The organism is Xenorhabdus sp. KK7.4, assembly GCF_963876465.1.
Classification (GTDB): Bacteria; Pseudomonadota; Gammaproteobacteria; order Enterobacterales; family Enterobacteriaceae; genus Xenorhabdus; species Xenorhabdus stockiae.
Genome location: NZ_CAWNQF010000089.1, coordinates 57,672 through 104,173, shown reverse-complemented (window position 1 = coordinate 104,173; position 46,502 = coordinate 57,672). Strand labels below are relative to the sequence as shown.

At 43.8% G+C, this 46,502-nt stretch carries 37 protein-coding genes, 1 pseudogene and 1 other annotated feature (1 of these 39 only partly in view); of the genes and pseudogenes, 24 read left to right on the top strand and 14 right to left on the bottom strand.

Features of this window, described 5'->3' with window-relative positions:
* Nucleotides 1-234: 234 nt before the first annotated feature.
* Nucleotides 235-1,902 (bottom strand): energy-dependent translational throttle protein EttA, encoded by a 1,668-nt coding sequence (ettA, locus tag AACS90_RS15940; protein WP_099120680.1) that lies wholly within the window; start codon nucleotides 1,900-1,902, stop codon nucleotides 235-237.
* 615 nt (nucleotides 1,903-2,517) lie between these two features.
* Between ettA and sltY the strand changes: the two genes are divergently transcribed.
* Both sltY and trpR read left to right on the top strand, forming a co-directional pair.
* Nucleotides 2,518-4,434, top strand: a complete 1,917-nt coding sequence (gene sltY, locus AACS90_RS15935) for a murein transglycosylase (RefSeq protein ID WP_193757141.1) — start codon at nucleotides 2,518-2,520, stop codon at nucleotides 4,432-4,434.
* A 56-nt stretch (nucleotides 4,435-4,490) separates the two neighbouring features.
* Nucleotides 4,491-4,811, top strand: coding sequence for a trp operon repressor (trpR, locus tag AACS90_RS15930; protein WP_099108791.1), 321 nt, complete (start codon nucleotides 4,491-4,493; stop codon nucleotides 4,809-4,811).
* A gap of 100 nt (nucleotides 4,812-4,911) precedes the next feature.
* On the opposite strand, the gene yjjX is transcribed toward trpR, so the two are convergent.
* Nucleotides 4,912-5,436 (bottom strand): inosine/xanthosine triphosphatase, encoded by a 525-nt coding sequence (gene yjjX, locus AACS90_RS15925; protein ID WP_099108792.1) that lies wholly within the window; start codon nucleotides 5,434-5,436, stop codon nucleotides 4,912-4,914.
* A gap of 55 nt (nucleotides 5,437-5,491) precedes the next feature.
* On the opposite strand from yjjX, the gene gpmB reads away from it, so the two are divergent.
* Nucleotides 5,492-6,139, top strand: coding sequence for a 2,3-diphosphoglycerate-dependent phosphoglycerate mutase GpmB (gpmB, locus tag AACS90_RS15920; protein ID WP_099108793.1), 648 nt, complete (start codon nucleotides 5,492-5,494; stop codon nucleotides 6,137-6,139).
* On the opposite strand, the gene robA is transcribed toward gpmB, so the two are convergent.
* The gene (robA, locus tag AACS90_RS15915; protein WP_099108794.1) at nucleotides 6,136-7,017 is read right to left on the bottom strand and encodes an MDR efflux pump AcrAB transcriptional activator RobA; all 882 of its coding nucleotides are present in this window, start codon (nucleotides 7,015-7,017) and stop codon (nucleotides 6,136-6,138) included. The genes gpmB and robA overlap by 4 nt on opposite strands.
* Nucleotides 7,018-7,748: 731 nt before the next feature.
* On the opposite strand from robA, the gene creA reads away from it, so the two are divergent.
* Nucleotides 7,749-8,225: a protein CreA gene (gene creA, locus AACS90_RS15910; protein ID WP_099120678.1), complete on the top strand. Its 477-nt coding sequence runs from the start codon at nucleotides 7,749-7,751 to the stop codon at nucleotides 8,223-8,225.
* A 123-nt stretch (nucleotides 8,226-8,348) separates the two neighbouring features.
* Here creA and arcA read toward each other — a convergent pair whose 3' ends face one another.
* On the bottom strand, nucleotides 8,349-9,065 hold the full coding sequence (gene arcA, locus AACS90_RS15905; protein ID WP_099120677.1) for a two-component system response regulator ArcA: 717 nt from the start codon (nucleotides 9,063-9,065) through the stop codon (nucleotides 8,349-8,351).
* Between the two features lie 705 nt (nucleotides 9,066-9,770).
* Nucleotides 9,771-9,886 (top strand) — a sequence feature (Thr leader region).
* A 36-nt stretch (nucleotides 9,887-9,922) separates the two neighbouring features.
* Between arcA and thrA the strand changes: the two genes are divergently transcribed.
* The 3 genes from thrA to thrC are packed head-to-tail and all read left to right on the top strand — an operon-like array spanning nucleotide 9,923 to nucleotide 14,636.
* A complete protein-coding gene (gene thrA, locus AACS90_RS15900; protein WP_099120676.1) occupies nucleotides 9,923-12,382 on the top strand; it encodes a bifunctional aspartate kinase/homoserine dehydrogenase I in 2,460 nt (819 codons plus the stop codon).
* On the top strand, nucleotides 12,364-13,329 hold the full coding sequence (gene thrB / locus AACS90_RS15895; protein ID WP_099120675.1) for a homoserine kinase: 966 nt from the start codon (nucleotides 12,364-12,366) through the stop codon (nucleotides 13,327-13,329). The genes thrA and thrB overlap by 19 nt, the downstream gene beginning before the upstream one ends.
* Before the next feature lie 14 nt (nucleotides 13,330-13,343).
* Complete coding sequence (gene thrC, locus AACS90_RS15890; RefSeq protein WP_099120674.1) at nucleotides 13,344-14,636, top strand: threonine synthase; 1,293 nt, start codon at nucleotides 13,344-13,346, stop codon at nucleotides 14,634-14,636.
* A gap of 79 nt (nucleotides 14,637-14,715) precedes the next feature.
* Here thrC and yaaA read toward each other — a convergent pair whose 3' ends face one another.
* Complete coding sequence (gene yaaA, locus AACS90_RS15885; RefSeq protein ID WP_099120673.1) at nucleotides 14,716-15,492, bottom strand: peroxide stress protein YaaA; 777 nt, start codon at nucleotides 15,490-15,492, stop codon at nucleotides 14,716-14,718.
* A gap of 198 nt (nucleotides 15,493-15,690) precedes the next feature.
* On the opposite strand from yaaA, the gene tal reads away from it, so the two are divergent.
* Both tal and mog read left to right on the top strand, forming a co-directional pair.
* Nucleotides 15,691-16,644: a transaldolase gene (gene tal, locus AACS90_RS15880; RefSeq protein WP_099108802.1), complete on the top strand. Its 954-nt coding sequence runs from the start codon at nucleotides 15,691-15,693 to the stop codon at nucleotides 16,642-16,644.
* Nucleotides 16,645-16,872: 228 nt separating this feature from the next.
* The gene (gene mog / locus AACS90_RS15875) at nucleotides 16,873-17,448 is read left to right on the top strand and encodes a molybdopterin adenylyltransferase (RefSeq protein ID WP_099108803.1); all 576 of its coding nucleotides are present in this window, start codon (nucleotides 16,873-16,875) and stop codon (nucleotides 17,446-17,448) included.
* 114 nt (nucleotides 17,449-17,562) lie between these two features.
* Here mog and AACS90_RS15870 read toward each other — a convergent pair whose 3' ends face one another.
* Both AACS90_RS15870 and AACS90_RS15865 read right to left on the bottom strand, forming a co-directional pair.
* Nucleotides 17,563-18,957 carry a glycoside hydrolase family 1 protein gene (locus tag AACS90_RS15870; RefSeq protein WP_099120672.1) on the bottom strand — a complete coding sequence of 465 codons (1,395 nt, stop codon included), beginning with the start codon at nucleotides 18,955-18,957 and terminating at the stop codon, nucleotides 17,563-17,565.
* Nucleotides 18,958-19,055: 98 nt separating this feature from the next.
* Nucleotides 19,056-20,441, bottom strand: a pseudogene (locus AACS90_RS15865) (PTS transporter subunit EIIC); the annotation flags it as partial.
* A gap of 713 nt (nucleotides 20,442-21,154) precedes the next feature.
* Here AACS90_RS15865 and AACS90_RS15860 point away from each other — a divergent pair.
* Nucleotides 21,155-21,796, top strand: coding sequence for an ArsR/SmtB family transcription factor (locus tag AACS90_RS15860; protein WP_099120816.1), 642 nt, complete (start codon nucleotides 21,155-21,157; stop codon nucleotides 21,794-21,796).
* A 715-nt stretch (nucleotides 21,797-22,511) separates the two neighbouring features.
* On the top strand, nucleotides 22,512-23,801 hold the full coding sequence (locus AACS90_RS15855) for an MFS transporter (protein ID WP_099120671.1): 1,290 nt from the start codon (nucleotides 22,512-22,514) through the stop codon (nucleotides 23,799-23,801).
* 62 nt (nucleotides 23,802-23,863) lie between these two features.
* On the opposite strand, the gene AACS90_RS15850 is transcribed toward AACS90_RS15855, so the two are convergent.
* The 4 genes from AACS90_RS15850 to satP form a co-directional block, all read right to left on the bottom strand.
* Nucleotides 23,864-25,033: an MFS transporter gene (locus AACS90_RS15850; protein ID WP_099120670.1), complete on the bottom strand. Its 1,170-nt coding sequence runs from the start codon at nucleotides 25,031-25,033 to the stop codon at nucleotides 23,864-23,866.
* Between the two features lie 18 nt (nucleotides 25,034-25,051).
* On the bottom strand, nucleotides 25,052-26,230 hold the full coding sequence (locus AACS90_RS15845) for a cysteine desulfurase family protein (RefSeq protein ID WP_099120669.1): 1,179 nt from the start codon (nucleotides 26,228-26,230) through the stop codon (nucleotides 25,052-25,054).
* A 48-nt stretch (nucleotides 26,231-26,278) separates the two neighbouring features.
* Complete coding sequence (locus AACS90_RS15840; protein ID WP_193757140.1) at nucleotides 26,279-26,980, bottom strand: hypothetical protein; 702 nt, start codon at nucleotides 26,978-26,980, stop codon at nucleotides 26,279-26,281.
* A 609-nt stretch (nucleotides 26,981-27,589) separates the two neighbouring features.
* Nucleotides 27,590-28,162 carry an acetate uptake transporter gene (satP, locus tag AACS90_RS15835; RefSeq protein ID WP_099120667.1) on the bottom strand — a complete coding sequence of 191 codons (573 nt, stop codon included), beginning with the start codon at nucleotides 28,160-28,162 and terminating at the stop codon, nucleotides 27,590-27,592.
* Between the two features lie 349 nt (nucleotides 28,163-28,511).
* On the opposite strand from satP, the gene dnaK reads away from it, so the two are divergent.
* Nucleotides 28,512-30,425: a molecular chaperone DnaK gene (gene dnaK / locus AACS90_RS15830; RefSeq protein WP_099120666.1), complete on the top strand. Its 1,914-nt coding sequence runs from the start codon at nucleotides 28,512-28,514 to the stop codon at nucleotides 30,423-30,425.
* A 106-nt stretch (nucleotides 30,426-30,531) separates the two neighbouring features.
* Nucleotides 30,532-31,668, top strand: a complete 1,137-nt coding sequence (gene dnaJ, locus AACS90_RS15825) for a molecular chaperone DnaJ (RefSeq protein ID WP_099108811.1) — start codon at nucleotides 30,532-30,534, stop codon at nucleotides 31,666-31,668.
* Nucleotides 31,669-31,825: 157 nt separating this feature from the next.
* Here the strand turns inward: dnaJ and AACS90_RS15820 are convergent, their stop codons facing one another.
* Nucleotides 31,826-32,671: a DMT family transporter gene (locus tag AACS90_RS15820; protein WP_099120665.1), complete on the bottom strand. Its 846-nt coding sequence runs from the start codon at nucleotides 32,669-32,671 to the stop codon at nucleotides 31,826-31,828.
* Between the two features lie 346 nt (nucleotides 32,672-33,017).
* On the opposite strand from AACS90_RS15820, the gene nhaA reads away from it, so the two are divergent.
* Nucleotides 33,018-34,202: a Na+/H+ antiporter NhaA gene (gene nhaA, locus AACS90_RS15815; RefSeq protein ID WP_099108813.1), complete on the top strand. Its 1,185-nt coding sequence runs from the start codon at nucleotides 33,018-33,020 to the stop codon at nucleotides 34,200-34,202.
* Between the two features lie 207 nt (nucleotides 34,203-34,409).
* The gene (gene nhaR, locus AACS90_RS15810) at nucleotides 34,410-35,330 is read left to right on the top strand and encodes a transcriptional activator NhaR (RefSeq protein WP_099108814.1); all 921 of its coding nucleotides are present in this window, start codon (nucleotides 34,410-34,412) and stop codon (nucleotides 35,328-35,330) included.
* Nucleotides 35,331-35,407: 77 nt separating this feature from the next.
* On the opposite strand, the gene rpsT is transcribed toward nhaR, so the two are convergent.
* Nucleotides 35,408-35,668 carry a 30S ribosomal protein S20 gene (gene rpsT / locus AACS90_RS15805; RefSeq protein ID WP_092513125.1) on the bottom strand — a complete coding sequence of 87 codons (261 nt, stop codon included), beginning with the start codon at nucleotides 35,666-35,668 and terminating at the stop codon, nucleotides 35,408-35,410.
* Between the two features lie 348 nt (nucleotides 35,669-36,016).
* Between rpsT and ribF the strand changes: the two genes are divergently transcribed.
* The 5 genes from ribF to ispH all read left to right on the top strand — a co-directional run bounded on the left by ribF (nucleotide 36,017) and on the right by ispH (nucleotide 41,930).
* Entirely contained in the window at nucleotides 36,017-36,949 is a 933-nt protein-coding gene (gene ribF, locus AACS90_RS15800) for a bifunctional riboflavin kinase/FAD synthetase (RefSeq protein ID WP_099108815.1), read from the top strand.
* A gap of 58 nt (nucleotides 36,950-37,007) precedes the next feature.
* Nucleotides 37,008-39,821, top strand: a complete 2,814-nt coding sequence (ileS, locus tag AACS90_RS15795; RefSeq protein ID WP_099120664.1) for an isoleucine--tRNA ligase — start codon at nucleotides 37,008-37,010, stop codon at nucleotides 39,819-39,821.
* The gene (gene lspA / locus AACS90_RS15790; RefSeq protein ID WP_099108817.1) at nucleotides 39,821-40,348 is read left to right on the top strand and encodes a signal peptidase II; all 528 of its coding nucleotides are present in this window, start codon (nucleotides 39,821-39,823) and stop codon (nucleotides 40,346-40,348) included. The genes ileS and lspA overlap by 1 nt, the downstream gene beginning before the upstream one ends.
* Before the next feature lie 177 nt (nucleotides 40,349-40,525).
* A complete protein-coding gene (fkpB, locus tag AACS90_RS15785; RefSeq protein ID WP_099108818.1) occupies nucleotides 40,526-40,996 on the top strand; it encodes an FKBP-type peptidyl-prolyl cis-trans isomerase in 471 nt (156 codons plus the stop codon).
* A complete protein-coding gene (gene ispH / locus AACS90_RS15780; protein WP_099120663.1) occupies nucleotides 40,977-41,930 on the top strand; it encodes a 4-hydroxy-3-methylbut-2-enyl diphosphate reductase in 954 nt (317 codons plus the stop codon). Before fkpB ends, ispH begins: the two co-directional genes overlap by 20 nt.
* A gap of 100 nt (nucleotides 41,931-42,030) precedes the next feature.
* On the opposite strand, the gene AACS90_RS15775 is transcribed toward ispH, so the two are convergent.
* Entirely contained in the window at nucleotides 42,031-42,669 is a 639-nt protein-coding gene (locus AACS90_RS15775; RefSeq protein ID WP_099120662.1) for a LysE family translocator, read from the bottom strand.
* A gap of 92 nt (nucleotides 42,670-42,761) precedes the next feature.
* Here AACS90_RS15775 and AACS90_RS15770 point away from each other — a divergent pair, with 92 nt between their 5' ends.
* The 4 genes from AACS90_RS15770 to carB form a co-directional block, all read left to right on the top strand.
* Nucleotides 42,762-43,745, top strand: coding sequence for a LysR family transcriptional regulator (locus AACS90_RS15770; RefSeq protein ID WP_099120661.1), 984 nt, complete (start codon nucleotides 42,762-42,764; stop codon nucleotides 43,743-43,745).
* A 155-nt stretch (nucleotides 43,746-43,900) separates the two neighbouring features.
* Nucleotides 43,901-44,722, top strand: coding sequence for a 4-hydroxy-tetrahydrodipicolinate reductase (dapB, locus tag AACS90_RS15765; protein ID WP_099120660.1), 822 nt, complete (start codon nucleotides 43,901-43,903; stop codon nucleotides 44,720-44,722).
* A 437-nt stretch (nucleotides 44,723-45,159) separates the two neighbouring features.
* Nucleotides 45,160-46,320 carry a glutamine-hydrolyzing carbamoyl-phosphate synthase small subunit gene (gene carA, locus AACS90_RS15760; RefSeq protein ID WP_099120659.1) on the top strand — a complete coding sequence of 387 codons (1,161 nt, stop codon included), beginning with the start codon at nucleotides 45,160-45,162 and terminating at the stop codon, nucleotides 46,318-46,320.
* Between the two features lie 17 nt (nucleotides 46,321-46,337).
* Nucleotides 46,338-46,502, top strand: partial view of a carbamoyl-phosphate synthase large subunit gene (carB, locus tag AACS90_RS15755; protein ID WP_099120658.1) — the 5' portion only. 3,060 nt of this gene lie beyond the right edge of the window; the window shows 165 of its 3,225 coding nt (coding positions 1-165); its start codon is at nucleotides 46,338-46,340; its stop codon lies beyond the right edge, outside the window.

The window sequence follows — 46,502 nt, the reverse complement described above, 5'->3', positions numbered from 1 at the left end:
TTCGAAATCCAGGGCGGCATCGACTTGACGGACTAAATGATGTTGAGGCACAAGCGCATCGAGCGAGAGTGTTTCGGGCGGGAAAGTCTGGGGAGGGGGTATTCTTAACATGGCGGCAAGCTCCGTCGGGTGAACGGAATTTGATTAAATCAAAGTGCCGGATAAAAAACCAGCACTTTGTCAGTAATCTGACGGCCTGATATCAGGCCGTTTTCTATTTCACTGAAATCAGTTTTACTTACTGATTTTTTTATACTTAATACGGTGCGGTTCCAGTGCTTCAGCACCCAGAGTACGCTTCTTATAATCTTCGTATTCGCTAAAGTTTCCTTCAAAGAAAGTCACTTTACCTTCATCCTGATAATCGATAATGTGCGTTGCAATGCGGTCAAGGAACCAGCGGTCATGGGAAATAACCATCGCACAGCCCGGGAATTCCAGCAGGGCATTTTCCAGCGCACGCAGTGTTTCGATATCCAGATCATTGGTTGGTTCATCCAGCAGCAACATGTTGCCACCAACCTGTAGAAGTTTTGCCAAATGCAGACGTCCACGCTCACCACCGGATAATTCACCCACGCGCTTGCCCTGATCCACACCCTTAAAGTTAAAGCGGCCAACATAGGCGCGGCTTGGGAGCTCAAAGTTACCAATGCGCATAATATCCTGCCCACCGGAAACTTCTTCCCATACCGTTTTCTTATCATCCATGGCATCGCGGAACTGGTCAACAGAGGCCAGTGTTACTGTTTCACCCAGCGCGATTGAACCGGAATCAGGCTGTTCCTGACCGGACAGCATACGGAACAGAGTTGATTTACCGGCACCATTCGGACCAATAATCCCGACAATTGCGCCTTTTGGCAGAGAAAAACTCAAGTCGTCGATCAGAACACGATCACCATAAGATTTGGTCAGGTTGCTGACTTCCAGTACTTTGTCTCCCAGACGTGGGCCTGGTGGAATAAACAACTCACTGGTTTCATTGCGCTTTTGATACTCAACATTGTTAAGTTCTTCAAAACGGGCCAAACGTGCCTTACCTTTAGCCTGACGCCCTTTTGGATTCTGGCGAACCCATTCCAGTTCTTTCTCAATGGATTTACGGCGAGCCGCTTCTGAAGCAGCTTCCTGCGCCAGACGAGCATCTTTTTGCTCCAGCCATGAAGAGTAGTTACCTTCCCACGGAATACCTTCACCACGGTCAAGTTCCAAAATCCAGCCAGCCACATTATCGAGGAAGTAACGGTCATGGGTAATTGCAACGACAGTGCCTTCATAATCGTGCAGGAAGCGTTCCAGCCACGCCACAGATTCTGCATCAAGGTGGTTGGTTGGTTCATCCAGCAGCAGCATGTCTGGTTTTTCCAGCAGCAGGCGACAAATTGCAACACGGCGACGTTCCCCCCCTGACAGGTGCTCAATTTTAGCATCCCATGCAGGTAAACGCAGAGCATCCGCCGCTCTCTCAAGCTGATTATCCAGATTATGACCATCATGAGACTGGATAATCGCTTCCAGCTCACCCTGTTCTTTTGCCAGCTTGTCAAAATCTGCATCAGGATCAGCATATGCCGCATACACTTCATCAAGACGTGTCAGCGCATGCTTAACTTCGCCAACGGCTTCTTCTACCGCTTCGCGAACCGTGTGCTCAAGATTAAGTTTAGGCTCCTGTGGCAAATAGCCGATTTTAATCCCAGGCTGTGGGCGAGCTTCTCCCTCAATATCTTTATCAATGCCCGCCATAATACGCAGTAAGGTCGATTTACCGGCACCATTCAGACCAAGAACGCCGATTTTTGCTCCGGGGAAAAAACTAAGAGAGATATTTTTCAGAATATGCCTTTTCGGGGGAACAATTTTTCCAACCCGGTGCATACTATAAACATATTGAGCCAAAGTAATGTACCTTTTTGATAATTAAGGAAATATATAATATTCATTGACGTTTAAGGGGCTAGGATGGCGTATTCTACCCTAAATTAATGCCGTCGTGTTGCTACCTGTTTAGCATTCTTTTCACACGATCAAACGGAGGTAAGGTAATGATCTTTATCTTCCGGGCTACCTCTTCGTTGGTTTCGTGCCGGCTTTCCTCACTCATACCAGCCTGCGTTTTTATCAATAGATGTTTATCTATTCTTCCAGAGATTAATAAGAAGTTCCTGCCCTCAGCGGAAATCAGCTCTTTGACTGAGTAAATTCGTTTCCGAGGAATTTACCATTCCCTTGCCGCTGCGATGTCTCTTGAAATTCACTGGGAATTAAGAATGCTGAAATACAGCTTTTCTATTTTATCATCTGATTGAAATAATTAACGTATTTTATGAATCAAATAAATTAATAACCAATTATGGCAATAATATTTAAGTCATATCTTTTTTCTTACCTAAACTTGCAATCAAACCACTAATTTTTACATTCATTAGTATGATAAAACACTTCAATATTATTATAATTAAAACAATTAATGTATTGTTCGTTGCCGTCAATTTTCTGGAGGAGTATGTGACTATAAATAAGTGGCAGCATTTTATCATGGCTGTCAGTCTGGCTTCTGTTGTTGGTATAGCACAGGCTGATTCTCTGGAAGCCCAGCGTGAGCGGTATCAGGCAATAAAACTCGCATGGGATGCGAAAAACATGCAAGAAGTTGAACGGTTGATGCCCACACTGAAGGATTATCCCCTGTATCCTTACCTTGAGTATCGGCAATTAGTTCATAACCTAAAAATGACATCTCCTCAGCAGGTACGCCATTTTATTGACACTCACCCAACCCTGCCACCGGCTAATTCTCTGTCATCCCGATATATCAATTTACTGGCGAGTAACGGAAACTGGCATAGCCTTCTGGCATTCAGCCCCCATAAACCAAATACCGTAGCAGCAAGCTGCAATTACTATTTTGCGAATTGGGTAACCGGAAAGCACAAGACGGCGTGGGAAGGAGCCAGAGAAATTTGGTTACGAGGGAGTTCGTTACCCGATGATTGTGATAGTTTACTGGACGTCTGGGAGCGTTCCGGCTATTTATCCGTAAATTTAATATTGCAACGTATCGAACTCGCCGTAAACGAGAATAACACGACACTTGCCAATTATCTTATTAATCGCCTGCCCTTCGACTACCATAGCTTAAAGGCTCATTTACAAAAACTGCAAAGTGATCCCACATCTGTTGAACATTTTGCCAGAACGGTAAAGCCAACGAACTTTACCCGCTTCTTTGCCACTAATGCATTTTCCCATTTTGCCCGTAAAAATACAGAAAAAGCCCGGCTCAGTATTCCTTCCATCGCCCGGGCACAAAAAATGAATGAAACAGAAAGGCAGAAATTAAAAGATATCGTGGCCTGGCAATTAATGGGAGAAATTACACCGGAACAGGAAAAATGGCGGGATAACGCAATTCGTGAATCACATTCCAGCACATTAATCGAACGTCGTGCCCGTCTGGCACTCAGGAATGCTGATGAAAAAGGGTTAGCTAAATGGTTAAATCTTTTACCTAAAAATATCCTGCAAAAAGATGAATGGCAATACTGGAGCGCCATCACCTTGTTGAATACAGGAAAGAAAAAAGAAGGAGACTTAATACTACGTAAGCTGATGGAACAGCGTGGTTTCTACCCTATGGTAGCAGCACAGAAATTACATCTGCCCTATCCTCTGGTTATCAATAAATCAGAAAGGCCCGACGCCTCTATTGCGAAATTGCCACAGATTAAGCGGGTACGTGAATTAATGTATTGGCATATGGATGATCTGGCTCGTTCAGAATGGATAAATCTCGTTTCAGCACAAAACAGCACAAAGAAAGAGCAACTGGCCCGCTATGCTTTTGAACAGAACTGGCCTACCCTCAGTGTGCAGGCTACCATTGTGGGCAAAATGTGGGATCATCTTGAAGAGCGTTTTCCTCTGGCATGGCAAAATGAATTTGCTCATTTCACCTCAGATAAAAGTATTTCACAAAGTTATGCCATGGCTATTGCACGACAGGAAAGTGCGTGGGATCCACAGGCTCGCTCACCAAAAGGGGCAAGCGGATTGATGCAACTTATGCCAGCAACAGCGGAACATACCGCAAAGAGTAAAAAAATTGATGGCTACGCCAGCAGTAACCAATTGATGAACCCGACCATGAATATCAAAATTGGCACTGCATATCTGGAATCGGTGTACCAGAATTTCGGCAATAACCGCATACTCGCCAGTGCTGCTTATAATGCAGGCCCCAGAAATGTTGAACGCTGGCTGGCCAATAGTGCGGGAAACATCAATGCCATCGCATTCATCGAAAGTATTCCATTTGCTGAAACACGTGCCTACGTCAAAAATGTTCTGGCTTATGACATGTTTTACCATAATTTTATGGGAAATTTAGTTAATGTCTTAACCGACTCAGAATGGCAAAGACGTTACTAATTTCAGATACAATTATGGTATTATTTTGTACTAGTTAAATAGTATGGCTAAAAATTATGACACAAAATCATTTGATTGACCCTGCACTTTCCCCAGAAGAGGGTGATGACTGGTTTGCTTTTGTAGAATTATTACAAACAGCATTCGAACAAAATTTGCAACATCAGATTTTGCAGTTATTATTGACACCCGATGAGCGTACAGCACTATCAACCAGGGTTCGGATTATTCAAGAATTAATGCGAGGGCAAATGAGCCAGCGCGAGCTGAAAAACGAACTTAGTGTTGGGATTGCAACAATCACGCGTGGTTCAAATAGCCTGAAATCAGCGCCAGCTCACGTCAAAGAATGGCTGGAAACACAATTATTGAAGTAAATCTATTGTGGTAATAATCGGTTAGAAAAGAGCATTTTTATATTATTAGATACAGAGGCCATAACATCATGGCCTTCTGTGACTGGATCATTAAAGTTGGTTATTCAATATCTTTGTAAATTTCATGATGAATAGGAACGAGAGCCAGTATCAATGCCTGATGATAAACACTAGTGCGAGTCAGGATACCATTGGTAAAAAAGCCAATTGCCCCACCTTTCTGTTTGATATTATCAACACCGGTCAAATAAGCCATTTCGTGACCAAGCTCACGCCCTTCACGAATGCCTTCCAGTACCTTTTCAGGCAGCATCAGGCTGGCAGAGCGCGATTCACCCCGAATTTGTTTATATTCAATAACCATCCAGGCAAATGTCATGTCATCTTCGATTCCGGCTTCAACACCGACCCAAAAATCGGCTTCCGGCCGAACCTGACGAGCAGCCATAACCCGATGGCGGGCACCGGTACGAGTTTCAGTATTACCAATTGGCTGTTGAGGAACACTGCTATCTACATCGACATCTTCTATACGATATGTTCCTGCTCCAAAAACATCATCAAATGCAAGGCTAATCGCTTTTATTTTCGCAGGGTTAGTGGTTGCAGCAATAACATGGTACATAATAAATAAGTAATCCTTTGAACTATTTCATGATGCAGTATAACGGAAAATAAATATGTTACAGGTATATCTTGTTCGTCATGGCGAAACAGAATGGAACTTGGCTCGTCGTATTCAGGGACAATCTGACAGCCCATTAACTGAAACCGGACGACGTCAGGCACTCTTGGTAGCACAAAAAGTAAAATCAGAGAACATCACACATGTTATCACTAGTGACCTCGGTCGCACACGCCAAACCGCAGAAATTATCGCACAAGCTTGCGGTTGTGAAGTGATATTAGAGCCTCGTTTACGGGAAATAAACATGGGTGTTCTTGAAAACCGTGATCTGAACTCCCTGACCCAAGAAGAAGAAACATGGCGTAAAAGTCTCGTTGATGGCACACCAAACGGGCGGATACCAGAAGGCGAATCCATGAGTGAGTTATCCGAACGGATGCGTGCCGCACTGGAAAGTTGCCGTGACCTGCCAGCCGGAAGCCGCCCTTTACTGGTAAGCCACGGGATGGCATTAGTCAGTCTGGTCTGTTCAATTTTAGGATTACCGGCCAATTCCGAGCGGCGCTTACGGCTGAGAAACTGTTCTATCTCAAGAGTCGATTATCAGGATAGCCCATGGCTGGCCCCTGGCTGGATCGTTGAAACAGCGGGCGATATCACACATCTGGATATGCCCGCGCTAGATGAGCTGCAAGGTTAGCGCTGAATCGGGATGAGATATTCAAATTCCACAACGTGGCTTTGAGACTCATCCTGCAATTTTTTCCTTTCAAGATTAGTGAGATAGTATCGCTCAACATCATACCCTTTTCTGCGGGTAATATTTAATTGAGGTAAACAGACAGTGTAGATATTGGAGAGAAACTCATCGAGCTGATCTTCTTTACCAAAATAACTGAATGAAATGTACTCCCCACCCGGTAAAACAACCGGCTGGCTATCCTTGGTGTCAAAGGTCGCATACTCCGGCTCTATTGCCGTGGTATAGAAAACTGTCTGCTCATCTTCATGCTCCGCGCTGACGGTGGAGTGATGCAAGCCATACAATTTAGGCGGCAAGACTTCCGCGTGTTGCAAATAGGCAATCCAGTAATTGTGGCGCATTTCCGTACAGGCTTTTGACCATTGCTCCAGAGTGTAAGAACAGCTGTGCTCAATACCCGTCAGCAACTGATCTTCCAGAATCACAAACTTATGTTCAGGTAACGGTTTGTTATCCAACATAATAGGAGCACAAAGACCGCTAGCACACCACTCTTCACTTCGGCGGTAAGAGGCTGGCGTCCGATTAAACTGTTTTTTGAATGCTCTGGTAAAGGTTTGTTGAGAATCAAAACGATATTGCAGAGCAATGTCCAGAATGGGACGACTAGTCAAACGCAGCGCAACAGCAGCTTTAGACAGCCGTCTGGCGCGGATATAAGAACCAATCGCTTGTCCTGTAACATCCTTAAACATGCGCTGTAAGTGCCACTTGGAATAACCTGCTTTTGCTGCAACATGATCGAGGGATAGAGGACGATCCAGATTATTATCCAGCCAATGCAGCAGATCTCGAATGATGTTGGTTTGATCCATACATCTCCCTAATTCATCAAGACAAAAAGAAAACCATACAACTGTAAGATAACTGACTGTTATAAAAAAATTTAAGGATGAAAATGCTATATAGATTAATTAATAATGAGTACCTATCATTTCCAAACACTAAGATGATTTTAACTGCCTGATTTTTCACTTCATCAGGCATACCGTCGTTTTCACAACACAGTCCTTTTCCCTGTCATGACAGCAATACCTATTGTGGCTATCCAAACAAACGTTACTTTATTGCTACTCCTAAGAAGTGGCATTTTCTCTTGCGTGATAAAACAAAGCACCATGACATAATCACAACGGATAAAAATCAGACACTAAATTAAACAAGAAAAATCTTGGAATAAACTAATGGTAAATCTGATCATTTGCAAGCTTAGCTTTAGGATCCTTTACAACAAATGAAAAGATCAATAATTAGATAATCGTCTCCTACCTGTTTATATTAGTAGATGAAAACCATCTGACCTTCGATTCCAGCGGCTTTCGATAAAGAAAGAATTTTCACGCAGTATTTAGAAAATTATGGAAATCATGAAGGCCAGCTTAAAGCCCTTTTGTTTACTCATTTTGCATGTATATTTAGCTATAATGCCATGTTTTTCTTTATAGATACATAAACTAATCAAATGACGTTACAAAAATCATTAATTCGCATTATATGCTAATACTGGATATTTTCACTGCATTTATTTAATTCAAGTGGACTAAATATGGTAACAATTAAGAAAATAGTGATTGCTGTTGTCCTGCTGTGTTCTCCAACGATCCTGCACGCCGAAGAGATAGGCTCTGTCGATACTGTGTTCAAATTTTTTGGCCCGGATAACAAAATAGTCATTGAAGCTTTTGATGATCCTGATGTTAAAAATGTGACCTGCTATTTAAGCAGAGCGAAGACAGGAGGTATCAAAGGAGGCTTGGGATTAGCGGAAGATACTTCTGATGCCGCAATCTCCTGTCAACAAGTTGGCCCGATCGAAGTAGCAGAAAAGATCCTTAAATCGCCGAAAAAAGGGCAGGTTGTTTTCCAGAAAAGAACATCGCTGGTATTTAAAAAGCTTCAGGTTGTTCGCTTCTTCGACCCAAAACGTAATTCTCTGATCTACCTAACTTATTCCGATAAAGTTATTGATGGCTCACCAAAAAATGCCATCAGTGCTGTACCGATTATGCCGTGGAAAGAGTAAGGTAATATAAGCAATAAAATTAAAAGCCCTGATGCCATTAGGTATTCAGGGCTTTTAAAAAGATAAGGTATTTTTACAAATACGATATTTTTTAGAATAAATCAGTGGCAGGTGTAGTATCGATTAGTCTTCTAAATCACCACAAAAACGATAACCTTCACCATGAATGGTAGCGATGATTTCCGGAGTATCCGGTGTAGATTCAAAATGTTTACGGATCCGGCGGATAGTCACATCGACAGTACGATCATGTGGCTTCAGCTCACGCCCGGTCATTTTTTTCAACAGTTCTGCACGAGTCTGAATTTTCCCCGGATTCTCGCAGAAATGGAGCATCGCACGGAATTCACTGCGTGGCAGTTTATAATGATCTCCCATCGGGCTGACCAGAGAACGGCTGTTGATATCCAGCTCCCAGCCATTGAACCTGTAGCTTTCAACCTGACGACGTTCTTCACCTACATGGCTCAGATTCATCGTACGGGAAAGCAGATTACGTGCCCGAATGGTTAACTCCCGTGGGTTGAAAGGCTTAGTGATGTAATCATCAGCACCAATTTCAAGCCCAAGTATCTTATCCACCTCATTATCACGCCCAGTTAAAAACATCAGGGCAACATTCGCCTGTTCACGTAATTCACGGGCAAGAAGTAACCCGTTTTTGCCTGGCAGATTGATATCCATAATCACTAAGTTGATATCGTTATCTGACAAAATATTGTGCATTTCTGAGCCATCAGTGGCTTCATAAACAACATACCCTTCAGCTTCAAAAATGCTTTTCAGGGTATTGCGTGTGACAATTTCGTCTTCAACAATCAAAATGTGCGGGGTTTGCATAGTTGCTACCTAAAATCGCTAAAAAAATAGAACCTATATGACATAAGCCGTTATTATTAATAGAAAATATTCTGTTCTCGTTCTGAATCACAGAAAACGCGGCTCATGTCTAAAAAATAAATGTTGTTGATATGTTTTACGCTAAAAGCACCTGTTACTTTTCCCTGAGGGTACATACCTAAAAAACCCAATCAGAACAGGAGCTATATTAGTCTATTAACAGCAATATAACAGCTAGTAATGCATTTGCCCTCTAAAAAAACCAACTTTTGTTGATACATATCAAAATCAATTGTAGCACGTTAACATTATTTGTAATTGTTAATTTTAAATTAACAATACTGTTATATTTTTGGTGATTTTATGTTAATTAAAAGTGTCGTTATCTCCAACCTCTAAAGAGATCACACAACACTCAAATGTTAAAATCAGCGTGTTTTATCATAAAGACGAAATAATTACAAAATATGTTTTTTATAAAATTAAATGCTAGTAAAAATATTTGAAGCCGGATAATGACCAAATCAGTTAAAGATACTTTGAACGATTACAACACATAAAATGGCGTTTTTCTCCGCTGTAATTGTAAAAATTATTTGACTTCGACCACAGTTTCCTTTAACCAATAGGGGTCGAACAGAATAAAAAGACAGACAGGAAACCATGCGAGACATCAGCCCGAAAAATACAATTACCTCAAAAGTAATCACTGCAAACACAATCACCACGATTACCACCGGAACTACAGGTTACGGTGCGGGCTGACGCATAAAATAAAATAGTAAAAAGCCCGTATCCAACAAGATACGGGCTTTTTTTTGACCCTTTTTTAACAGTAAGTCAGGAGAGAAATACCAATGCGTGTACTTAAATTTGGAGGCACTTCAGTCGCAAACTACCAACGCGTACTGAGTGTGGCAGATATCGCTGAAAGTGAGCTACCCCTTGGGCAGGTTGCTCTAGTCCTTTCTGCCCCCGCAAAAATCACGAACCATTTAGTGGCAATGGTCGCTAAAACGGTTGCAGGGCAGGATATTGTTTCCAACATCAGCGATACTATCCAAATATTTACTGATTTACTGTCGGGGTTAAAAGAGCATCAGCCAAATTTCGATTATGAAAACCTGAAAACGCTCATGGAGCGTGAGTTTGCGCACCTGAAACAAACACTGCATGGTATTTCTCTGTTAAAACAGTGCCCGGATAGCATTAATGCCTCCCTGATTTGCTGTGGCGAAAAATTATCCATTGCTATTATGGCTGCCGTACTACAAGCCCGCGGACATAAAGTTTCTGTGATCGATCCGGTTAAAAACCTGCTTGCTCATGGGCATTACCTCGAATCCACAGTTGATATTCACGAATCCTCCAAACGTATTGCAGCCCTGAATATACCTTCTGACCATATTATTCTGATGGCCGGTTTTACGGCAGGTAATGATAATGGTGAGCTCGTCGTTCTCGGACGTAATGGTTCTGATTACTCAGCCGCCGTACTGGCCGCCTGTTTACGCGCCGATTGCTGTGAAATCTGGACTGACGTAGATGGCGTTTATACCTGTGACCCACGATCTGTTGCCGATGCCCGTCTGTTGAAAAGCCTGTCATATCAGGAAGCAATGGAACTTTCCTATTTCGGTGCAAAGGTGCTTCATCCCCGGACTATTGCCCCTATCGCCCAGTTCCAGATCCCCTGCCTGATTAAAAACACTGTCAATCCTGATGCGCCGGGTACCTTTATCGGGAACGGGCAAAAAGATGACAGCATGCTTATTAAAGGGATCACTAACCTGAATCATATGGCGATGATTAACGTTTCAGGTCCCGGCATGAAAGGCATGGTAGGTATGGCAGCAAGAGTCTTTGCTGTGATGTCCCGTTCAGGCATTTCCGTTGTCCTGATCACTCAGTCCTCATCAGAATACAGCATCAGTTTCTGTGTACCGCAAAAAGAGCTGAACAGAGCACAGAGAGCGCTGACCGAAGAGTTTTATCTGGAGTTAAAAGATGGTGCGCTTGATCCTATTGATGTTATCGATAATCTCGCCATTATTTCTGTCGTGGGTGACGGAATGCGTACACAGCGTGGCATCTCTGCCCGTTTCTTCTCAGCACTGACCCGCGCCAATATCAATATCATTGCTCTCGCGCAAGGCTCATCAGAGCGTTCCATCTCCGCAGTGATTGACAATGATAACGCAACAACCGCAGTGCGGCTCTGTCATCAAATGCTGTTCAATACCGCTCAGGTGGTTGAAGTCTTTGTTGTCGGCGTAGGCGGTGTCGGAAGTGCATTAATCGAACAAATCCGCCGCCAGCAGTCATGGCTGAAGCAAAAACACATTGATCTGCGCGTATGCGGAATTGCCAACTCACGGGCGATGTTAACCGATATGCAGGGCATCAGTCTGGATAACTGGCAGCAGGCTTTGTCAGAAGCCAGCGAACCTTTCAGCCTGAGCCGTTTAATCCGGCTCGAAAAAGAGTACCATCTCCTGAATCCGGTTATCGTTGATTGTACATCTAATCAGTCTATCGCTGAGCAGTATTCCAGCTTCCTGAGTGATGGCTTCAACGTTGTTACGCCAAATAAAAAAGCCAATACGCTTTCCATGGCCTACTATCGTGAGATCCGTCGTGCGGCAGAAAACTCAAAACGTAAATTCCTGTATGACACCAACGTAGGCGCAGGCTTACCGGTTATCGAAAATCTACAGAATTTGCTGAATGCCGGTGATGAACTGGTTCAGTTCAACGGGATCCTGTCAGGTTCTCTGTCTTATATCTTCGGTATGCTGGATGAAGGGATGACACTTTCGCAAGCAACCCTGCTGGCAAAAGAAAAAGGCTTCACTGAACCTGATCCTCGTGACGATCTCTCTGGCATGGATGTTGCGCGTAAGCTCTTAATTCTGGCCCGTGAATCCGGTTATGAACTGGAATTAGAGGATATTCACGTCGAGCCGGTTTTACCTGCCTCATTTGATTCCAATGGTGATGTCACTGACTTCCTGCAACGTCTGCCACAGTTGGATCAGGAATTTATCCGCCGGGTTGCAGATGCCGCAGAGCAAGGAAAAGTGCTGCGCTATGTCGGTATTATTGAACAGGGCCGCTGTATGGTTAAAATCGCTGCTGTTGATGGTAATGATCCGCTGTATAAAGTTAAAAATGGTGAAAACGCACTGGCTTTCTATACCCGTTATTATCAACCTATCCCGCTGGTACTACGCGGTTACGGCGCCGGAAATGATGTCACGGCAGCGGGTGTTTTTGCTGATATATTACGCACTTTGTCATGGAAATTGGGAGTTTAATGATGGTCAGGGTTTATGCACCTGCCTCTATCGGAAACGTTGGGGTTGGGTTTGATGTGCTCGGTGCAGCGGTTTCTCCGGTTGATGGCTCACTGCTTGGCGATTGTGTTTCAGTCAAAGCCGCAGAGAAGTTTACGTTAAGTAATGAAGGGAAATTTGTCAGCAAACTGCCCGGAAATCCCAAACACAATATTGTTTACCAATGTTGGCAACTCTTTTGCCAGCGTTTAGGTAAAGAACTGCCCGTCGCCATGACGCTGGAAAAAAATATGCCGATAGGCTCCGGGCTGGGTTCCAGTGCCTGTTCGGTCGTTGCTGCACTGGTCGCCTTAAATGAATATGCCGGCCATCCTTTTGGTCGCGACCAGTTACTGGAGATGATGGGAGAACTGGAAGGCCGAATTTCCGGCGGCGTACACTATGACAATGTCGCTCCCTGTTATCTTGGCGGCCTGCAACTTATTATGGCACAGGAAGTCATGCCGCAGGGAGATGCGGTTTGCCAATCCATTCCCGCTTTTGAGGACTGGTTGTGGGTGATGGCCTACCCCGGCATCAAAGTTTCTACATCAGAAGCCCGCGCCATTTTGCCTGCCCACTATTCGCGCAGTGATATCATTAATCATGGCCGTTATTTTGCCGGATTTATTCATGCCTGCCATACCCGGCAATCCCGTTTAGCCGCCAACTTAATGAAAGATATTGTCGGCGAACCTTATCGCACACAGCTTTTACCCGGTTTTGCTAACGCTCGTGAAGGAGTAAAAAAACGGGGTGCGCTGGCATGCAGTATTTCCGGCTCTGGCCCGACACTGTTTGCAATTTGCAATGAAATGGCAATAGCTGAAGAAGTCGCTCAATGGCTGCAACAACATTACGTACAAAATGACGAAGGTTTTGTTCATATTTGCCGTCTGGATCTCGCAGGCGCACGACAGATAGGGTAACAGGTAGGATAATAATGAAATTATATAATTTAAAAGACAATCACGAGCAGGTCAGCTTTTCACAGGCTGTTAAACAAGGATTAGGAAAACAGCAGGGATTATTTTTCCCACAGGATTTACCTGAATTCAGTCGTGCCGAAATTGATGAATTATTAAAACTGGATTTTGTCAGCCGTAGCCAGCGGATACTTTCAGCTTTTATTGGTGACGAAATCCCGGCTGACCAACTGGCTGAACGTGTTAAGAATGCGTTTGCTTTCCCTGCCCCTGTATCGACTGTCGAAGATGACATCGCTTCACTTGAGCTTTATCACGGCCCGACACTGGCTTTTAAAGACTTTGGCGGACGTTTTATGGCCCAGATCCTGACTCAGATCGCAGGTGAGCAACCGGTCACTATTCTGACCGCAACTTCCGGTGATACCGGGGCAGCGGTTGCTCATGCCTTTTATGGTCTGAGTAACGTGCAGGTTGTGATCCTCTATCCAGAAGGAAAAATCAGCCCGCTACAGGAAAAACTGTTCTGCACATTGGGTGGCAACATCCATACTGTCGCGATTCAAAGTGACTTTGACGCCTGTCAGGCATTGGTTAAACAGTCATTTGATGATGAAAAACTGAAACAGGCACTGCATCTCAATTCTGCAAACTCGATTAATATCAGCCGTCTTTTGGCGCAGATTTGCTATTACTTTGAAGCCGTGGCACAAATTCCGGCAGGAAAACGTGACCAACTGGTAATTTCAGTTCCAAGTGGCAATTTCGGCAACCTGACCGCGGGCCTGCTGGCAAAATCAATGGGATTACCGGTGAAGCGTTTTATCGCAGCGACTAACGTTAACGACACCGTTCCCCGCTATCTGGCAGAAGGAAAATGGCTTCCGAATCAAACCGTTGCCACCCTTTCCAACGCAATGGATGTCAGCCAGCCTAATAACTGGCCACGCATTGAAGAACTGTTCAACCGTAAAAACTGGGCACTCAGCGAACTGGGCAATGGCGTTGTCGATGACAAAACCACGCAGGACACCATGCGAGAGCTTGCAGCAAAAGGCTATATTTCTGAGCCACATGCTGCGGTTGCTTATCGCGTTCTGCGTGATCAGTTACAGGATGGTGAATATGGTTTATTCCTGGGAACTGCACATCCGGCAAAATTCAAGGAAAGTGTCGAAGAGACACTCGGTCAGACATTACCATTGCCACAAGAATTAGCAGAACGTGCAGATATGGAGTTGTTATCCCACCTCCTGCCTGCTGATTTTGCTACATTACGCGAATTTCTGATGGCAAAAGCCTCGAAATAACCTAGCATTTGTCACTCCACTCATTATTGTGGAGTGACACTATTTATTAATGCTTACTGGCTATCAATGCTACGGGTTATCAATGCTGCTCAGGGCGTTTAAACACCAGTTCATTTTCTTTAGATAAGGATTCATCAAACGCATATCCTTCCAGATTAAACTCCACCAGCCGTGCAGGATCAGTTAATTGGTTCTGAATGATAAACCGGCTCATCAGGCCGCGGGCTTTTTTCGCATAGAAGCTGATAACTTTGTATTTGCCATTCTTTTCATCCAGAAATACCGGCTTAATAATCCGGGCTGCCAGCTTTTTCGTATTGACGGATTTGAAATACTCGTCAGATGCCAGATTGACCAGAACATCATCCCCCTGTTGTTCCAGTGCTGCATTCAGGTTTTCCGTGATGCGATCTCCCCAGAATTTATACAAATCCTTACCACGGGGATTTTCCAGTTTGATTCCCATTTCCAGACGGTAAGGCTGCATCAGGTCAAGCGGACGCAAAACCCCATATAATCCGGATAACATTCTTAAATGAGTCTGGGCAAAATCAAAATCAGCGTCTGAGAACGTTTCTGCCTGCATCCCGGTATAAACATCACCTTTAAAAGCCAAGATCGCCTGACGGGCATTTTCCGGTGTAAAATCCGGCTGCCATTCACCAAAACGTGCGGCATTCAGCCCCGCCAGTTTGTCACTGATCCCCATCAAACTGCTGATTTGTGCCGGCGTTAACGTACAGCAGACATCAATTAACTGTTTTGACTCCTCCAGTAATGCAGGTTGGCTATACTTTTTTGTAGCAAGCGGACTTTCATAATCAAGTGTTTTGGCCGGTGAAATAGTAATAAGCATGATTTTGTTCCGAATTTTTGAATGGTTATTCTCAATAATCGAGGCTTTTCCTCTCCAATTTAGCAAAAATAACCGGAAAAAGGGGAATAACAACGATAGGATTTTCCTAGCTTACGAGCCGAGCCTGACCATGTTATTATCACAGGATGGCGAGGCAACAATGCCAAAGATTTTACGTATAACGATGAGATATTAAACATGACCGATAAACTGACTTCCCTGCGTAAACTGACAACAGTTGTAGCAGATACCGGGGATATCGCGGCAATGAAACTGTATCAGCCGCAAGATGCAACAACTAACCCTTCTCTGATTTTGAACGCTGCCCAGATCCCAGAATATCGCCAACTGATTGATGACGCCATTGAATGGGCACGTGCTCAGAGCGATTCCCGTGAACAACAGATCATTGATGCCGGCGATAAATTGGCGGTTAACATCGGTCTGGAAATTCTGAAACTGATCCCCGGCCGTATTTCCACTGAAGTTGATGCCCGCCTCTCTTATGACACCGAAGCCAGTGTCGCAAAAGCAAAACGCCTGATCAAACTGTACAACGAAGCGGGTATCAGCAATGACCGTATTCTGATCAAACTGGCTTCCACATGGCAGGGTATCCGCGCTGCGGAGCAACTGGAAAAAGAAGGTATCAACTGTAACCTGACTCTGCTGTTCTCTTTTGCTCAGGCTCGTGCTTGTGCAGAAGCTGGTGTTTTCCTGATTTCTCCATTCGTTGGCCGTATTCTGGACTGGTACAAAGCAAACAGTGATAAGAAAGAATTCGCACCAAACGAAGATCCGGGTGTGATTTCTGTTTCTGAAATTTACCAGTACTACAAAGAACACGGCTATAACACCGTTGTTATGGGTGCAAGTTTCCGTAACTCCGGTGAAATTCTGGAACTGGCTGGCTGTGACCGTCTGACTATCTCTCCAGCATTGCTGAAAGAGCTGTCTGAAACAGCGGGCGAAGTTGAGCACAAACTCAGCTATGAAGGTGAAATCAAGCCACGTCCTGCGGCAATGACTGAAGCTGAATTCTATTGGGAACATCATCAGGATGCGATGGCAACCGAAAAACTAGCGGAAGGTATCCGTAAGTTTGCTATCGATCAGGGTAAACTTGAGAGCATGATCGCTGACTTGCTATAGTCCTGCGCGGCACGCTATACCCATTGGATTTCGAGTTGCATCGCGGCGGCAAGGGAGAGAATCCCCGGGAACATAGAGAACTATGTGACTGGGGTGAACGAGCGTAGCCAACAAAGAGGTAGCTTGAAAGACGAAGGGTATATTTTTTCTTCCTTAAAGGCGACATAATAACCGTGTCGCCTTTTTCACTTTCACTATTTTTATCATTTGCTGTTAATTGAGGTTCGCATGAATGTATTACGCATTGGCCTCGTGTCTGTTTCTGATCGTGCTTCCAATGGTATTTATCAGGACAAAGGTCTACCTGCATTAGAAGAATGGTTGGGAAAAACGGTAACGACGCCTTTCAGTATAGAAGCCCGCCTGATCCCTGATGAGCAAATCCTGATTGAGCAAACTCTGTGCGAATTAGTTGATGAATTGGGCTGCCATTTAGTTCTGACAACAGGTGGAACAGGCCCTGCTCGTCGTGATGTTACCCCGGATGCAACTCTGGCAGTTGCTGATCGTGAAATGCCCGGATTTGGTGAGCAGATGCGCCAAATCAGCCTTCAATTTGTACCCACCGCAATTTTATCCCGTCAGGTAGGCGTGATCCGCAATCAGGCATTAATTCTTAACTTACCCGGGCAGCCTAAAGCTATAGCAGAAACGCTGGAAGGGCTGAAAGATGATAGCGGAAAAGTCTTAGTACCCGGAATTTTTGCCAGTGTACCTTATTGCATTCAGTTGTTAGATGGCCCCTATATCGAAACTGATGAAAGCATTGTCTCAGCCTTCAGGCCTAAAAGTGCCCGCCGTTAAGATCTTAATGCTGGCTGACTGTTGTTATTGTTCAACTTGTTATTGTTCAATCAGCAGAAATTAGATTTTAAAAAGGTTCTGAATACATCAGAACCTTTGAGAAGCTGAGCTGGCTCAAATCAGGCTACCACCGCCCGTTTCAATAACCTGTTTATACCAATAGAAACTTTTCTTACGACGGCGTTCCAGCGTTCCGGTTCCCTGCTCATTCTGATCAACATAGATATACCCGTAACGCTTGGAAATCTCCCCTTTTGAGGCACTAACCAAATCAATGGCTCCCCAGCTGGTGTAACCCATGACATCCACTCCATCTTCAATGGCTTTCCTAACCTGCACAAGATGGTCATTAAGATAGCTAATCCGGTAATCATCCTGAATTGTGCCATCGGCTTCTACGGTATCTTTGGCTCCCAGTCCATTCTCAACAATAAACAGCGGCTTCTGGTAACGATCCCATAATAAATTCAGTAATGTTCGCAATCCGACAGGGTCTATCTGCCATCCCCATTCTGAACTGGCCAGATGGGGATTCGGGATCATATTCAGAATATTGCCCTGCTTTTTCTGATAGTCCGCTTCATTGCCGGAAGTACACCCACTCATGTAATAACTGAATGAGATAAAATCCACCGTATTTTGCATCTCAAGCTTATCCTGTTCAGTTATCGTGACTTCAATACCATGTTCCCGGAAATAACGCAGCATATAACCCGGATATGTCCCACGAGCCTGAACATCACCAAAAAACAGCCATTTCTGATTTTGCCGGAGAGTAGCCAGCACATCATCCGGTTTACAAGTCAGTGGATACATCAGCCCACCCAGTAACATATTGCCGATACGGGCATCAGGGATAATTTCATGGCAAAGTTTTACCGCGCGGGCACTGGCAACCAATTGATGATGAATGGCCTGATAGATTTCTGACTGTGTGCTGTTTTTCGGTAACCCGACGCCAGTTAGTGGCTCATGCAGTGACATATTGATTTCATTGAATGTCAGCCACAATTTCACTTTTTTCTGATAACGAGTAAGAACTGTGCGCGCATAACGCTCAAAGAAATCAATTAATTTACGATTTCCCCATCCACCGTGTTTTTTAACCAACGCCCACGGCATTTCATAATGGGATAACGTAATGACTGGCTGAATCCCGTATTTCTCCATTTCATCAAATAACCTGTCATAAAATGCCAGACCCGCTTCATTGGCCTGCATTTCATCGCCCTGAGGAAAAATCCGGCTCCATGCGATGGAAGTCCGCAAACAAGTGAACCCCATTTCTGCAAACAGAGCGATATCTTCGGGATAACGATGGTAAAAATCGATAGCGATATCTTTAAGATATTGTGTACTCTCAGACTCTCGCTCAATAACCGGCCCCATAATTCCCTGTGGCTGGACATCCGAAGTAGAAAGGCCCTTTCCGTCAGCTAAATAAGCGCCTTCAACCTGATTGGCAGCAATGGCCCCTCCCCACAGAAAATGTGTCGGAAACTGTTTCATACAAATATCCTCTCGGGTTACAAACTAATTGATCAATAGGGTTTTAATGATACTTTTCACTGTTAACTTTCTTTTATAGAAGGCCTGTGCAAAGAATTAGAAGAGACCGGAAGCCCGAATAGCCATGTCAGTACAGTAGAAATGATAAAGGCCAGCGCTGTGCCAATCATCGCTCCCCACACCGTGTTATTGATGCCTGTTGGTGGGATCATCTGAGTGAAGGTAAAAATATTCACCAGCCCCGCTGAGTAAATTGCGCCTTGGTAATACCCCACCACCGAACCACCAATTGCCCCCGCAACACAGCCAAAAATAAATGGCCGTCGGTAAGGCAAAGTCACACCATAAACCGCAGGTTCAGTAATACCGAACATACCGGAAGTCGCAGCAGAACCCGCCAGCATTTTTAATTTCGCATCCCGCGTACGCAAAAATACCCCAAAGGCCGCCCCTGTTTGCCCTATCACTGCGGGCAGCAACAGAGGTGTTAATGTATCGTGCCCGAGAACCGCCAAATTATTGATAGCAAGAGGAACGAATCCCCAATGAAGGCCGAAAATCACAAAAACCTGCCAGACTGCGCCCATAATCGCCCCAGCCAGTGCAGGAGCTACCCCATATACCGCCTGATAACCACCAGCCAGCAATTGACTCAGCCATGTAGCCATTGGCCCGATAACCAGAAACACCAGTGGAACAATCAATATGAGACAAATAAGAGGAGTGACGAATCCCTTAATCGTGGCAGGGATGTGATCATTCAGCTTTCTCTCTACTTTACAGCTAACCCAGGAAGCAAAAATAATGGGGATTACCGATGCACTGTAGTTCAGGAATGAGAGCGGGATCCCTATGAAATACTCGGTAGTGCTTCCCGCACTTGTTGATGCCTTAAAGGCGGAGATAATCATCGGATGAACCAATGCTCCCCCGATGGCCATCGTAATAAAAGGATTGCCGCCGAATTTCTTACCGGCTGTATAACCGAGCAATAGCGGAAAAAAGTAGAACAAAGAGTCGCTGGCAGCATACCAGACGTGATAAGTCCCGCTATCAAGAGACATCCATTTCAGAGTAACAGCAACCGCAAGCAACCCCTTCAAAATACCCGCCGCTGCCATAACACCTAAAAATGGGGTGAAAATACCGGATACAACATCAATAAACTGATTAAAAAGGCTGTCTTTTTTATTATTAGCGAAGTTCGGAGGCTCAGCGGTATCTGATGTTTGCTCAGCAGAAGTCAGTTCTTGCTGAACAGCCTGATAAACATCACCGACCTGATTCCCGATAACTACCTGAAACTGACCTCCGCTTTCGATAACCGTGATAATACCTGACTGAGCTTTTAACTTATCAATGTTAGCCAGAGCACTATCCCGTAATTTAAATCGTAGCCGGGTTGCACAATGGATGAGACTGATAATGTTCCCTTGACCACCAACATCCGCAATAATTTCCTGAGCTAATAGCTGGTATTTCATACTATTTTTTCCCCATTCTTCCATAGCGTGTTATTTTTCTATACCCATGGATTTCAAGATGTATCGCGGTAGCCACTGCTCGATGAAAGGTAGAAGCCTCTTTAACAATCTAAAAGTATACATAAACTATATTTATGTAATTATAACCAGAATGAGTAGAATGCAGCCACAAAAAGACAACTTGAAAGAGGGCGGGTATATTGAATGGAATACAAAGTAGTACACTTTATTCAAGCGAAAAAAAACCTGACAACCCTTCCAACACAACAGTTCAGGAAATCATTGTCAGGAGTTATACCCTAAAGATCTTCAAGTGAAGCAACTGACAATAACTTCAACTTAAAGAACAACAAGTATATCTGCGTAAATGTTTAAAATAGTGATAATTCAATTTTAAAGCCTAGTTTCTTTTGTAAATCACTCAAATTTCTCGTCATAAAAATGTGACGATGATCGCGATATTCCAGATAACTCATTCTCGTTAAGAGCAAACTGCATCGCGGCGTCAAGGGAGCTCATCTCTGGGAACATAGATAGCCATATATTTATAAAATCGGTGGCTGGGGTGAGCGAGCACAGCCAACAAAGAGGCAACTTGAAAGACGAGCCGTATTAGTCATTACTTTGCCTAGTGCTCGAACCATCGGAAAAACTTTGATATCATGATATTCAATGAATCTATTGAATATCATGATATTGGGAACCAGATGTCAATGTTTGATAAACAAATTCTTGTTGAGATTGCCGAAATAGCCAAAGTACTGGGAAATGTCCATCGCCTGACATTACTTGAGTGCCTGATGAATTCTGAGCAATCCGTCGAATGCCTGTCAGAGCTTTCCGGTCTGTCTATTGCTAACACATCCCAGCATCTGCAACATTTAAAACGTTCAGGGATCCTGCAATCCCGTAAAGTCGGTAAACATGTGTTTTATCGTCTGGGGGATGGTCCGGTGATGGATATCATTACCACTATCCAGAAATATGCTGAGTTTAATCGGGCAGAAATGCGCAGATTGATTGATGATATGGATAATCAGGAAGCTATTTCATGGGATGAATTGTTGGATCGAATCAAGGAAAAGAGCACCATATTATTGGATGTCAGGCCGAAAGAAGAGTTCAATCAGGGGCATTTACCGAATGCCATCAATATACCGATTGATGAACTGGAGAGCCGATTAGATGAACTGACTTCCAACTCAAATCTTATCGCTTACTGCCGCGGCCCCTACTGCGTTCTTTCTGATAATGCCCTTGAATTATTACGCGCCAAAGGCATTCGTGCCCGCCACTTTAAAAAAGGGTTTTCCGGCTGGAAAGATGCCGGGATGGATGTTGAAAGTATCTCTTAGGTTATTATAGGCCTGTAACAGGCCTATCTCTTATGGTTTTCTATTCTCAAAACACAGCGCAATGGCACGATAACGGTTCTGCGCTGTGTGCAAAATCAGAATAATAAAATAAATCATATTATTATAAATAGATAATGCTTATCGTAAACCTAATACATTGTTTTGTTTTATAGGAAGCAAGGCGTAGATTCATATATTCAATACTATGTTTATGGATCATTGTGATTGAACCAGATAAAAATTAAAGGAGATCTATTTCATAGATGGTAATGTCTTTCTGCTATTCCAATAGAATTAGATATTTATTGCATAAAGGGTGTTTTACATCATCGGATAATCAATCAGGCTGTTGATGTTTTCAAGAATTATTATGAAGCAATGATTAACGATTTACTCCCACATCAAGTTGAAATAAAAAGAAAAAATAGAGCGCGCTATCTGTAAGGTAAAAATGTAATTTTGTCTGATGACTTGTCTTTTACCTAAAGCCGAAGATTAACATCTATAATATTATAATGTTACCCCACCTTATAAAAACTACAGATTAAATACCTTTTAATATTAAATTAGATTTGTTTTTAGCTTTATTAGAGTCTGATAGAATCATCAGTATACCTGCTGTTTTTCAATATGTAGTTTCCTTAACTACATATTGAGATCCATAAAGTATATAAACTCATATGAAAAATATTTTATAACTATAAATCGGTACCTTATGTCACAACATCACAATCGTTCTCTAAACAAACAGGATTATAAAACTCTTTCTCTGGCAGCTTTAGGCGGTGCATTAGAGTTTTATGACTTTATTATCTTTGTTTTTTTTGCTGTCGTACTGGGGGAACTGTTTTTCCCTGCAGACATTCCTGAATGGCTCCGACAACTCCAGACTTTTGGGATTTTTGCCGCCGGTTATCTGGCACGGCCTTTAGGCGGGATCATCATGGCGCATTTTGGTGATCTGGCCGGGCGCAAAAAAATGTTTTCTCTCAGTATCCTGCTAATGGCTTTACCTACATTAATTATCGGCATGTTACCGACCTACACTACAATTGGCATCATCGCCCCACTACTTCTGTTAGTTATGCGAATTATGCAAGGAGCGGCAATCGGTGGTGAAGTTCCCGGTGCATGGGTATTCGTGGCAGAGCATGTTCCCCGTAAACATATCGGTTTTGCCTGCGGAATATTAACGGCGGGATTAACTCTCGGTATTTTACTTGGCTCTCTGGTCGCAACAGCAATTACTTCGGTTTACAGTAAACAGGAAGTTTTAGACTGGGCATGGCGTCTGCCTTTCTTCCTTGGTGGTCTTTTTGGTCTATGTGCCATGTACCTGCGTCGCTGGCTACATGAAACGCCAATATTTAAAGAAATGCAGGCACGTAAGGCATTATCAGATGGTTTACCCCTGAAATCCGTCATTCAGAATCATAAACGAGCTATTACTGTTTCCATGTTGCTGACCTGGCTTCTTTCTGCGGGTATTGTCGTCGTCATTCTGATGACTCCTACCTATATGCAGACAGTTTTCCATCTTGAACAATCCATGACGCTGAAAGCCAACAGTCTGGCAATTGTGTCACTTTTTATTAGCTGCGTATTAGTCGGACATTTCTGCGATAAATGGGGTGCCAGCAAAGTTTTATTGGCAGGCAGCTTAATACTGGGCGCAGCCGCTTGGTTCTTCTATCACAATATCAGCCATGACCCCATCAGGCTATACAGTGCTTATGCAATCGTAGGGTTCTCTGTGGGAGTTATCGGTGCTGTACCTTTTATTATGGTTCACAGTTATCCACCGAAAGTCCGCTTCAGCGGTATTTCTTTTTCATACAATCTGGCCTATGCCATTTTTGGCGGGCTCACACCGATTATCATCACTCTGTTAATGCAGTATACGCAATTAGCTCCCGCATACTATATGCTGATGCTGTCTGGGATAGGCGTGTTATTAGGGCTTTATCTGAGTAGAAAAACAATATCAGGTAATCAGGCAATATAAAGCAAGAGATAACCATAACCACCCGCTATATGGGTGGTTATGATTGAATCCAACAGAACCTTTTATTTCTCTAGGACAACCCCACCCGATTGTTGCCTTGGTAACGCTATAACAAGCTCAAGAATGGCTATCACAGCGAGCGTAGTGATAAATAAGGATTTGCCTGCTTCAACTAATATCCAACCACCTATTATTGGAAAACCGAATATCCCTACAAAGTAGGAGACAACGAACCAAGTAAGAGCTGCGTGGCGATTCTCAAGAGCAGATTCATTTATCGCCCAAGTTTGGATAACAGGATATACCAATCCATACCCCAGCCCCGTTAAAATAGCGGCTACAATCTGAAAGGCTGAATGAACAGGTATACCGAACAAAAATAAAATACCCAGAACTAAAAATGACATAAGTGTGATAACAAGTGGAATACGAGGTACAGTTGATAAATAGCGAGCCAGCAGAAGCCGAGATATAACCACAGTCACTACATGAACAGCAAAAAATGTGCTGGCTCTTGAATCTGTTCCTTCCACTATTGAACTCTGGAACGACATCATGCCAGAAAACACGCAGCCTCCCAGTCCTACCATAATAATCGGACGGATTGCACTAGTAGTCGCAATCTTCGATATATTCTTTATCCAGGGTCTTAATGATAATTCCCGTTGAGCCTGAGGTTCTCTAAACCCAAATACCATGAAAAATAGCGATGCAAAAATAGCAACAATACCAACCAGAAGAAAAGCTATCAGGATAGGTATTTTTACCTGTTCAACAACGATATAGAGTAAAATGGGGCTGCCACAAATTCCTGCCATCTGGAATGCACTGAAACGCGTAAACCAGTATCCTCTATCTGCATCAGAAATACGTTCAGACAACGCCATTGGCCCGCTGATATAGAACATACCCCAACCAAGGCCAATCAAAAACGCGCCTATACGTGGCATGTAACTCAGATCACCCGCGGAACTGCTGAGAAAAAAATAACCACATGACACTGATAAAGCTGCTAAGGCTGCGAAACGCGATGCTTCCAGCCTCCCGGCAAACCATCCAACTAAAGGAACACCAATCAAAGTGCCGATTAAAGCCACACTCAGTGTCATTCCTGCGTCAATATCACTCCCTCCTTGTGACCGAAAAAATTCAGAAATTAAGAAAGTCGCTCCATATCCACCCGCAGTAAAAGTCGTGCCGAAGAGGAGAAAAAGTGCTGATGTCGTTCGCATAAATCAAATCCTATATCGCTAAGAACTGAATGCTCTTGGAACCATAGACCTCAGTTTATTTATTGCTTCTTTCAACTTATGGCAAACATAGTCTATTTCTTCTTCATTGTTAAATCTTCCCAACCCGAAACGTACACTGGCTTGAGCATGCTCATTACTAACACCTATAGCCTTTAGCACATGTGACGAATCTCTGTTTGCAGACGTGCATGCAGACCCTGAGGACAGTGCAATATCAGAAAGCTCAAGCAACAGCGAGTCTGCATCTATTCCTTCAAACGATACATTAAGTAACCCCGGCAGGCATGCGGTTAGATGACCATTTATCCGAATACCATCCACATTTTCAATAAGATATTGTCGCAGTATATTTCTCAGGTGACCTAATCTCTGTGATTCGCCTGGTAAGTTTTTAACAGACAACTCAACTGCACGACCAAACCCTACTATCCCTGGGACATTAAGAGTCCCAGAGCGCAGACCCCGTTCATGTCCGCCACCAACAATGAGGGGAGATAAAACAATATTTTTATCACGCGAGTTGATATAAAGTGCTCCAATACCTTTCGGGCCATATATTTTATGTGCAGAAAATGAGGCCAGACTAATATTCAGACGTTGTACATCAAACTCTATTTTACCAAGCGCCTGTGTAGCATCAGTATGAAAAATTATATCCTGCTCTTTACAAATAGCGCCTATTTCCTCAATTTTTTGCAATGAACCAATTTCATTATTTGCCGACATAATAGAAACCAGATAAGTATCATCTCTCAATGCGCTATATATTGAGGCAGGGGATACAACACCGTCACTTTGCGGTTGCACATAAGTGACATCTATTCCCATTGATTCAAGTTTAGCGCAACAATCAAGAACAGCCTTGTGCTCAATCATTGATGTGATGACATGCCCTTTTTTATTTTTATGCTGAAGAGTTGTGATGGCAAGATTAATCGACTCGGTTGAGCCAGACGTAAATATAATATCCGATGGGCTTACCGCATTGATTGATGATGAAATTAATTTTCTGGCATGCTCAACTGCTTCTCTGGCTTTCCAGCCAAAAGCATGGCTAATACTAGATGCATTGCCATATTCATGAGTAAGATAAGGCATCATAGATTGAAGCACTTCGGGATCTAATGCAGTTGTAGCATTATTATCTAGATATATTAATTTGGATAGAGTTTGCATAATGTTCTACTTTGTAATGTGAAGATGGAATTATATTATTTAAAATAATTAGGCAAGTGTTATATCACCCTGACTCACATCACCAGTTTCACTAACGAGATTAAGACGAATAGCACTGGAAACACCTAACATATGGCTAAGTTGAAGTCCGCGAGCATATGCTAGTGCTCTAGACCACACACAATCTTCAAAGAATACTTCCAAAAGAGTATCTGTATTATTACCTGCTGCTTTTTCAAAATATTCTTTTGTAATAGCTGCGCAGGTGAGTTTTTGAGTTGGCTCTTCATAAGAAACATCAGACATTGATGGTTTGGAATCTGATGTGCTTTTGGAAACCATACGTTGCTTGAGTATTTCGGGGATTTCTTCAGAGGCAAGGATGTGAACTAAGTGTTGTCTAGCGGAATCTTCGTGAATAACTCGTATTTCACCAAGTGATATTTGATGCTTTTCAGCTATGGGTAAAAAAACGTTTACAATCGAGGTGTGGAGTTGGCTCAAACGAGGGTTTCTTTTTTGAGAGTTAGATAGATTATCTGCCAAGAATTGTAAACGAAATATTCCACGGTGATCGAAGGCTATAGATATTTTTGGTAATTGACCACATTTCTCTTGGATTTTTTTTGCTAATACAAGCGCTGCTTCAAAGGCTTTTAGTTGTGCTTCGACAACTATTTTATCCTCTTTATCAAGATAAACACGTGAATTGCCAGCGAGTATACTAATATTATTTTCTTGTATATTTATATTCATTAACTATTCGCCCGTCATATTTAATTGTTAATCCACGCAGATGAAGATAGCACATGAAAAATTCATCAAACAATTTTCAAATTGAAAAGTATAAGCTAGATCAAAATATTATATGAGGTTGGAATTAGAACATATATAAGAATTAAATTCCTCGTTTAATTTATTAAAATAGTGACAATCATCCTTTCTCAATGTTTCTCACCCTGATGATTCCGTGCTTTATGGGATATGTCTTCACAATAAATAAATAAAGTCTTAACTTTATTTTTAATTATCCCCAATAAACATTTTTATTGTTTGTGATTTAATAAAAATTAATAACCCTACTGTTCCTTGAGTCTATCCATGAGGCTTTTAATATAAATCAGTAGCACATGTAACAATTAACACTAAAGTTTTTTATTAACTCATATCTTTCCAGGATGGGATATAATGGCTTTGTAATTAATTAAATAGAATTCAATATAAATATAGAAATTAAAATAGAAGTAATTATAAAACCCGGTATTTACCATAGTTTTTATTCATAACCGAATAAAAAAACAGGATGAGTAAAACGACTCATCCTGTTCCTTTTTGCCAGTCAGCTAATTATATCTGATATCAGGCGTGTTTTTTCTCACCAATTGGCAGAATGGTACGGCCATACTGTTCATTCAGAACTTCAGCCATTGCCAGATAGACAGCACTTGCACCACAAATCACACCTTCAAAACCAGCAAAAGTCAGAAGGCTGGCGTTACCAGTGATGTTACCAATCGCCAGCAGAGCGAACAGTACAGTCAGACTACCGAAAATGAACTGCAAAGTGCGGTTAGCTTTCAGAGTGCCAAAGAACATAAACAGCGTAAAAATACCCCACAGTGCAAGATAAACGCCGAGGAACTCAGGACTGGTTGCTTCTGCCAAACCCATTTTTGGCAGGAACAGCACACCAATCAGACTCAGCCAGAACATTCCGTAAGAAGTAAATGCGGTTGCACCGAATGTATTTCCTTTTTTGTACTCAATGATGCCCGCCAGCACCTGAGCCAAACCACCATAAAAAATTCCCATACTTAAAATAACAGACGTTAATGGGAAAAAACCTGCATTATGCAGATTCAATAAAATGGTTGTCATGCCAAAACCCATCAAACCCAATGGGCCTGGGTTCGCCAACTGATTAGAACTCATATTTTCCCTATAAATTCAAATAAAACAAAATATTAAAAAAGATTTTCATGGCACTTTTCTATGCCAGAAAACCATAAAAGGCGGCGGATCATAATGTGATGGCATCAACTACACAATGCCCCCAGAAAAATTTTTTTATTAAATCTCAATTTTTTTTCAATCTCCCCCTTGATGCTGAGATGAATGACCCCATCTAAGTCTCAACTACAGTTACTACTGACACTTCAGTAACGGCTGAAAACATACAATGAGGAATTTCTGGCAGACAGTGCCATTGAAAAGAAAACATTCATCCTCATATAGCGTAGTAACTTGACCGAATATATGAATTCTTTGTGGAGGCGTTTAGATGGGTAAAATCATTGGTATCGACTTGGGAACTACCAACTCTTGTGTAGCAATTATGGACGGCACAACAGCACGTGTGCTTGAAAACAGCGAAGGTGATCGTACAACCCCTTCAATCATCGCATATACTCAGGATGGTGAAACTCTGGTTGGTCAACCAGCTAAACGTCAGGCTGTTACTAACCCGCAAAACACCCTGTTTGCCATCAAGCGTTTGATTGGCCGTCGTTTTCAGGACGAAGAAGTACAGCGTGACGTTGCTATCATGCCATACAAAATCACCAACGCAGACAACGGTGACGCATGGCTGGAAGTAAAAGGCCAGAAAATGGCACCACCTCAGGTTTCTGCTGAAGTCCTGAAAAAAATGAAGAAAACCGCAGAAGACTATCTGGGTGAGCCAGTAACAGAAGCAGTTATCACTGTTCCTGCTTATTTCAACGATGCACAGCGTCAGGCAACTAAAGATGCGGGCCGTATCGCAGGTCTGGAAGTTAAACGTATCATTAATGAACCAACTGCAGCAGCTCTGGCTTATGGTCTGGATAAAGAAGTTGGTAACCGTACTATCGCAGTTTACGACTTGGGTGGCGGTACTTTCGATATCTCTATCATCGAAATCGACGAAGTTGACGGCGAAAAAACGTATGAAGTTCTGGCAACCAACGGTGATACTCACTTGGGTGGTGAAGACTTCGACAGCCGTATGATCAACTATCTGGTTGATGAGTTTAAGAAAGAACAAGGTATCGATCTGCGTAACGACCCACTGGCTATGCAGCGCCTGAAAGAAGCAGCAGAAAAAGCGAAAATCGAGCTGTCTTCCGCTCAGCAGACTGACGTGAATCTGCCATACATCACTGCAGACGCAACCGGTCCTAAGCACATGAACGTTAAAGTAACCCGTGCAAAACTGGAATCTCTGGTTGAAGATCTGGTGAAACGTTCTATCGAGCCACTGAAAGTTGCACTGAATGATGCTGGCCTGTCTGTATCTGACATTCAGGATGTCATTCTGGTTGGTGGTCAGACTCGTATGCCAATGGTTCAGAAAGCTGTTGCAGACTTCTTCGGTAAAGAACCACGTAAAGACGTTAACCCTGATGAAGCAGTTGCAATGGGTGCGGCAGTTCAGGGCGGTGTACTGGCAGGTGACGTGAAAGACGTTCTGCTGCTGGACGTAACTCCACTGTCTCTGGGTATCGAAACCATGGGTGGCGTGATGACGTCTCTGATTACGAAGAACACCACTATCCCAACTAAGCACAGCCAAGTATTCTCTACAGCAGAAGACAACCAGTCTGCGGTAACTATCCACGTATTGCAGGGTGAGCGTAAGCGTTCCGGCGATAACAAATCTCTGGGTCAGTTCAACCTGGACGGCATTCAGCCAGCACCTCGTGGTATGCCTCAGATCGAAGTGACTTTCGACATCGATGCCGATGGTATCCTGCACGTTTCTGCGAAAGACAAAAACTCTGGTCGTGAGCAGAACATCACCATTAAAGCATCTTCTGGTCTGAATGAAGAAGAAATCCAGCAAATGGTACGTGATGCAGAAGCTAACGCAGAAGCTGACCGTAAGTTCGAAGAGCTGGTTCAGACTCGCAATCAGGCAGACCAACTGGTTCACGGCACTCGTAAGCAAGTTGAAGAAGCTGGCGACAAACTGACTGCTGACGAAAAAACCGCTATCGAGAAAGCTGTTGCTGAACTGGAAACTGCGGCGAAAGGCGAAGATAAAGCTGAAATCGAAGCGAAAATTCAGGCTCTGGTTGAAGCATCTAAGAAACTTCTGGAAATTGCACAGCAGCAGGCTCAGGCAGGCGCAGCTGATGCAGATGCAGGCAATGCCGCGAAGAAAGATGACGACGCTGTAGACGCTGAATTCGAAGAAGTTAAAGACAAAAAATAATAGCCCTTAGCGGGCAAAGTAACAGGACGCCTGTTACTTGTTAACTAGCACGGGCGTTGAGGTAACACTCTACGCCCGTTTGTGCGTGTTAGGGGTAAACAATACGATGGCAAAAAAAGACTACTATGAGGTTTTGGGTGTTTCCAAGACCGCTGATGAAAAAGAGATCAAAAAAGCCTATAAGCGACTGGCTATGAAATTCCATCCTGACCGTAATCAGGGTGATAAAGAAGCTGAAGCCAAATTTAAAGAAATTAAAGAAGCATATGAGATCCTGACTGACTCTCAGAAGCGCGCAGCTTATGACCAATATGGTCATGCCGCCTTTGAACAGGGTGGTATGGGTGGAGGTGCTGGCGGCTTCGGTGGTGGCGCTGACTTTAGCGATATCTTTGGTGACGTTTTCGGAGATATTTTCGGTGGTGGCCGTCGTCAACAGCGTCCAAGCCGTGGTTCTGACCTGCGCTACAGCATGGACTTGACACTGGAAGAAGCTGTCCGTGGTGTGACCAAAGAGATCCGCATCCCAACTCTGGAATCCTGTGAAAGTTGTCATGGCAGTGGTGCAAAAGCAGGTACCAGTCCGGAAACCTGTTCGACCTGTCAGGGTGCGGGTCAGGTACATATGCGTCAGGGCTTCTTTACGGTTCAGCAGCCATGTCCTCAATGTCATGGCCGTGGAAAAATCATCAAAGAACCATGTAACAAATGCCACGGTCACGGTCGCGTTGAAAAATACAAAACACTGTCCGTTAAAATCCCGGCAGGTGTCGATACCGGTGACCGCATTCGTTTAAGTGGTGAGGGTGAAGCTGGCGAACACGGCGCTCCGGCAGGTGATTTGTACGTTCAGGTTCAGGTTAAAGCGCACCACATCTTCGAACGTGATGGCAGCAACCTTTATTGTGAAGTGCCAATCAATTTTGCAACTGCAGCACTGGGTGGCGAAATTGAAGTACCGACTCTTGATGGCCGCGTTAGCCTGAAAATCCCGGCGGAAACTCAGACTGGCAAATTGTTCCGCATGAAAGGCAAAGGCGTTAAATCCGTTCGTGGCGGTGCACAGGGCGATTTACTGTGCCGTGTTGTCGTGGAAACTCCGGTTAAACTGAACGAAGAACAGAAAGAGCTGATGCGTCAGCTGGGCGAGTCTTTTGGCGGAAAAAGCGGGGAAACCAATAGCCCACGCTCCAAAAGCTTCCTTGATGGCGTGAAAAAGTTTTTTGATGATTTGACTAAGTAATTTAGTTTATTCGTCAGAACGAATTTACTCAGCCAAAAGCTGGTTTTAGTTCCCCAGTCACATAGATAAGACAACTGTGTGACTGGAGCGAATGCTCTTAGCCAGCAAAAAATAACTTAGAAGACGATAAATGTCCCCGACAAATTGGAATCATCCCCTACCCTAATTTCATTCCGACAACCCCACTGACAATTACAACACAAGCCAGCAATCGCATTTTGCTAAACGGTTCCCGTAAGATGAAAACCGATAATAGCATGGCAAAGAATATGCTGGTTTCGCGTAATGCAGCGACCAGTACAATGGGAACATGACTCATTGCCCAAATGGCAATACCATAACTGACCAACTGCATGAATCCACCAAGAAGCCCCGGTTTCCAATATTGGCGAATACTTTGTCTGACAGTGTTTCTATATTTGACATACATCAGCCCGCCCATTACCCAGCCATAGACAGCAAACAGCCACAGAATATAAGTCAGGGCATTATCACTGGCACGAGCACCCACGCCATCAACCAATGTGTAACAGGCAGTAAAAACAGAAGTTGTAATCGCTGCAATCAATGCCCTGCGATCCAGTCGGAGAGATTTCTTCCCATAAGGAAATGCAATAAAAATGACACCAACAATAATTAAACCAACACCCAGCATCGCTAAAGGTGGTAACGTCTCCTGTAAAATAACCCAACTTAGCAAAGCGGTAATAAGCGGCGCACATCCTCTGGCTATGGGATAGATCTGGTTTAAATCTCCCATTTCATAAGAACGGCTTAAAAACAGGCAATAACCAATTTGCAGTACACAAGATAATATTAACCACGGCAGGGAGCTGATTGTCGGTAATCCAACCCAGAATAACCCCAAAGTTGAGATTAACCCGGAAAAAAACGCGATAAGTGCAATTCCCAAAAATCGATCAGCACCCACTTTTATCACTGCATTCCAGCTGGCATGTAATAAGGCAGCTCCAAGCACGGCAAATAATACTAGTGTTTCCATAATCGCATTTACCTTTGTCTTTTTATTGTTATTGATTAGTTTTTATTAAGTTAATAAGTCATCCTCCATAAATCCCCAAGTTAGTCAAACTTAATTTCTCTCGAGTAATCCTCGGAAAACACAATGTTAAAAACACATTAAATCGAATATACCGAATTATATCGCATAAATAATCTACTTTTTCCGAAACCAAAGTTAATGTAGTATTTATAACTTCATTAGCCATAATCACGATATTTATAGCCACATTATTTATAAAAATAATATTTATACCCAATATTCAGGTAACTATTGTCTCTACAACAATAGTGTCGACAACCTAATTCATCTTATAGGTTATTAATTTATGACTGCAATTATTCGTCAATTCTTAAAATTAGAAGCAGCGGGAGGGATACTCCTCATTATTGCTGCCATTATTGCGCTGATGATGGCAAATACGCCATTGCAGACTATCTATCATCAGTTTCTTAACTTGCCCGTTGCGGTTCAGTTTGCTGCACTGGAAATCAATAAACCATTATTACTATGGATAAATGATGGATTGATGGCCGTTTTCTTCCTGATTGTTGGTCTGGAAGTTAAGCGAGAACTCATGGAAGGTTCTTTAGCCAGCCGTGATAAAGCCATTTTTCCTGCCATTGCAGCCCTCGGAGGTATGCTTGCCCCAGCATTAATTTATCTACTCTTTAACGGCAATGATGAAATCACCCGTCAGGGTTGGGCTATTCCCGCCGCCACCGATATTGCATTTGCTCTTGGTGTGATGGCTCTCTTAGGGAATCGCGTACCTACAGCGCTAAAAGTATTTTTGCTCGCTCTGGCAATTATTGATGATTTAGGGGTCATTATTATTATTGCCCTGTTCTACACCAAAAGCGTTTCAATGGTTGCTCTGGGGCTGGCTGCGACAATGATAGGGCTGCTTGTATGGATGAACTGGCGTGGTGTTGCCAAAACATCCGCTTATTTGGTGGTTGGAGTAATTCTGTGGGTTTGTATCCTTAAATCAGGTGTTCATGCCACGTTAGCGGGAGTGATTGTCGGTTTTCTGATCCCTCTGCGCTGTAAAAATGGTCACTCACCTTCCGAAGCACTTGAGCATGGTTTACATCCGTGGGTAGCATATCTAATCCTGCCACTCTTTGCTTTTGCCAATGCCGGGATTTCACTACAAGGAGTCTCTCTGGAAGGTTTAAGCGGCATGTTACCTGTCGGTGTTGCTCTTGGCCTGTTTATCGGAAAACCGTTAGGCATTTTCCTGATTAGCTGGCTCTCAGTGAAGTTGGGTATTGCCAAATTACCGGCAGGAATTGGAATGCAGCAAATCTTTGCAGTCTCTGTCCTGTGTGGAATCGGCTTTACAATGTCTATTTTTATTTCCGGTCTGGCATTTGAAGGTCTTAGTGAAGACTTCAGTACCTACTCACGTTTAGGGATATTGATTGGCTCGACCACCGCTGCTTTTATTGGCTATGGTTTGCTCAATAAACTCCTGCCAAAGAAGGTTTTAGCGAAGAAAAAAATATAGCCAAATGCCGTCGAATAGACTAATTTAGGCGCATAATCGAGACAATTCCAAATTAATTCATCCTCTTAATATTCACGGTATAACGTCTCACCTGCTGTACCGTGAATATTCATATTAGAAGAAAACAGGAGAGCATCATAATCTGGCAGCCTGAAACGTAAGGTCACGGCTGTTGTACAGATATGAGGTATACACAAGGATAAATATATGCGGGTTTCACATTTAAACTTTAACCACCTTTACTACTTTTGGCATGTTTGTAAAGAAGGTTCTGTTGTCGGGGCTGCTGAAGCTCTATACCTGACACCACAGACTATTACCGGCCAGATTAAGGCGCTGGAAGAACGCATGGGTGGAAAACTGTTTAAGCGTCAGGGAAGAGGATTAGTTCCGTCAGAGCTGGGACAACTCATTTTCCGCTATGCTGATAAGATGTTTATGCTCAGCCAGGAAATGCTGGACATCGTCACCTACAGCAGAGAATCAAACCTGCTGTTTGATGTCGGGGTCGCAGATGCCCTGTCCAAACGTCTGGTCAGTAAGGTATTAGAAACCGCGGTAGTGGAACATGAGAAAATCCATCTGCGTTGCTTTGAATCAACCCATGAAATGCTGCTTGAACAGCTCAGTCAACATAAACTGGACATGATTTTATCTGATTGCCCGGTTGATTCCACTCAACAGGAAGGCCTGTTTTCTGTCAAGCTGGGAGAGTGCAGCATCAGTTTTTACTGCCGCGAACCGATCCCGGAAAAACCTTTTCCGGAATGTCTGGAAGAGCGTCGTTTATTGATCCCCGGCCGTCGTTCAATGCTGGGCAGAAAACTGCTGACATGGATACGCAATAAAAACCTTGAGGTTGAGGTATTGGGAGAGTTTGACGACGCAGCGTTAATGAAAGCGTTTGGTATGTACCATAATGCTATTTTTATCGCTCCATCTTTCTATGCCAATGATACTTTTGCTGACAGCGATATTATTGAGATAGGCCGACTGGAATCAGTACAGGAAGAATATTATGTTATCTTTGCTGAAAGAATGATCCAGCACCCGGCTGTTCAGCGCGTATGTAACAAAGATTTCTCTGATTTATTCAATGTTCCGTTGAAAAACAGATTAGAGAAATAATACGAGAGCCAGCATCATCGGGTATATACAAAAAAACCGGCAAAAGCCGGTTTTTTCAGCATAATTAAAACAACGAATTACATTGCTTTAATTTGCGCTGCCAGAGCAGATTTATGACGTGCTGCTTTGTTTTTGTGGATCAGACCTTTACAGGCGTGACGATCAACAATTGGTTGCATGTCATTGAATGCGTTCTGTGCAGCTTCTTTATCGCCAGCAGCGATTGCCGCGTATACTTTCTTGATAAAAGTACGCACCATAGAACGACGGCTTGCGTTATGCTGACGGCGTTTCTCAGACTGTACGGCGCGTTTCTTAGCTGATTTGATATTAGCCAAGGTCCAACTCCCAAATATATTCTATCGAGGACAATTCAAAGGCCGAGGAATATGCCTGTTCAGCCTTCTTTTGTCAATGGATTTGTGCAAATAAGCGTCGTTGTACGGCGACGCTGGTTACGTTGTGATGGGGCAGGATTTTATCAGCTTACTGAAAGGGAATACAGCCTTTCACAATAAAAAACTCAATGAATCACTGAGAAATGCGATAAATTAAATATTTTTCGGGCATCTAACCTGTTTTTATTGTATGAATCAGGTTATTAATTAAAACCCTTTGTGATCGTGGGTTAACCTTGTGCGCTGTACAAGGTATAATCCGGCAATTTTCACGGTATTGAGCCAGCTATGGAGCTAATTCGCGGTATACACAATATCCGGGCGCGTCACCATGGTTGCGTGCTGACGATTGGTAATTTTGATGGTGTCCATCGCGGGCATCAGGCTTTATTGAAACATTTGAAGCAAGAAGGGCTGCGTCTCGGGTTACCGACAATGGTGATGATTTTCGAACCGCAGCCACTGGAAGTATTTGTCGCTGATAAAGCACCAGCCCGCCTGACACGGCTACGGGATAAAATAAAATATTTATCCCAGTATGGTGTTGATTACTTGTTATGTGTGAAATTCGACAGAAATTTTGCTGCCAATTCACCGGAAGCATTTGTTTCCCGGTTGCTCGTGGAAAAACTGGGTGTTAAGTTTCTGGCGGTTGGTGATGATTTCCGTTTCGGTAAAAACCGTCTTGGCGATTTTCACTATCTACAGCAGGCAGGTAAACAATACGGCTTTGATGTTGCCAGTACAGACAGCTTTTGTGACAGTGGTCTGCGGATCAGCAGTACCGCCATTCGGCAATCATTGCAACATGATGATCTAACATTGGCTGAAACATTACTGGGGCATCCTTACAGCATAAGTGGCCGGGTCGTTCACGGTAATCGTCTGGGAAGGACTATTGGCTTTCCCACGGCAAACTTACCTCTGAAGCGGCTGGTTGCTCCCGTGAAGGGCGTTTATGCTGTTGAAGTTTACGGTTTAGGTGATACTCCTTTGCCGGGTGTTGCCAATATCGGAAATCGCCCTACCGTTTCTGGTCAGGGCCAGCAACTTGAAGTACACCTGATTGATACCCAAATGGATCTGTACGGGCGTCATATTGATGTGGTATTGCGCAAAAAATTGCGTGATGAACAGCGATTTGCTTCGCTTGATGCACTTAAACAGCAAATCGCAAATGATGTGGTCTCTGCGAGAGAATACTTTTTGCAGCGATCCTAATCATCTACTTGAACCCCACTTGAGGGGTATAGCGGAAAATTGGAACTGAGAATCTATAATGAGTGACTACAAAGACACCCTAAATTTACCGGAAACAGGGTTTCCTATGCGCGGGGATTTAGCCAAGCGCGAACCAGATATGTTGAAACGTTGGTACAAAGAAGGTTTGTATCAGGCCATCAGGAAAGCAAAATCCGGCAAGAAGAGCTTTATTTTGCATGATGGTCCTCCATATGCAAACGGCGATATTCATATTGGTCACTCAGTTAATAAAATTCTCAAAGATATTGTTGTTAAGTCCAAAGGATTATCAGGCTACGATTCGCCTTATATTCCGGGTTGGGACTGCCACGGTTTACCAATTGAGCTCAAGGTTGAGCAGATTATTGGTAAGCCGGGGGAAAAATTTTCCGCCGCAGAATTCAGGGCTGAGTGCCGCAAATATGCAATGACTCAGGTCGAAACACAAAAAGCGGGTTTCAAACGTCTGGGTGTTCTGGGTGACTGGGATAAACCTTACCTGACCATGGACTTCAAAACTGAAGCAGACATCATCCGTGCTCTGGGTCGTATCATCGGCAATGGTCATTTGCTGAAAGGTGTTAAACCGGTTCACTGGTGTACTGACTGTGGTTCTTCCCTTGCTGAAGCTGAAGTTGAATACTACGATAAAACTTCTCCTTCCATTGATGTCCGTTTCACTGCCGTTGATGCAGATGCCGTCTATACCAAATTTGGCGTACAACCACAGAATCTGCCGGTTTCTCTGGTAATCTGGACAACCACACCGTGGACACTGCCTGCTAACCGTGCAATTGCACTGGGTGCAGAAATCACCTATCAATTGGTTAAAGTTAACGATGAATGTCTGATTCTGGCAGCAGAATTAGTCGAATCCGTTATGCAGCGTGCAGGTATCACTTCATGGGAAGTGATGACCGATTGCACAGGCTCTGATTTAGAATTGATGCGTTTCAACCATCCATTCATGGGCTTTGAATCTCCTGCAATTCTGGGTGATCACGTCACACTGGATGCGGGTACAGGTGCCGTACATACTGCCGGTGGTCATGGCCCGGATGACTATACTATCAGCCTGAAATATGGTCTTGAAATCGCGAACCCGGTCGGCCCGAATGGCTGCTACATCTCCGGAACCTACCCATCACTGGATGGTCAGTTTGTATTCAAGGCGAACGATATCATCGTTGAGCTACTGCAAGAAAAAGGCGCATTACTTAGCCTGGCAAAAATCCAGCATAGCTACCCTTGCTGCTGGCGTCACAAAAAGCCAATCATCTTCCGTGCAACGCCACAATGGTTTATCAGCATGGATCAGAAAGGCCTGCGTGAACAATCACTGAAAGAAATCAAAGGCGTTGAGTGGATCCCGGGTTGGGGACAAGCACGCATCGAATCCATGGTCGAAAACCGCCCGGATTGGTGTATCTCCCGTCAGCGTACATGGGGTGTACCAATGTCTCTGTTCCTGCATAAAGAAACACAGGAACTGCATCCTCGTACACCAGAGCTGATCGAAGAAGTTGCTAAACGCGTTGAAGTGGATGGCATTCAGGCATGGTGGGATCTGGACATGTCAGAGCTGCTGGGTGATGAAGCGGCAGATTACATGAAAGCTCAGGATACACTGGATGTTTGGTTTGACTCAGGAAGTACCTGTTCTTCCGTTGTCGATGCCCGTCCTGAATTCAATGGCCATTCCGCTGATATTTATCTGGAAGGCTCAGATCAGCACCGTGGCTGGTTCATGTCCTCGCTGATGATTTCTACCGCTATTAAAGGCAAAGCACCTTACCGTCAGGTTCTGACTCACGGTTTCACCGTGGATGAACACGGACGTAAGATGTCCAAGTCCATCGGTAACACCGTTAGCCCACAGGATGTGATGAACAAGCTGGGTGCAGATATTCTGCGTCTGTGGGTAGCTTCAACTGATTACTCCGGCGAAATCGCAGTTTCTGATGAAATCCTGAAGCGTTCTGCTGATGCTTACCGCCGTATCCGTAATACTGCGCGCTTCCTGCTGGCAAACCTGAACGGTTTCGATCCTGAGCAGCATATGGTGAAAGCAGAAGACATGGTGACTCTGGATCGCTGGGCGGTAGGTCGTGCGCAGGCGGCACAGGCTGATATCCTCAAACACTACGATGAATACGATTTCCATGCTGTTGTTCAGCGTCTGATGCAGTTCTGCTCTGTAGAAATGGGTTCATTCTATCTGGATATCATCAAAGATCGTCAATACACCGCAAAAAGCGACAGTGTTGCACGTCGTAGCTGCCAGAGCGCTCTGTATCATATCGCAGAAGCATTGGTTCGCTGGATGGCTCCGATCCTTTCCTTCACTGCTGATGAAATCTGGAATGAACTGCCGGGTAAACGTGCACAGTTTGTTCTGACCGAAGAGTGGTACGATGGCCTGTTCGGTCTGGCAGATAGTGAAGATATGAACGATACTTTCTGGGCTGAGCTGCTCGAAATTCGTAGTGAAGTGAACAAAGTACTGGAACAGGCTCGTGCTGATAAACACATCCGCAGTTCACTGGAAGCTTCAGTAACACTGTATGCTGATGAAGCACTGGCCGGAACACTCAACAAACTGTCAGATGAGCTACGTTTTGTGCTGTTAACTTCACAGGCAGAAGTTGCTGCGTACACCACTGCCAGTGATGATGCACAACAGAGCGAACTTCAGGGTCTTAAAATTGCCTTCCGTAAAGCAGATGGTGAAAAATGCCCACGTTGTTGGCACTATGCTAAAGACTTGGGATTGGTGGCGGAACACGCAGAACTTTGTGGCCGCTGTGTGACTAACGTTGCCGGTAACGGTGAAGAGCGTAAATTTGCCTGATGAAGAAACCCATTTGTTCCACTGGCCTCCGCTGGCTTTGGTTAGTTGTTGTGGTATTGATATTGGATCTGGGCAGTAAGCAATTAATATTGCAGAACTTCAGCCTGTATGAATCTATACCACTTATACCCTATTTTAATCTGGCTTATGCACAGAACTTTGGGGCAGCCTTTAGTTTTCTGGCTGATAAAGGCGGCTGGCAGCGTTGGTTCTTTGCATTGATTGCAATTGCCATCTGTATCACATTGCTGGTTATGATGTATCGTTCCAGTGCCAAGCAGAAACTGAGCAACATTGCTTATGCTTTGGTGATTGGTGGGGCACTGGGAAATCTGTTCGATAGGCTGGTACACGGCTTTGTTGTCGATTTCATCGATTTTTATGTCGGGGAATGGCACTGGCCTACCTTTAATATTGCAGACTCTGCAATTTGCATCGGGGCAGCACTCATCATCATTGAGAGTTTTACCAGCCCGGGTGATAAAAAAGCCTCATCGAAAGAACAGTCATCGAAAAATAGTCACTAAAAAAACAATAAGAAACCAGCCTCGGTAATAAAACCGGGGCTGGTCATTCCATCAATACCCAGTGGATTTCAGGTTGCATCACAGTGGCAAGTGAGTAAAGCAGCCAACAGCGAAAAGGCAACTTGAAAAGACGACGGGTATAACTGCAATCGTTTTTTATTAAAAGGTTTGAGCGATATGTCAATGCAGGTGCAGGCGCACAGTGCTGTTTTATTACATTTCACCCTAAAGCTGGATGATGGCTCAACAGCAGACTCGACTCACAGTCAAGGTAAACCCGCATTATTCCGTTTAGGTGATGGCAGCCTCTCTGAGCCACTGGAACAACAGCTTCTTGGCCTGAAAACTGGCGATAAACATCAATTTACACTGGCAGGCGAAACTGTTTTCGGCAAACATAATCCTGATTTAGTACAATACTTCACGCCTCGTGATTTTGCGGATTCAGGTATTCCTGAAGCTGGCACTATCATGCTATTTACGGCGATGAACGGCAGTGAAATGCCTGGATTTATCAAAGAAGTCGCGGAAGGTTCCATCACTGTTGACTTTAACCATCCGCTGGCTGATCAAAACATCACTTTCGAAATTGAAGTGTTGGAAATAGACCCTCAGTTGGAGGAAAACCATGCAAATATTGCTGGCTAACCCTCGTGGTTTTTGTGCTGGTGTTGATCGTGCCATCAGCATTGTTGAGCGTGCATTAGAACTCTATGGCGCTCCGATTTATGTTCGTCATGAAGTCGTTCACAACCGTTATGTGGTTGACAATCTCAGGGCGCGGGGCGCTATTTTTATTGAGGAAATTTCAGATGTACCTGATGGTGCAATTCTGATTTTCTCCGCACATGGCGTTTCGCAGGCTATCCGTACAGAAGCCCGCTCCCGTAATCTGACCATGTTGTTTGATGCCACCTGTCCTCTGGTGACAAAAGTACATATGGAAGTTGCCCGGGCGAGTCGTAAAGGCAAAGAAGCCATTCTGATCGGGCATGCCGGCCACCCGGAAGTAGAAGGCACAATGGGGCAGTATAACAACCCTGAAGGCGGTATGTATCTGGTGGAATCACCGGAAGATGTGTGGAAATTGCAGGTTAAGGATGAAAATAACCTGTGTTTCATGACACAGACTACGCTTTCTGTAGATGATACCTCTGACGTTATTGATGCACTTAATACCCGATTCCCGAATATTATTGGCCCACGTAAGGACGATATCTGTTATGCCACAACTAACCGTCAGGAAGCGGTGCGTGATCTGGCAACCGATGCCGATGTTGTTCTGGTGGTAGGCTCCAAAAATTCATCAAACTCCAACCGTTTGGCTGAACTGGCACAACGTATGGGAAAACCCGCTTATTTAATTGATTCTGCCGAAGATATTAAAGAGGAATGGGTTGATAATATCAGCGCTATTGGCGTCACTGCCGGCGCCTCTGCCCCGGATATTCTGGTGCAGCAGGTCATTGAGCGTTTGAAAACTCTGGGAGCAAAAACAGTTAATGAACTGCATGGACGTGAAGAAAATATTGTCTTTGAAGTCCCGAAAGAATTGCGGGTTGATATAAAAGAAGTTCATTAACGTTCGGCTCATTTAAAAACAGCAAGTTAAATCCGGCTTTTTCGTTGGAAAATGTAAAACTCCGACAAAAAGCCGTATACCTTACAACCTATTGAGTATATCAGACTGAAACAAAAACAAGTCGAACTGCAAAGCCAATCAGAATTACACCAATTACACGCTCAAACCAGTATCCCATCTGAATAAATTTCAATCTGATCACTGAATTAGAAAAAAGCCAGCTGACCAGAATAAACCATGCTGCATTCACCATACACATCCATACACCATAAAAAACCTGTACAGATAGCGGCGTCGTAGTGCTTACCACGGTTGTAAATACAGCCAGAAAAAATAGCGTTGCTTTAGGGTTGGTCGCATTTGTCATAAACCCGATAAAGAAAGCCCTGTAAAGAGTTTGCTGCTGCTCTGGCGCTTCATAGGAAAGGGCAAAATCAGCCTTTTCCGGTTTACTTCTGATAAATTGAATTCCCAGATAGCAAATATATAGACCACCGATTATTTTTGCGGCTGTCATCAGCCAATATGTTGAATGGATTAACGCACCAATACCAACCAATGTATAAATCACGTGGACTGATATCCCCACACCAATACCGATAGCAGTAAAAATACCCACCCAACGGCCAAAGCGTATGCTTTGTCTGATAGTCACGGCAAAATCCGGCCCCGGAGCAACAACAGCCAGAAAATGGATCAGCGCAAGCCCTAAAAATTCATGTAGATAGTTAGAAAGCATATTTAATACTCTTTATATAAACAGAATATCCCGATTGTATTAAATAAACTCAGTGGCGATAATCCATCCAAAAACCAAATAACTTTTGATCTATGAGCACAAATAACACGATAGCCCTGATGCGGGAAATGGCTATTTTCGCCAAAGTGGTTGAGACAGGAAGTTTTTCTGAAACTGCTCGTCAGTTAGCAGCTACGCCTTCTGCTATTAGTCGCTCTGTAGCCAGACTGGAAAAAGCGCTCGGAACCCGTCTGCTACAGAGAACAACACGTAAACTTCGTTTAAGCGAGAGTGGACAACAGGTTTATGAGCATTGTCTGGACATGATGAATTCAGCTCAGGCAATAATGTCTGCATCAGGCAACTTTAGCGGTGAGCCTCAAGGTATAATCCGGGTAAGTGTGCCTAAAGCTGTAGGGCGTTTTGTCGTTCATCCTCATATACCGGCTTTTCTTACCCGTTACCCTAAAGTCGATGTCAGTTTGCTGCTTGATGACAGGTATGTGGATTTAATAGATGATGAAGTCGATCTCGCCATACGGATCACAGATCAGCCCCCTCCGGGTCTGATGGGACGGCGGTTACTCAAGATTTGGCATATGTTATGTGCCACGCCGGAATACCTTGCAGAACACGGGATACCACAACATCCCCATGATCTGAAAACCCATAGCTGTATCTACCTTGGAGAAGAACCGGGAGATTCACGCTGGAAGTTCAGTCAGGGTAGCAAAACTGTCACTGTCAATATTCAGGGGCGATACGCTGCCAATCATACCGGTGTAAGGCTTGATGCGGCACTGAAGCACATCGGTATTAGTAGCTTACCTTATTTTACCGCCAGACATGCTTTACAGCAGGGACGGCTGGTTCAGGTTCTGCCTGACTGGAACTTTAAGGCCAATTATACCGGTGAATTATGGGTGCTTTATCCGCCAACGCGGTATTTATCCCCGAAGCTTAGTGTATTTATAGAGTTCCTTGCTGAAAGACTCCGACAGGAGAATATCCAAGATAAAAAAGTCGCCAAAGAACCTCATCATTGTCATTACGAATTACCTGAGGCCGGGGAGTAGTCCATCTTTAGCATTTTTTATAACTGCCCGTCTGATCTCTGTTTTCCTAATGGCATCCCTCTAAGTCTGGCACCGCCCGCTATTGCCAGTTAAGCTGTAGGCAATTTACTTTATCACCTCAATTAAAAATTGATATTCACTATAGCGGGGGCCTTATGGCTGATACAGATATTCGCATTGCTATCGTAGGGGCCAGTGGCCGTATGGGGCGTAATCTCATTCAGGCCGTTCAGCAGGCGGATGGCGTTACACTGGGGGCTGCTCTGGTGCGCTCAGGTTCTTCATTAGTAGGAGCGGATGCCGGAGAATTGGCTGGTATTGGTACGAACGGTATTACTATCCATGATAACCTCCACTCTGTTATTAATGACTTTGACGTTTTGATCGACTTTACCCTCCCGGAAGGCACACTAACCTATCTCGCCATTTGTCACCAACACCGCAAAGCGGTGATCATTGGTACAACCGGGTTTGATGACGCAGGTAAACAGGCTATTCATGATGCTTCCCGTGATATCCCGATTGTTTTTGCCGCGAATTTCAGTGTTGGTGTTAACCTTGTCCTGAAACTGTTGGAGAAAGCGGCAACAATAGTGGGCGAGCACACAGACATTGAAATTATTGAAGCTCACCATCGCCATAAAGTGGATGCGCCATCAGGAACCGCGCTAGCGATGGGGGAATCCATTGCTCACACCTTAGGCCGTGACCTGAAAACATGTGCAGTCTATGCCCGCGAAGGCCATACGGGCGAACGAGACCCGAAAAGTATTGGTTTTGCCACCATAAGAGCCGGTGATATTGTCGGAGAACATACCGCTATTTTTGCTGATATTGGGGAGCGAATCGAGATAACCCATAAAGCCTCAAGCCGGATGACTTTCGCAAATGGCGCTGTTAAAGCCGCAATCTGGATAACCAATAAAAATAGTGGCCTTTATGGCATGAAAGATGTCCTTAATCTCGAAAATTTATGATTTATTGAATTCATAACATTATGTAATTACGCTACTATTTTTCAATGAATGCGTAATTACATATTTAAATAGCGAATATAATATTCATCGTCAATTACTCATACTTTTACACCATAAATTGTCATTTTTATCATCTTTTCTCCCATAGGTACTGAAAATCACACGTTTTTTTCAGTTTTAAAATTTAATTTCACATTAATCGAGCATATAATCGCACTTTACTTATAATTTTCAGGCATATTTCAACAATGTTGGATTGAGCCTCGCAAAAAAACCAATAAAAAAGGGATTTTTTGTAGACAAGCCCCGTTCTCATCATTAGAATGCGCGCAATTTGCCAAAATTTCGACAAAGAACATGATTGGCATTGATTTAAAGGATTAATTCCGAATTAATATGCATTGAGTGCGATTTGTTATTCATTCCCGGAGGGCGTTTTGATTAAGTCAGCTATATTGGTTCTAGAAGATGGGACCCAATTTCACGGTCGCGCCATAGGTGCAGAAGGTGTGGCGGTTGGTGAAGTGGTCTTCAATACCTCAATGACCGGATATCAAGAAATACTTACCGACCCTTCCTATTCCCGCCAAATTGTTACTCTCACCTATCCTCATATTGGAAATGTCGGCATTAATAGTGCTGATGAAGAATCTCCCGCCATTCAGGCACAAGGCTTAGTAATCCGCGATTTACCGCTTATCACCAGCAACTACCGTAGTGAAAACAATCTGTCTGATTATCTGAAAAATCATAACATTGTTGCGATTGCTGATATTGATACACGTAAACTGACCCGACTGTTGCGCGAAAAAGGTGCGCAAAACGGCTGTATCATTGCGGGTAATGAAGCGGATGTTCAAGTTGCACTGGAAAAAGCAAAAGCATTTCCCGGCCTGAAAGGTATGGATTTGGCGAAAGAAGTCACCACGGCACAGTCTTATCAGTGGTTACAGGGGAGCTGGACACTGACAGAAGGGTTGCCGGAAGCCCGTAAAGAACAAGAATTGCCATACCACATTGTCGCTTATGATTTTGGTGTAAAACGTAATATCCTGCGTATGCTGGTGGATCGTGGCTGCCGCGTGACTGTCGTACCAGCCCAGACGCCTGCGGATGAAGTACTGAAAATGGCACCAGATGGGATCTTCCTGTCCAATGGTCCCGGTGACCCAGAACCTTGTGACTATGCCATCGAAGCAATTAAAACCTTCCTGAATACTGAAATCCCGGTATTTGGTATCTGTCTGGGGCATCAGTTACTGGCTCTGGCAAGTGGCGCAAAAACGGTCAAAATGAAGTTTGGTCACCACGGTGGCAACCATCCTGTTAAAGATTTAGATCGCAATGTCGTTATGATTACCGCACAAAATCACGGATTTGCCGTTGATGAAAATTCATTACCAGCAAACCTGCGCGTAACCCATAAATCACTCTTTGACGGCACACTGCAAGGTATTCACCGTACTGACAAACCTGCTTTCAGTTTTCAGGGTCACCCTGAAGCCAGCCCTGGCCCGCATGAAGCCGCTTCTCTGTTCGACCACTTTATTGAATTGATTGAACAGCATCGTCAGCAAAACGCTCAGAACACCAAATAATCAGGAGAAAAAGGAAAATGGCAAAACGTACTGATATTAAAAGTATCCTGATCTTGGGTGCAGGTCCGATTGTTATCGGTCAGGCATGTGAATTTGACTATTCAGGTGCTCAGGCCTGTAAAGCGCTGAGAGAAGAAGGTTACCGTGTCATACTGGTGAACTCCAACCCGGCAACCATCATG

Bases quoted from the DNA above. Each gene is read 5' to 3' on its own strand.
- trpR (WP_099108791.1), top strand. From the start codon at position 4,491: ATGACACAAAATCATTTGATTGACCCTGCACTTTCCCCAGAAGAGGGT.
- yjjX (WP_099108792.1), bottom strand. From the start codon at position 5,436: ATGTACCATGTTATTGCTGCAACCACTAACCCTGCGAAAATAAAAGCG.
- gpmB (WP_099108793.1), top strand. From the start codon at position 5,492: ATGTTACAGGTATATCTTGTTCGTCATGGCGAAACAGAATGGAACTTG.
- robA (WP_099108794.1), bottom strand. From the start codon at position 7,017: ATGGATCAAACCAACATCATTCGAGATCTGCTGCATTGGCTGGATAAT.
- creA (WP_099120678.1), top strand. From the start codon at position 7,749: ATGGTAACAATTAAGAAAATAGTGATTGCTGTTGTCCTGCTGTGTTCT.
- arcA (WP_099120677.1), bottom strand. From the start codon at position 9,065: ATGCAAACCCCGCACATTTTGATTGTTGAAGACGAAATTGTCACACGC.
- thrA (WP_099120676.1), top strand. From the start codon at position 9,923: ATGCGTGTACTTAAATTTGGAGGCACTTCAGTCGCAAACTACCAACGC.
- thrB (WP_099120675.1), top strand. From the start codon at position 12,364: ATGGAAATTGGGAGTTTAATGATGGTCAGGGTTTATGCACCTGCCTCT.
- thrC (WP_099120674.1), top strand. From the start codon at position 13,344: ATGAAATTATATAATTTAAAAGACAATCACGAGCAGGTCAGCTTTTCA.
- yaaA (WP_099120673.1), bottom strand. From the start codon at position 15,492: ATGCTTATTACTATTTCACCGGCCAAAACACTTGATTATGAAAGTCCG.
- tal (WP_099108802.1), top strand. From the start codon at position 15,691: ATGACCGATAAACTGACTTCCCTGCGTAAACTGACAACAGTTGTAGCA.
- mog (WP_099108803.1), top strand. From the start codon at position 16,873: ATGAATGTATTACGCATTGGCCTCGTGTCTGTTTCTGATCGTGCTTCC.
- AACS90_RS15870 (WP_099120672.1), bottom strand. From the start codon at position 18,957: ATGAAACAGTTTCCGACACATTTTCTGTGGGGAGGGGCCATTGCTGCC.
- AACS90_RS15860 (WP_099120816.1), top strand. From the start codon at position 21,155: ATGTTTGATAAACAAATTCTTGTTGAGATTGCCGAAATAGCCAAAGTA.
- AACS90_RS15855 (WP_099120671.1), top strand. From the start codon at position 22,512: ATGTCACAACATCACAATCGTTCTCTAAACAAACAGGATTATAAAACT.
- AACS90_RS15850 (WP_099120670.1), bottom strand. From the start codon at position 25,033: ATGCGAACGACATCAGCACTTTTTCTCCTCTTCGGCACGACTTTTACT.
- AACS90_RS15845 (WP_099120669.1), bottom strand. From the start codon at position 26,230: ATGCAAACTCTATCCAAATTAATATATCTAGATAATAATGCTACAACT.
- satP (WP_099120667.1), bottom strand. From the start codon at position 28,162: ATGAGTTCTAATCAGTTGGCGAACCCAGGCCCATTGGGTTTGATGGGT.
- dnaK (WP_099120666.1), top strand. From the start codon at position 28,512: ATGGGTAAAATCATTGGTATCGACTTGGGAACTACCAACTCTTGTGTA.
- dnaJ (WP_099108811.1), top strand. From the start codon at position 30,532: ATGGCAAAAAAAGACTACTATGAGGTTTTGGGTGTTTCCAAGACCGCT.
- AACS90_RS15820 (WP_099120665.1), bottom strand. From the start codon at position 32,671: ATGGAAACACTAGTATTATTTGCCGTGCTTGGAGCTGCCTTATTACAT.
- nhaA (WP_099108813.1), top strand. From the start codon at position 33,018: ATGACTGCAATTATTCGTCAATTCTTAAAATTAGAAGCAGCGGGAGGG.
- nhaR (WP_099108814.1), top strand. From the start codon at position 34,410: ATGCGGGTTTCACATTTAAACTTTAACCACCTTTACTACTTTTGGCAT.
- ribF (WP_099108815.1), top strand. From the start codon at position 36,017: ATGGAGCTAATTCGCGGTATACACAATATCCGGGCGCGTCACCATGGT.
- ileS (WP_099120664.1), top strand. From the start codon at position 37,008: ATGAGTGACTACAAAGACACCCTAAATTTACCGGAAACAGGGTTTCCT.
- lspA (WP_099108817.1), top strand. From the start codon at position 39,821: ATGAAGAAACCCATTTGTTCCACTGGCCTCCGCTGGCTTTGGTTAGTT.
- fkpB (WP_099108818.1), top strand. From the start codon at position 40,526: ATGTCAATGCAGGTGCAGGCGCACAGTGCTGTTTTATTACATTTCACC.
- ispH (WP_099120663.1), top strand. From the start codon at position 40,977: ATGCAAATATTGCTGGCTAACCCTCGTGGTTTTTGTGCTGGTGTTGAT.
- AACS90_RS15775 (WP_099120662.1), bottom strand. From the start codon at position 42,669: ATGCTTTCTAACTATCTACATGAATTTTTAGGGCTTGCGCTGATCCAT.
- AACS90_RS15770 (WP_099120661.1), top strand. From the start codon at position 42,762: ATGAGCACAAATAACACGATAGCCCTGATGCGGGAAATGGCTATTTTC.
- dapB (WP_099120660.1), top strand. From the start codon at position 43,901: ATGGCTGATACAGATATTCGCATTGCTATCGTAGGGGCCAGTGGCCGT.